Below are 56614 nucleotides of genomic sequence, written 5' to 3' on the forward strand. Positions count from 1 at the left end.
GGGCTTGGGCTTGGGCTTGGGCTTGGGCTTGGGCTTGGGCTTGGGCTTGGGCTTGGGCTTGGGCTTGGGCTTGGGCTTGGGCTTGGGCTTGGGCTTGGGCTTGGGCTTGGGAGGTGCAAGCGCACTCGGGGCTATCTGTCCAATGGAAATCGTGCCGGATCGCGCGAGGTCTACATTTGCCAAAGCGCTCGGCCCCCAACGCAGGCCGCAGCCACAGGCATCGGGTCGCGCCACACATCTCCCGCACGCTCGCCATTCCCCGCACCGCGCGTTACTCCTGCACCACGCCACCCCTCAGCACGGAGGCCCCCCGCGTGCCGCAGACAGACTTCGACAGCCTGGTGATCGGCGCGGGCGCCGTCGGCCTCGCGACGGCGGCGGAGCTGGCCGAGCGGGGGCAGAGCGTCCTGGTGCTCGAAGCCGGCCCGCAGCCCGGCGAAGGCACCACGGCGCGCAACAGCGAGGTGATCCACGCGGGCCTCTATTACCCGACGGGCAGTCTGAAACACGCGCTCTGCGTCACCGGGCGGCGGCGGCTCTACGACTTCCTGCGCGACCAGAACGTCGGACATGCCAAATGCGGCAAGCTGGTCGTGGCCAGCGATGCCGCCGAGGAAGAGCGCCTCTCCGAGATCCTCGAGCGCGGGCGGGCCAACGGGGTCGAGGGGCTACGGCTCCTCTCGCGCCGCGAGGTGACGGCCCGCGCGCCCGAGCTGCGCGCCAGCGCCGCGCTCTGGTCGCCCGAGACCGGGATATTCGACAGCCACGGCTACCTCGTGCAGCTCATCGCCTGGCTCGAGGCGCGCGGCGGGCTCCTGGTGCTGCGCACGCCGGTCACCGGGGTCACGCCAATCCCGGGCGGCTACGCGGTCGACACGGGCGGCGCCGAGCCCACGCGCATCACCACCCGGCGGCTGGTCAATGCGGCGGGGCTCTGGGCGCCGGGGCTGGCCGAGAGGATCGCCGGGTTGCCGGCGGAGAACCGGCCCCGGCAATGGCTCGCCAAGGGGTGTTATTTCCGCTTCACCGGGCGGTCGCCCTTCGACTGCCTGATCTACCCGGTGCCGGTCGACGGCGGGCTCGGCATCCATGCGACGCTGGACCTCGGCGGCGCGCTGCGCTTCGGCCCGGACGTGGACTGGCTGCCCGAGGGCACGGGGCCCGAGAGTATCGACTATGGTGTTGATCCCGCGCGGGCGGAGGCTTTCGAGACCGCGATCCGGCGCTACTGGCCCGGCCTGCCCGAAGGGCGGCTCGAACCCGATTACAGCGGCGTGCGCCCGAAGCTGCGCGGCCCCGGCGGCGGGGCCTTCGATTTCGAGATCCAGACCGAGGGCGCGCATGGGCTGCCGGGACTGGTCAATCTGTTCGGGATCGAGAGCCCCGGGCTGACTGCCTCGCTCGCCATCGGCGCGCGGGTGGCGGAGGGGTTGGTCGAGAGCTGAGGGGCGGAGGGCGCAGAGCCAAAGAAGCCCCCTGCCCGCGCGGGCCTCAGAGGTCAGCCCTGCTGACCCACCAAGCCGCTCACACCGGACGCCGCAGCGCTTCCACCTCGCGCGCCATGTCTTCCCCGAGCGCCACCAGCTCCGCCGCCGGGGTGCCGCGCTGGCCTTCGACCTTGAGCGCGATCACATCGGCCTGGTAGCGCCGCGCGAGGCGATTGACCGAGGCCCCCTCGGGCAGCTCGCCCTGCGCCTGTGCCCGGGCGAAGGCAGCCGCGAAATCCTCCTGCAGCGCGTCGAGGTAGTCGCGCGCCAGGGCCCCCAGCGGCGCGGCGCTGCCGGCGCATTCCAGCACCGTCTTGACCAACATGCAGGCGCGGTCCTCGGCGGCGCGCCGCGCGGTCTCGCGCAGATGCGCGGCGAGCGCCGCCAGGGGGGCGCCCTCCTGGGCCAGGCTCTCGGCCAGGCCGGCGCGCTGGGCGGTGAAATACCGCTCCAGCGCCGCGCGGAAGAGCGCCTCCTTGCTGGAGAAGGCCGCGTAGATGCTGCCGGGCTTCATCTGCAGCGCCGCCTCAAGGTCGCGCAGCGAGGTCGCGTGGAAGCCTTTCGACCAGAAAAGCTCCATCGCGGCGGCCAGGGCGGTCTCGCGGTCATAGGGGCGGGCGCGTGTCATGGCGCCAATATAGGGGCGCTCTCCGCCGCTGTCGCGGGGGCGCGAGTTCGCCTCACGTTTGAGTGATTACTCAAACCCACCCCTTGAGTGATCGCTCAAAAGACCGATGTCTTGGGCAGGCCGCCAGAGAGGCGGCGCGACAGACAACGCGGAAAGGCACAGCAATGACCGACTTCACGCTTCACGATCAGGACAGCGCCCCCGAAGACAGCAAGCCGCTGCTCGAGAACTCGCAGAAGGCCTTCGGGATGATCCCCAGCCTGCACGCGGTCATGGCCGAGGCGCCGGGCCTCCTCGAGGGCTACCAGCGGCTGCACGCGCTGTTCCAGGACTCCTCCTTCGACAAGGACGAGCTGACCGTGGTCTGGCAGTCGATCAACGTCGAGCACGCCTGCCACTACTGCGTCCCCGCGCATACCGGCATCGCCAAGAACATGGGTGTCGACGACGAGATCACCGAGGCGCTGCGCAACGAGACCAAGCTGCCGAATGACCGCCTCGAGGCGCTGCGCGACTTCACCCTGGCCGTCGTCCGCGGCCGCGGCAATGTCGATGACGCGGCGATGAAGGCCTTCCTCGACGCGGGCTTCACCAAGCGCCAGGTGCTCGAGGTTGTGCTGGGCGTCTCGCAGAAGGTGATGTCGAACTACGTCAACCACCTGGCCGAGACCCCGGTCGACAAGCCGTTCCAGAAGTTCGAATGGACCAAGGCGCAGGACAAGGCGGCCTGATCGTTTAACGCCTTTGAGGCTGCCCTTTATGCGAGGGCTGACAGGGCCCCGTCGGTATCTCCGGCGGGGCCTTGGAACATCCGTCCCGGGGAATGTCCCGCGCCCCGGAACACTGTTCGCCGCTTGTGGTTAAGGCCCGGACGCGCGGCCTTATTTCGGCCGCCCCATTGATCCCCGGCGCGCCCGGGGACAGGTCTGACGCCCGACACACCGCCCCCTCCCAAAGGAGCCACCAGATGCTGAAACCCATTCTCGCCGCCGCCGTCACCGCCGCGGGCCTTGCCGGGACCGCCACCGCGCAAGAGGCCGACAGCCTGCGCGTCGGCATGTCGGGCGGCTACTTCCCCTTCACCTTCGTGCGCCAGGACGAGCTGCAGGGCTTTGAGGTCGACGTCATGGAAGCCGTCGGCGAGGAAGCGGGCCTCGAGATCACCTTCGAGACCATGTCCTTCTCCGGGCTGATCGGCGCGCTCGAAGCGGGCCGCATCGACACGATCGCCAACCAGATCACAATCACGCCCGAACGGCAGGAGGCCTTTGCCTTCACCCAACCCTACGTCATCGACGGCGCGCAGGTGGTGACCAAGGCCGGCAACACCGAGATCGCGGGCGTCGAGGACCTCAAGGGCCGCACCGTCGCGGTCAACCTCGGTTCGAACTTCGAGCTGCTCCTGCGCGACCTGCCCTATGCCGACGAGATCGAGATCCGCACCTATGAGACCAACATCGAGCAGGACACCGCGCTTGGCCGGGTCGATGCCTTCGTGATGGACCGGGTCTCCTCGGCGCAGGTGATCCAGGAAAGCCCGCTGCCGCTGGAGCTGGCCGGCCAGCCCTTCTCGGAGATCCGCAACGCCCTGCCCTTCCGCGACACCGAGGACGGCCGCGCCCTGCGCGACCGCGTCGACGCCGCGCTGACCACCCTGAAGGAGGACGGCACGCTGGCCGAGATCTCGCAGAAGTGGTTCGACAGCGACATCACCACGGCAGCCACGGAGTGAACTGAGCAATGCGCGGGCTCGACCTCGACTACATGCTCGGGCTCGTGCCCGTGATTCTGGGCTATGTGCCGCTTACGCTGTTCATGGCGCTGGCGGCCATGGCCTGCGCGCTGGTGCTGGCCTCGCTCCTGGCCGTCGAGCGGGTGATCCGCGTGCCCGGCCTCGATTGGCTGGTGGTCCTTTTCATCAGCTTCTTCCGCGGCACGCCGCTCCTGGTGCAGCTCTTCCTCTTTTACTACGGGCTGCCGCAGGTCTTGTCCTTCCTGACCCAGATCAACGGGGTCACGGCGGCGATCATGGGCCTCACGCTGCACTTCTCGGCCTATATGGCCGAGGCGATCCGCGCCGCGATCACCGGCGTCGACCGCAGCCAGTGGGAGGCCGCGCAGTCGATCGGCATGACCCAGGGCCAGATGATGCGGCGGATCATCCTGCCGCAGGCGGGCCGCATCGCCGCGCCGACGCTCGTCAATTACTTCATCGACATGATCAAGGGCACCTCGCTGGCCTTCACCCTCGGCGTGACCGAGATGATGGGCGCGACCCAAAAAGAGGCCTCGGGCAGCTTCCTCTACTTCGAGGCCTTCCTGGTGGTGGCGCTGATCTACTGGGTCATGGTCGAGCTTCTGAACCAGGGCCAGAAACGGCTCGAGACGCAACTGAACAGGGCCTACGCGCGATGATTTCCCTCCGTGGTCTCAGCAAGAGTTTCGGCGCCTCGGCGGTGCTCGACGGCATCGACCTCGACATCGCCGACGGCGAGCGCGTCGTGGTGATCGGCCCCTCGGGCACCGGCAAGTCGACGCTCCTGCGCTGCCTGAACTTCCTCGACCGGCCCGAGGCCGGGACGATCACCGTAGGTGATGTCTCGGTCGACGCCGCGCGCGCCTCCAAGCGCGACGTGCTGGCGCTGCGCCGGGCCACCGCCTTCGTCTTCCAGAACTACGCGCTTTTCGCCAACAAGACGGCGAAGGAGAACATCATGGAGGCGCTGGTCACGGTGCAGGGCCGACCGCGTGCCGAGGCCGAGGCCAAGGCGCTCGAGGTGCTGGCCGAGACCGGCCTCGCCGAGAAGGCCGACAGCTTCCCCGCGGCGCTTTCGGGCGGCCAGCAGCAGCGCGTCGGCATCGGCCGGGCCATGGCCATCGGCGCGGAGCTGATGCTCTTTGACGAGCCGACCTCGGCGCTCGATCCCGAATGGGTGGGCGAGGTCCTGGACCTCATGCGCCGGGTGGCCGAGCGCCGCCAGACCATGCTGATCGTGACCCACGAGATGCAGTTCGCCCGCGAGATCGCCGACCGCGTGGTCTTCATGGAGGGTGGCCGCGTGGTCGAACAAGGCCCGCCGAGCCAGGTGCTGGACGCGCCGCAGGATCCCCGGTTGCAGCGCTTCCTGCGGCGGGTCGGGTAACGCGGGCGGCAGGTTCGGGCGATGCGTCGCCCGGAGTTCATCAGGGTCGCGATACCGTCGCCCGCGCCCTGCCCCACGCGCCCTCAGGCGTGCGCCCGCTCCACCTCGCGCAGCGCCGCGATCAGCCCCGCCAGGTCGCGCGGCTCTCGCTCCAGGCCCGCCAGCCAATGCTCGTGCACGCCCACGATGCGCAGGGGGAAGCGCTTGAGCCCCAGCGCCCGCGCGATGGCGAAGCGGTGGTTGCCCGAGCTCGACTTCAGCACCCGCCCCTCGGCGTCGACCAGCGCGCTCGACTCGTAGGTCGCCACATCGCGCGAGAAGCCCTCGGTCTCGAGGCTCTGGACGATGCCGCCCACGTAGCCCTCGAGGAACTCCAGGATCTCGGCCTCGCTCCGCATCTCGATGCCCTTGTGCCGTGCCAGCCCGTCGCGCGCGAGCGCATCCGAGAGCATGGCGAACCAGAGCGTCTCCCGCGGCGCGCCGCGCTTGGCGACGAAATCCGCCGCCAGCCGCACCCGCTGCTCCTCCTCGATGGGGCGTGGTGTGCGGAAGTCGCGGGCCGGGATGACGAAGGGTTCGCGCGCCTTGAGCCATGGACGGAGCGGCTGCACCATTCGCGAAGGGAAGACCCGTTCGAGCCGCTTCAAGCGCCCCTTCGAGACGACGTAGCGGCTGCCCGCGTGCCAGCAGACCTTGGCGGTATCGACATGCAGGACGGCGGCGTCGCCGGCTTCGGCACTGAAGGTCTTTTGCGGCAGGCGGCGCAGGGACAAAGGGCACCTCATCGGAAGACGGAGACGGCGCGCCCGGGGGCGCGGACCCTCCCTATGCCGGGGGCGAGCGGCGCTGTCCACGCGGTTGCGGAGGACGCGCTCGCGGAAGGCCGCGCGCGTGGCCGGGGGGCCGCGTTGGTGGGGCGGTTTGCGGGCGGCGGAGGGGGCGTTTCGCGCCGCCCGCCATCTTCGGACTCCGCCTGCCCCAAACGACAACGGGCCACCCGAAGGCGGCCCGCGCGTTCACCTTAGACAAGGCCGCGAGCGCGGCCCGCGCCTCAGCCGCAGTCCGCCAGCGACCGCGCCATGTCGCGCAGGAGCGCCGGATAGAGCGCCGCGCCCGCGTCGAGATGCGCGCCGAGCGGGTCCAGAACCGCCGTGCCCGCCTCGGTGCCTTCCAGAACGGTCGAGACGATGCCGGGGTTGAACTGCGGCTCGGAGAGGACGCAGGTCACATCGGCCTCGGTGATCCGCGCCTGGATCTCGGCGATCCGCGCGGGGCTCGGCGGGGTGGCGTCCGAGATGGAAATGGCGCCGACGACGTTCAGGCCGAAGCTCTCCTCGAAATACTGGTAGGCGTCGTGGAAGACGATCACCGGCGCGCCGTCGCGGGGCGCGAGGATCTGTGCGATCTCGGTCTCGAGCGTGGCCAGCTCACCCTGCCCGGCCTCGGCATTGGCGCGGTAGGTCTCGGCGTTCTCGGGGTCGACCTCGGAGAGCGCCTCGGCGATGGCCCCGAGCCAAAGCGCGGCATTCTCGGGCGCGAGCCAGCCGTGCGGGTCGAGGCTGCCCGGCGCGTGGTCGTGGCCGTGGTCCTCGGCCTCGGCATGGGCGTCGTGGTCGTGACCCTCGGCTTCTTTGCGGTCATCGTGCCCGTGGTCGTCCTGCGCGGCGTCGTCCTTATGCCCGGCCTCGTCCTCGGCATGGTCGTCATGCCCCTCGTGGTCGTGCGCGTGCCCGTCCTCGTGTTCGGCATGCTCCGCGTGCTCATGCCCGTCATGGTCACTGTGATCGTCATGCTCGCCGTGCTCGTCATGGTCATCGTGACCGTGCCCCTCGTGGCCCTCCTCGCCATGGTCGCCGTGGTCATGCGCCTCGAAGAGCGCCCCCGACCGGGTCTCGAGCCTGAGCGTGCCCGCCACCTCGAAAAGCTCCAGCCGCCGCGCGTCGCCGGCCAGCGTCCCCAGCGCCTCGGAAAGCCAGGGCGTCAGCGCCGGGCCGGTCCAGACCACCAGGTCGGCCTCCTGCAGGGCGCGGGCCTCGGAGGGGCGCAGGTTGTAGCCATGCGGGCTCGCGCCCGAGGGAATCACCAGGTCCGGGCGCCCGACGCCCTCCATAACGCGCGCGACCAGCGCATGGGCGGGCGCGATGTCGACGGCGACGCTTGGCGCATCGGCCAGGACCGGAGAGGCAAGGCAGGCAAGCGCCAGGGGCGCGGCGAGACGGGTCATGGACATTCTCCAACTGTGATCTTATAACGTCGAGACCCGAGCTAAATGATATATCATAACATGTCCAGCCACCAAAACGACCGCCCCACCCCCGAGGAGACGCCGCTGGGCTTCGCCCGCCACGATCACGCCAAATGCGTCGATCAGGGCCTCGCCGCGGCCGAAGAGCGGTCCCGGGCGGCGGGCCTGCGCTTCACCCCGGTGCGCCGCAAGGTGCTGGAGATCCTCCTGCGCGAACACCGCGCGGTGGGCGCCTACGAGATCCTCGACAACCTGCGCGAGGCGGGCTTCGCCTCGCAGCCGCCGGTGGCCTATAGGGCGCTGGAGTTCCTGGTGACCCAGGGCTTCGCCCATCGCATCGAGCGGCTCAACGCCTTCATCGCCTGCGCCAGCCCGGGCGACGACCACGCCCCGGCCTTCCTGATCTGCCGCGGCTGCGACAGCGTCGCCGAGACCCACATGCGGCCCTCCGACGGGGCCTTCGGCGCCGCCGCCCGGGCCACCGGCTTCCAGGTCGAACGCGCGGTGATCGAGGCCGAGGGCCTCTGCCCCGCCTGCGCCCCGGAGGCCTCATGAGCCTTGTTTCCGCCGAACGCCTGAGCCTTGCCTACGGCGGCCAGACGGTGCTGTCGCAGGTCGACCTCACGCTCGATCCGGGCGAGATCGTCACCATCGTCGGGCCGAACGGCTCGGGCAAGACCTCGCTTCTGCGGGCGCTCATCGGGGCCGTCGCGCCAAGCGCGGGACAGGTTCGGCGCAGGCCCGGGCTGAAGATCGGCTACGTGCCGCAGCGCCTGCACATCGACCCGACGCTGCCGATGACCGTGGCGCGCTTCCTGCGGCTCGCCGGACGGGTGAGCCGCGCCCAGGTGCGCCGCGCGCTGGAGACCGCCGGGGTGCCCGGCCTCTCCGAGCGGCAGATGTCGGGGCTCTCGGGCGGGCAGTTCCAGCGCGTCCTCCTGGCGCGGGCGCTGATCGAGACGCCGGACCTGCTGATCCTCGACGAGGCGACGCAGGGGCTCGACCAGCCGGGCTCGGCGGCCTTCTACCGCCAGATCGAGGCGGTCCGGGCCGAGACCGGCACGGCGGTCCTCATGGTCAGCCACGAGCTGCACGTGGTGATGAGCGCCTCGGACCGGGTGGTCTGCCTGAACGGCCATGTCTGCTGCGAGGGCACGCCGGCGGTGGTGGCCTCGGCGCCGGAATACCGCGCGCTCTTCGGGCCCGGCACCGGCGGCGCGCTGGCGCTCTATCGCCACGATCACGACCATCACCACCACCCCGATCATCCCCATGATCACGGGCACGAACATGGGCATGGGCACAGCCACGACCACGATCACGCCCAGGACGACCAGCACAGGCAGAACCGGAACGAGGCGGCGGAATGATGCTCGACGATTTCATGCTGCGCGCCACGCTGGCGGGCATCGGCGTGGCCTTGGCCGCCGCCCCTCTTGGCTGCTTCGTGGTCTGGCGGCGCATGGCCTATTTCGGCGATGCCACCGCCCATGCGGCGATCCTGGGCGTGGCGCTGTCGCTCGCGCTTTCGGTCTCGGTCTTCGCAGGCGCGCTGGCGGTGGCGCTGATCATGGCGCTGGCGGTCAACGCGCTGACCGGGCGCGGCTTTGCCATGGACACGCTTCTGGGGGTGCTTGCGCATTCCGCGCTGGCCTTCGGGCTGGTCGCGGTCTCCTTCCTCGAGGGCATCCGCATCGACCTCATGGCCTATCTCTTCGGCGACATCCTCGCGGTCTCGCGGCTCGACCTCGCGGTGATCTGGAGCGGGGCGCTGGCCGTCGTCGCGCTGATCGCCTGGCGCTGGTCGGCGCTTCTGACCGCGACGCTCAACACCGACCTGGCCTTCGCCAACGGCATCGACCCGCGCCGCGAGCAGCTGGTGCTGACGCTGGCCCTGGCGATCACCGTGGCGGTGGCGATCAAGGTGGTCGGCGTCCTTCTCATTGCCGCGCTGCTGATCATCCCCGCCGCCGCCGCGCGGCCCCTGGCGCGCACGCCCGAGGCCATGGCGGTCATCGCCGCAGTGATCGGCGCGGGTGCCGCGGTCCTGGGGCTGCGGGCGGCCTATCTGTTCGACACGCCCGCCGGCCCCTCAATCGTCTGCGTCGCGGCGCTGGCCTTCCTGACCACCTCGCTTCTCGGCGTAGGCGCGCGCAGGGCCTGAACCGCCGCGCCCGCCCGATTGCGGAGCGCGCGGGCCTGTGCGACATAAGCCATCCAAAGGGGTCAGCCGAGACGTGAGACGCCAGATGCGCCGATACCGCCTTCCCGCCGTCCTCTGCGCCGCGGGCCTCTGGGCCGGGGGCGCGGGCGCGCATCCGCATATCTTCATCGACACGCAGTTCGCGCTGCAGTTCGACGCCGAGGGGCGGCTCACCGCCGTGGCGGTGGAATGGCGCTACGACGCCTTCTACTCGATTCTGGTGATCGAGGAGAACGGCCTCGACAGCAACGGCGACGGCACGCCCGAGGACGCCGCGCTAACCGATTTCGCGGGCCAGGACGTCGACTGGGAGGGCGGCTTTCCCGGCGACTTCCAGCTTATGCTCGGCGGCGAGGAACTGGCGCTGGGGACCGCGCGAGACCACGAGGCGGGCTATGTTCAGGGCCAGCTCGTGACCCGCCACATCCGCCCCCTGCCCGAGCCCCAAGCGCTTGAGGGTCGCGAGGTCCTCGCGCGGGCCTATGACCCGACCTATTTCGTGGCCTACGACGTGCCCGAGATGCCCACCGCGGAGGGCCCCGTCACCTGCGAGGTCAGCCGCAGCGAGGCCGATACCCAGGCGGCCGAGGCCAAATACGGCGACCTCCTGGCCGAGGTCGACGAGACCGGCGACCCCTTCGAGGCGGTCGACCTGCCCGACATCGGCATCCTTTTCGCAGACAGCTTCCGGTTCATATGCGCGCCCTCAAGCTGAGCCTCCTGGCCCTGGCGGTCACCGCCGTCGTGCTGGCGCTCGCGGGCGGGGCCAGCGGCGAGATCGCGGCCTGGGCGGCGGCCTGGCAGCGGGATTTCCAGAACGACCTCGCGGGCGCGCTGCGGGCCCTGCAGGGCGGCGACCGGGGGGCCAGCGCGGCGATCCTCGGGCTGTGCTTCGCCTATGGCGTGGTGCATGCCATCGGGCCCGGCCACGGCAAGGTGCTGATCGGCGGCTACGGCGTCGGGCGCAGCGTGGCGATCGGCCCCCTGTCGCTGATCGCGCTGGCGGCCTCGCTCGGACAGGCGCTGACGGCGCTGGCGCTGGTCGGCGCTGGCTTCGGGCTGCTGAGCCTGACCCGCGTGCAGATGACCGGGCTCGCCGACGGGGCGCTGGCGCTGGTGAGCTTCTCGGCGATCGGGCTGATCGGGCTTTGGCTCGCGTTCCGGGGCCTGCGCGGGCTCTGGGCGCTGCGGGGCCCCGAGGCCGCGGAGGAGCATGACCACCACCACCACCACGGGGCGCATTGTGGCCACACCCATATGCCAAGCGCCGAGGAGATCGCCCGCGCCACCCGGCCCCGCGACGTGGCAGCCCTGATCGGTAGCATCTCGATCCGGCCCTGCACCGGGGCGCTCTTCCTCCTGGTCATCGCCTGGTACATCGACCTGGTCTGGATCGGCGTCCTCGGCACCTTTGCCATGGCGCTCGGCACCGCGGCGGTGACCGTGGCGGTGGCGGCGCTCTCGGTCACCTCGCGCCGGGCGGCGCTTGCGAGCCTCGTCAGCGACGGGCGGCTGGCGGTCCTGGCGCCGCTTCTGGAGCTTCTGGCCGGCAGCGCCGTCATGGTGATTGCTGCGCAGCTCCTCCTGCCGCTGATCTGAGCGAAAAAGCGCAGTGACCCTGCGCGAAGGAATCTTGCGCGAGGGCCTTTGGAACCCGATATTCATGTCATGCGTTGACCCGTGCCAGAGGTGGCACCGACTTTGGGGGCTGACATGAAGATTTTCCGCCCGGCCGAGCGGCCGGTCTATCCTGACCCGCGCGAGCCCAAGATCCAGATCGCCCCGGATGCGGCGGCCCGGATGGTGCAGGATTTCGACGCCGAACCCGTCGAGGAGACACCCGGCATCGCGCTGACCGAAGGCGACACGGGCAAGACGACCCTGCCACGCCCGACCCCGGGGCCCGTCGACATGGCCGAGTTCGAGGGCGACCCGGACGGCGCCTGACCCGCATTTTCCCACGACAGTTCAGATGGTTCACAAAACAAGGGCGGCCCCGGAGGGCCGCCCTTGTTCGTTGCATTGTCGCGTCGCCGTCAGCGGAGGGCATCGCCTCCCGAACGGCGGGACGTCACTTTTTCATCCCTGTCGCGCTTCCCGGCCGTCAGCGCGTAGATAACTGCGGTCACCAAGGAAAGCGCAAACAGTCCCATGAGGAATGTGTCTAGCATTTGCGTTTCCTGCTTTTCTGCTCGTTTGTTGAGTTCCCAACGACGCCCCCCCCCGATGGGTTCCCGCGCGGGAAGCCCAAATCCGGGGCCTCGCAAAGCTGTGACCGAAAGGTCACCTCACGTGGCGGGGCCGCGCCCACTGCGACATGGCCGGAAAACGGAGCCTAAAGCGGCAGGCGCGCGCGGCGGGCCTCGGCGGCGCGGGCTTCCTCTTCGGCGGCGCCGATCTGGGCGGCGCGGCTGGCGCCGGCGCGGGCGGCCTCGATCAGCGCCTTGAAGAGCCGCCGGTGGGCGCGGCGGTAGAAGATATGTTCGGGGTGCCATTGCACGCCGATGGCCATGGGGTCGCGCACCCGCTCGATCGCCTGGATCATGCCGCCGTCGTCACGCGCCGCGACGCGCAGGCCCCGGCCCAGGTCGCGCACCGCCTGGCTGTGCAGCGCGTTGACCTTGAGACAGGCCTGGCCAGTCACCCGTCCAAGGAGCGTGCCGCCCTCCACGTCGACGCGCTTGCGCGGCAGGATGGTGTAGTAATAGCGCGAGCCATAGGTGTCATAGGCATCCTGGTCGAGCGTGCCGCCCAGCACCACGTTCAGCATCTGCGCGCCCCGGCAGATGCCGAGGATCGGCAGGTTCCGGGCGAAGGCGCCCTCGATCACCTCGCTCTCGAGCCGGTCGCGGTCGGGATCGAGCCGCACGCCGAGGCGCAGCTCGCCGCCGTAGAGCGTGGGCGCGATGTCGTCGCCGCCGCCGATCACCACGCCGTCGACCGCCTCGAGCGCGATCTCGCGCCCGCTTTGCCAGCGGATCGCCTTGCCGCCCGCGAGCCAGATGTTCAGCGCCATGAGCGGGAAGATCCGCCAGCCCGAACGCCGCGAGACGGTGACCCCGATGGTCGGCCTGTCGCTCATGCCAGCCCGCCCACGATCTCCGCCGAGCGGCGCACCCAGTCGGCGCGGGTGCTGGTGAGCTGGCCCCGGTGGTCCTTCCAGGCGGCGCGCAGATCGGCGATGGTGCCGGGGTCGCGGGCGATCTCCTCGACCCGGACCCAGCGGTTCCATTCCAGCGCCAGCGACCAGTCGGCCTCGTCGATGCGGCAGTCGGGCAGCCGGTAGTGATAGGTCGGCCGCGCCGAGACGAGGCCGAGGTCCATGGCCCCCGCCACCCGGTCGCCGTCGATCTCGGCGAAGAGGCAAAGCATGTCGAGCCCGTGGTTCCGCGAGGGCGCGCGGTCGAGGTAAAGGTCGATCAAGGCGCCCATGTCGGGCACCTCCTCGGCGAGCCCGTCGAGAAGCGCGCGCGGATAGGGATCGACGAAGGGCAGCACCCGGCGCGCGAAGTCGATGCCGGCGGCATCGCGGAAGCTGTTCTCGAGGAAAGCATAGGCGCGCAGCACCGGCAGGATCTCGGCCAGCTCCTGCGCCGGCACCTCGGGATTGAAGTGCACCCCGAAGCCCAGGAAGGTGCCCGCCGCCGTGCCGGTCGCCCCGGCCTCGCGCAGGGCGACGCAGAGCGCGTCGAGCCGGGCGATCTGTTCCGGGCGGATCGGGGCCGAGACGATCTCGACCGGGACGACCGCGCGGGCGATGTTGTGGATGCGCTTCTCGAAGGCGGTCTCGGCGCGCTTGAGATACTGGGTGTCGAGATAGACCTCGAGGTCGCCGACCTCGGTGCCGCTGACCACGAAGCCCTTGTCGCCGCGCCGCTCGGTGCGCCCGCCCAGGACCTCCTCGACGATGGAGGTCACGCGCTCTTCGCCAAGCGCGCCGAACTCGATCTCTACGCCGACGCGGCGGGGCGCGCCCGCGCCTGTCAGGGGCTCCGGCAGGGGTTTGGGATCCAGCGGCATGTCAGTAGTCCACCACTTCCGGTTTGAAGTCGGACATGTGGAAGCGCACCGAGATGCGGAAGCGCTCGCCGTCCATGCCGTGTTCGAGCGTGCCGCCGAGCTGGGTCGAGAAGGCCTGGATCAGCCGCAGCCCCAGCCCGCCCATCGGGTCGACCTCGGGCAGCTTCTCGGGGTTCGAGGTGTTCTCGACCTCGAGCAGCACGCCGCGGTCCTCGCTGCGCTTCAGCCGCACGGCAATCTCGCGGTGGCCGCTGCTGTCGGCCTGGATGTATTTCTCGGCATTGGCCAGCGCCTCGGCGGTCAGGAGCGACAGCGGCATGGCCTGGTCGGGGTAGATCTCCACCGGGTCGAGGTCCTTGACGATCACGATACCGTCGCGGTCGCGGTCGTTGATCAGCGCGATTTGGCCGACCAGCTCCTCGAGCAGCTCCTTCACGTCGACATGGCCCAGGTCCGCGGTCCTGTAGAGCTGCCGGTGGATCGCGGCGAGCCCGCGGATGCGCTCCTGCAGGCGGCGCAGCACGCGCTTGGTCTCCTGCGTCTCGCTCTGGCGGATCTGCATGTTCATGATCGAGGAGATGAGCTGCAGGTTGTTCTTCACCCGGTGGTGCACCTCCTTGAGAAGGATGGTCTTCTCGCGGAGCGCGTTCTCCAGCTGCGCCTCGTCCTGCAGGATCGAATCCGACATCTGTAGGAAGTCGTTCTCCATGTCGCGCAGCTCAAGCGCCATGTCCTGGCCGCTCGACTGTGCCGGCAGGCGGCGGTCGCGGGCGAAGCTGCGCATCTGGTAGCGCAGGGTGCGGATGTGGCGGATCACCAGCCGGTTCACGGCGAGATAGGCGACGATCACGCTCGCCGCCCACATCAGGAGCGGCAGCGCCTTGGTATAGGCCCCGGCCTGCAGCGCGTTGACCTTGGGGCTGTCGGTCGGCCAGACGCTCATCGCATAGGCCAGGTCCGGCACGATGTTGACGATGGCGTAGATGTAGTCCTGCCCCGAGCCCGACCGCGCGAGGAAGCTGTATTCCTCGCCCGCGGTCAGCGTCTCGAGGTCGAGATCGGCGGGCATTATGTCGGGCAGCCGCGCGAAGGGGCTGGCGCTTTTCAGGACCTCGCCCTCGGCGTTCATCAGGATCGCGTCGACATAGCCCGCCTCGCTGTCGTCCGAGAGCGTGTCGATCTCGCGCAGAACGCGGACCGGGGTCGAGATGATGATATGGCCGACATGCTGGCCCGCGCGCAGCACCGGGTAATAGACCGTGACCACAGGCTCGCCGCTGACCGGCGCGTGATCGAAGCGCAGCACTTCCGGCGTGGGCCGGCCAAGCGCCTCGAGCGCGCCGGGATACTGGCTGACGTCGAAGGGCTGGTTCGCGGTCGAGCAGAAGACCCGCCCGTCGATACCGAGGAAACCGACGAAGCTCACGTGACCCGCGAGCCGCTGGTATTCGCGCAAGGAGGCCTCGCAGGTCGCCTCGTCCGAGATCGAGACGCGGGTGATCGCCCCCAGCGCCTCGGCCGCCCCGAAGGAGCGGGTCAGCATCGCCCGCTCGGCCTCCACGGCGGCTTCGGTGATGTCGGTGAGGTTGAGCTGCGTGCGCGCGCGGGTCTCGCTGTCGAGCTCGGTGGTCTGCACATAGGCGACCAGGCCGATCGGGATCAGCGCGATGGACAGAAAGGCGATAATCCGGGCACCCAATCCACTCGGGATCGGACGGGGTCCGGGCGCGGCGATCATCCGTTACCTCGCGTTGGCCGGTTTGTTGCCGGAGACCACCGCCATGGTGGCCTGGTCGGTCAGCTCGAAGGCCTCGTCGTCGCTGAGCGACAGAAGCTCGGCCAGGCGGGCGCGGGCGCGGTTCGTGCGGCTCTTGATGGTGCCGACGGCGACGCCGCACATGTCGGCGGCCTCCTCGTAGGAAAAGCCCGAGGCCCCCACCAGGATCAGCGCCTCGCGCTGTTCGTCGTTCAGCTTCTCGAAGGCGCGCAGGAAGTCGGACAGCTGCAGCCGTCCGTCATGCGCCGGCTTCTCCGACAGGCTTTCGGTCAGCAGCCCATCCGCGTCGCCCACCTCGCGGCCCGCCTTGCGGCGGTTCGAATAGTAGGTGTTGCGCAGAATGGTGAAGAGCCAGGCCCGCATGTTGGTCCCGGGCTCGAAGGTGTGGATCTTCGTCCAGGCCTTCACCAGGGCATCCTGCACCATGTCGTCGGCCAGCGCGCCGTTGCGCGTCAGGGACAAGGCAAACGCGCGGAGCGCCGGCAGATGCTCCACGATCTCATCGCGGGGATCTGAACTCATTCGTCGCTCTCGCTCGATGTCTTCTTCGCCTGATCCTGATCCTTGAGCTGGGTCAAGAGATCGAGAAAGCGGTCCGGGACATCCTGGTCAAGCATGTCCTCGTAGACCCGTTTCAGGTTCTCGTCGATCACGTCATCTCGCTTATTTTTTCGTGCGGTCTGAGCCATTCTTTACCTTGTGCGCACCAAATTCAGGCCCCAATTCGGGAACCAACAGCCACCCGCCACGTTTGGTTCCCGAAAAAGTCACGAGGAAGGATAAAGAAATATGGCTCAGGCAGACCTCAGCAGCGAGATCGGCGCCGCGCTTCCCTACCTGCGGCGCTATGCGCGCGCTCTGACGGGGTCGCAGACATCCGGCGACCAATATGCCGCCGCCACGCTCGAGGCGGTTCTGGCCGACCGCGACACGGTCGAGGGCGCCTCCACCGCCAAGGTGGGCTTGTTCGCGATGTTCCACGGCATCTGGGTCACCACCGGCGCGCCGGTGACCGAAGAGGCCGAGGGCCCGCGCAAGGCCGCCCAGAAGCATCTTTCGCGCCTGACCACCAACAGCCGCGAGGCGCTTCTGCTGCACACCATCGAAGAGTTCACCATCTCGCAGGTGGGCGAGATCATGAACGTCAGCATCGAAGAGGCCGAGGCCCTGGTCGAGACCGCCCGCCAGGAGATGGCCGACGGCATGTCGGGCCGCGTCCTGATCATCGAGGACGAGGCGATCATCGCCATGGACCTCGAGAGCATCGTGGCCGACCTCGGCCACCGTGTGACCGGCGTGGCGCGCACCCGCGACGGTGCGGTGTCGCTTGGTGCCAAGGAGGTGCCCGACCTGATCCTCGCCGACATCCAGCTGGCGGACAATTCCTCGGGCGTCGACGCGGTGAACGACCTGTTGCGCGACCTCGGCGAACGTCCGGTGATCTTCATCACCGCCTTCCCCGAGCGGCTCCTGACCGGGGACAAGCCGGAACCGGCCTTCCTGATCTCCAAGCCCTACTCCGAGGAGCAGGTGCGCTCCGCGATCAGCCAGGCGATGTTCTTCTCCTCGACCGAGACGCTGCGCGCCTGAGGCGCCGCTCCCGCGAGGAGATGTAAAAATACCGGGGGCGCCGGGGCCGTGATGGCTCCGGCGCCCTTTTTCGTGCCTTGCCCTAGCGCACCAGCCGCATGATCGCGGCGGCGGCGAAGAGGATCAGGAAGACGAAGAACAGGATCTTCGCGATCCCGGCGGAAGCGGTGGCGATGCCGCCGAAACCGAGAACACCCGCGATGATCGCGACAACGAGGAAGGTGAGAGCCCACCCAAGCATGACGGTCCTTTCCCCCGGGGCTGCCGGGTTATCTGAACGGGAACCGGCACCCTGCCGGTCGATGGCCAGATAACCCCGAAGCGGGGGCGCGGGTTCCGCGCGGTCAGATGGGGGCCGGACGCGCGCTCAGGCGTGGGCCAAGACCCAGGCCCGACCGGCCCCCACGCGAGCCATGGCAGTTAGACCCAGCCCCGGACGCCTCCCACGCGAGCGAGGGCACTCAGACCCAGGCCCGGCCGGCCCTCACGCGAGCGAGGGCAGCCAGAGCACGATCGCCGGGAAGCTCACCAGAAGCGCGATGGTGATGCCGTCGGCGATGAAGAAGGGCGTCACGCCCCGGAACACGTCCTGCACCGAGAGATCCGGCCGCACGCCCGCCACCACGAAGCAGTTGAGCCCGATGGGCGGGGTGATCAGACAGAACTCCGCCATCTTCACCACCAGGATCCCGAACCAGACCGCGCACATCGGCCCGGACATGCCGAAGGTGGCCTCTTCCGCGCTGACGAACTCGCCGCCGTTCAGCGCCATGACCGCCGGGTAGACCACCGGCAGCGTCAGAAGCAGCATCCCGATGGCATCCATGAACATCCCCAGGACCGCATAGGCCAGGAGGATGCAGACCAGGATCAGCATCGGCGAATACTCGAGGCTGGTGATCCAGTCCGAGAAGGCGGTCGGCAGATCGGCGAAGCCCAGGAAGCGCACGTAGATCAGCACGCCCCAGATGATCGAGAAGATCATGATCGACAGCTTGGCGGTCTCGACCAGGGCGTCCTTCAGCTCTTTCAGGCGCATGCCGCGGGCGATGGCCATGCAGAAGACGATGAAGGCGCCGATGGCCCCGCCTTCCGTCGGCGTGCCCCAGGCGTCGCCGCCGAAGGGGTTGTAGACGAAGAATATGATGATCACCACGACCGCCACGATGGGCAGCGCCGGCGGCAGGGCGACCAGGCGCTCGCGCCAGGTGAAGCCGCTGACCGGCGGGCCGAAGTTGCGCAGGGTCAGCGCCATGATCACGATCAGCGTGGCATAGACGAAGGCCGAGAAGACGCCGGGGATGAAGCCCGCGAGCAGCAGCCGGCCCACGTCCTGCTCCACGATGATCGCGTAGATCACCAGGATCGCCGAAGGCGGGATCAGCGAGGCCAGCGTGCCGCCCGCGGCCACCACGCCCGCGGCGAAACGCTTGTCGTAGCCGACCTTGAGCATCTCGGGGATGGCGATGCGCGCGAAGACCGCCGCGGTCGCCACGCTCGCGCCCGAGACCGCGGCGAAACCCGCCGTGGCGAAGACCGTCGAGACCGCGAGCCCGCCCGGCACCCAGGCGATCCAGCGCTTGGCGGCCTCGAAAAGCGCGCGCGTCAACCCGGCGTAATAGGCCAGGTAGCCGATCAGGATGAAGGTCGGGATCAGCGAGAGCGCCTGGTTCGAGACCTTGGAATGCGGCACCTGCCCGGCGGTCTTGATCGCCACGGTCAGAGCCCAGCCCAGTTGCTCGAAGTCGTAGTCGCGCTTTTCCCAGAAGATCCAGATCAGGCCGATGAGGCCCGCCAGCGCCGCCGCGAAGGCCACGCGCATGCCCAGGACGACCATGACCAGAAGGCCGCCGGTGACCCAGAGGCCGATATCGATGGGTTCCATCCGTTCAGTCCTTCCGGCTCAGGGTTTCGGCCTCTTCGGCGGCGATCTCGGCGGCGGACTGGATCAGCGGCACCGCCACCGGGGTCTCGAGCCCCAGCAGGATGGCCCGCCCGTAGCCCCAGAGCTGCAGCACCAGCCGCAGGCACATCACCGCGAAGGCCACCGGCACCACCAGTTTCGCCGGCCAGATCGGCAGGCCGATGTCGATGGAGCTGTCGCGGCTCCAGAGCGGCGCGCCCATGTCGAAGCTGCGGTCGAAATGCGCCCAGGAGCCCCAGACCAGCGCGATCATCAGAAGCAGGATGCCGAAGGTGGTGATGAACTCCGCGATCCAGAGCGCCCGGCCCCGCAACAACCCGATGACGATGTCCATGCGGATGTGCCCGCCGGTGCGCTGCACGTAGGAGATGCCGAGGATCGCGATCAGCGGCATGAAGGCCTCGATCCAGTCGACATAGCCCGGCAGCGGCTCGTTGAAGCCGTTGCGGCCGGTGACCGAGATCACCGCCAGCATCATCAGCCCGAAGGCGAAGATCCCGGAGATCAGCGCGAAGCTCCATTCGAGCCCCGCCAGCCGCCGGTCGAGCCGGCTCAACAGGCTGTCGTCGGCAAGCACCTTGGCGGTTCCGGCCATCTCCCCCTCCGTCGCTCGTCTGGTCTTGTTCTTGGCAAGGGGCCGCGCGGTGTCCCGGCGACGCGCTCAGGCGCCGCCGGGCCGGGCCCCCGCGATCAGTTGGTCGCCTGGGCTTCTTCCAGGGTCGACTTCATCAGGTCGTAGAGCTCCTGGGCCGGCAGGCCCTGGGCGCTCATCTCCTCGATCCAGGCCTGCTGGATGGGCTCGCCCGCGACCTCTTCGAACTGCGCCAGCTGGTCGTCCGAGATGGTGACCTTCTGCACGCCCTTCTCCTCGAGCACGCTGTCCCAGCGGTCGAGCAGCTCGCCGTAGTTGGCAAGGTAGTGGTCGATGGCCTCGGAGACCGAGCTGTCGAAGGCCTCGCGCTCGGCGTCCGAGAGCGCCTCATAAGCGTCGATATTGGCCACCACCGGGCAGTTCACCGTGCCGGGGTTGAGGTTCGCGGTCCACCAGTCGGCCTGGTTGATCGTGCCGAAGGAGAGATGCGCGTGCTGGGCGAAGGCCACGGTGTCGACGACGCCGGATTCCATCGCCTGGTAGGCTTCCGTCGCGGTCACCGAGGTCGGCACGCCGCCCACCGCCGAGAAGGCCTCGCCCAGGCCGCCGGTGGCGCGCACCCGCATGCCGTCGAACTCGGCCAGCTCGTCACGCGGCTCGCCGGTGCCGACGATGTTGTACTGCGGCATCGGCGAGGTCATCACCATGCGCGCGTTCCACTGGGCCATCTCCTCGGCCACCGCGGGGTGGTCGTAGATCGCATGGCTGACGGCCACTTCCTCGTCGAGGTTCGACACCCCCATGAAGGGCAGCTCCAGGACCGTGATCGCGCGGTTCTTGTCGGGGTGATAGCCGGCGCAGAACTGCGCCATCTCGAAGGCGCCGATCGAGATCCCGTCGAGGTTCTCGCGGTTGTTCGAGAGGCCCCCGTAAGAGATGTTCATGGTGAACCCGCCGTCGGTCTTTTCCTCGACCAGCTCGGCGAGCTTGTGGATGTGCTCGGTGAAGGCGCGGCGCTTGCCCCAGACCGAGACGTTCCATTCCGTCGCCGCCGCCTCGGTGGCGAAGGTCAGCGCCAGGGCGCCCGCCGTCAGCTTCACGCTCAGTGATGTCATCAGATTATCCTCCCTTGTCCGGGCGTTGCTCGCCCTGTGACCCGAGAGCCTAGACGATGACCGCCCCGGTGCAAGGCCGAAGCTGCAGGAATGTCGGGTTGACGCGGAGGGTCTGCTGGGGCAGCGGCGCGCGCGGCCGGGGTTTTCTGGCGATTCCAGTCACTTGGCGGGCGGGACCGCCCTGCCCCTTTGGCGATTGGCGCCGGGCGCCGCCCGGCTCTGAGCGCGCCCTGAGACGCCGGGAAAACCGCCAGCCAGCCGCCCCGCACCTGGGTCAACCCCGGCGCCCGGCCCATTCCTGCTTCCACCCGCCCGCGTGAGGCCCTAGCCTCACCTTCGCGGCAGAGGTGCCGCGGGAAAGGACGGGCGCATGGGCATGGATCTGGTCTCACTCGGCCTCGCCGGCTTCGCGGGCGCGGCGGCCATGTGGATCCTGCACCGGAGCTGGCCCCGGGCGCTGCCGCTTTGGCTCGTGCCCTTCGGCGCGGCGCTGGCGCTCGTTGCGGCGCTGATCTCCTCGGACTACGGCTGGAGCGCGCGCACCGCCGCCGCCCTGCCCGAAGGCTTGGTCGTCGCCGACCGCGCCGCCACGCCCGCGCCGCACCGCCCCTGGGCCTATTTCGTGCCGGTCACCACGCGGCTTGTCGCCATCGACGTCGGCGGGCGGCGGGAACACCAGGTGCGCCCCTCGGTCTACCTGGCCGACCTCTATGTCTTCGAGCGCTGGCGCGCGCCGGCGCGCACCGAGGTCATGGTCGATTGCGTCGAGGGCCGCCGCGCCCTGCCCGGCTCGGATACGCCCGCCTGGCGCGAGGTCGACCGCGCCGATCCGCTGCTCTCCACCCTGTGCCAGAGGCTCTGAGCGATGCATCTGTCCCTTCGCGTGAAACTGCTGGCCCTGCTGCTCGCGCTTTTTGTCGCGGCGCTGGCGGCGGGCGCGCTGACCCTGACGCAGCTGGCGCGCGGCGATGCGGGCGGCTGGGCGCTCTGGGCCGGGCCGCTCTTGCTTCTGGTGATCTTCCTCTGCGTCGGGCTCTTGGTCGATCACGGCGTGGCGCGGCCGCTGGAGCGGCTCACGGCCGAGCTGCAGCGCCGGGCGCATGGGCGCGAGGCGCCGCCGCTCGATCCCCGCATCGCGCCCGAGCTGGGAGACCTCGGCCCTGCCGCCGCGGCGCTGGAGGCCGCCCTGCGCGAGGCGCGTAGCGGCTCCGGTGGCACCGGCGGTGAGGCCGCCCGCTTCGAGGAGCTTCTGGCCGACCTGCCGCTGCCGCTTCTGCTGACCGGCCCGGACGGGCGGGTGGTGCTCTTCAACGGCCAGGCGGCGGGGCTGTTTTCGCAGGGCCCCGGTCTGCGGCTCGGGACGCGGCTCGACCGGCTGGTGACCCCCGCCTCGCTCACCGCCGCTCAGGCCAAGGCCGACCGCTCGGGGCTTGCCACCAGCGCGCGGCTCGACCGGGCCGAGGGCACGCCCCTGAACGCGCGGCTCCAGCATATGGCGGATGGCGGCTACCTCCTGGCCTTCGAGCAGGCCGCGCCCGCCGACACCGAGGGCTGCCGCCCGCTGGTGCATGACTTCGCGCTCTGCGCGCCCGCCCCGGAGGTGCCGCTTGCCGACCGCCCGCTGTCCGAGCTGCGGCTCTGCGTCCTGCACCTCGAGACCACGGGGCCGCTGCCGCATCGCGACAGGCTGACCTGCATCGAGGCGCAGATGCTCTGCCGCGGCGCGGCCCGCGCGGGCGAAAGCTACAAAAGCCGGGTCGAGGCCGGAACTCTCGGGCCCGCGGCGCAGGGGCTGGCGGATTTCGCCCAAGGCGCGGTGATCGTCGCGCAGAACGCCCCGCTGGAGATGGCCTTCCTGCGCGCCCGCTGGGCCGAGACGGGGCTCGACTGGGACCTGCCGGTTCTCGAGATCGTGGCGCTGGCGGCGCTGGTCTTCGGGCCGGGTCCGCGCGTGAGCTTCGCCAGCCTGCGCGAGCGGCTCGGCGTCAGCCCGCGCGAGGGCCAGCTCGCCGCGCGGGTCTCGGTGACGCTGCGGCTCTTGCAGATGCTCGAGGGGCGCGGGGTGATGACCTATGGCGATCTCTGCGCCGCGCTCAGGGCCAGCGGGCGCGAGGCGCCCACTGATGCCCTTCAAGCATCGACTTAAGTCAGGCCGTCAACGCATTGAAATCGCGATGACTTTCTCCCTTCTTAAACTTACTCCGCAGCCACCTTGCGCGGGCGCAGCATGTCCTTGAGGTAATAGCCGGTGTGGCTCTCGCCGACCTCGGCGACCTCTTCGGGCGTGCCGGTGGCCACGATGCGCCCACCGCCGTCACCACCCTCGGGGCCGATGTCGATGATGTGGTCGGCGGTCTTGATGACATCGAGGTTGTGCTCGATCACGATGACCGTATTGCCCGCTTCCACCAGCGAATGAAGCACTTCCAGGAGCTTCTTCACGTCTTCGAAGTGCAGGCCCGTGGTCGGCTCGTCGAGGATGTAGAGCGTCCGCCCGGTCGAGCGTTTCGCCAGCTCCTTGGACAGTTTCACCCGCTGCGCCTCGCCGCCCGAGAGCGTCGTGGCCTGCTGGCCGACCTTGATGTAGCCCAGGCCCACCTGCACCAGCGCATCCATCTTCTCGCGGATCGAGGGCACGGCGGCGAAGAACTCCTGCGCGTCTTCCACAGTCATATCAAGCACATCGGCGATGCTCTTGCCCTTGAACCTGATCTCCAGCGTCTCGCGGTTGTAGCGCGCGCCCTGGCAGGTCTCGCAGGTGACATAGACGTCCGGCAGGAAGTGCATCTCGATCTTGATGACCCCGTCGCCCTGGCAGGCCTCGCAGCGCCCGCCCTTCACGTTGAAGGAGAAGCGGCCGGGCTTGTAGCCCCGCGCCTTGGCCTCGGGCAGGCCCGCGAACCAGTCGCGGATCGGGGTGAAGGCGCCGGTATAGGTCGCCGGGTTCGAGCGCGGCGTGCGCCCGATCGGGCGCTGGTCGATGTCGATCACCTTGTCGAGGTGGTGCAGCCCCTTGATCGTCTCGCAGGGGGCCGGCGTCTGCCGCGCGCCGTTGAGCCGCATGGAGGCCGATTTGAACAGCGTCTCGATGGTCAGCGTCGACTTGCCGCCGCCCGAGACGCCGGTCACGCAGACGAACTTGCCCAGCGGGAAATCGGCGGTGACCTCCTTCAGGTTGTTGCCCGTCGCCTTGACCACCGAGACCGACTTCTTGTTGCCCTTGCGGCGCTTAGCCGGGACCGGGATCTCGCGCGTGCCGGCCAGGTATTGCCCGGTGATCGAGCCCTGGTCGGCGGCGATCTCCTCGGGCGTGCCGCGGCTGACCACATGGCCGCCGTGCACCCCGGCGCCGGGGCCGATGTCGAGCACGTAGTCGGCCTCGCGGATGGCGTCCTCGTCGTGTTCGACCACGATCACCGTGTTGCCCTGGTTGCGCAGGTTCTTCAGCGTCGCCAGCAGCCGGTCGTTGTCGCGCTGGTGCAAGCCGATCGAGGGCTCGTCGAGCACGTAGAGCACCCCGGTCAGCCCCGAGCCGATCTGGCTCGCAAGCCGGATGCGCTGGCTCTCGCCGCCCGACAGCGTGCCCGCCGCACGGCTGAGCGTCAGGTATTCGAGACCGACGTTGTTCAGGAAGCCGAGCCGCTCCCGGATCTCCTTGAAGATGGCGCGGGCGATCTCGTTCTTCTGCTGGGTCAGCTCCTCGGGGGCGGATTCGATCCAGGCGTAGGCCTCCTTGATCGACTTCTCGACCACCTCGCCGATGTGCAGACCCGCGACCCGCACCGCCAGCGCCTCTTCGCGCAGGCGGTAGCCGCCGCAGGCGCCGCAGGGGCGGTTGTTCTGGTAGCGCTCGAACTCCTCGCGGATCCAGCTGGAATCCGTCTCGCGGTAGCGGCGCTGCATGTTGGGGATCACGCCTTCGAAGCTGCGCGTCACGTTGTAGACGCGCCCGCCTTCGTCGTAGCGGAAGGGGATCTCCTCGTCGCCGGAGCCGTATAGAAGCACCTGTTTCACATGCGCCGGAAGGTCCTTCCACATGGTTGAAGCATCGAATTCATAGTGCTTCGCAATCGCCTGAATTGTCTGAAGAAAATACGGGCTCTTGCCCTTGCGCCAGGGCGCGATGGCGCCGTCGTAGAGCGTCAGGTTCTGGTCCGGCACCATGAGCCGTTCGTCGAAGAACAGCTCGACGCCGAGCCCGTCGCAGTCCGGGCAGGCGCCGAAAGGCGCGTTGAAGGAGAAGAGCCGCGGCTCGATCTCGGGGATGGTGAAACCCGAGACCGGGCAGGCGAAGTTCTCCGAGAAGGTGATGCGCTCGGGCTCGCCCTCGCCTTCGCGCGGCGCGGTCTCGAGCACGGCGATCCCGTCGGCGAGGTCCAGCGCGGTGCGGAAACTGTCGGCCAGCCGCGTCTCCATGCCCTCGCGGACGACGATCCGGTCGACCACCACGTCGATGTCATGGCGGTATTTCTTGTCGAGCGTCGGCGGCTCGTCGAGCTCGTAGAACTGGCCGTCGACCTTGACCCGCTGGAAGCCCTGCTTGCGCAGCTCGAGGAACTCCTTGCGGTATTCGCCTTTCCGATCGCGGATCATCGGCGCCAGGAGGTAGCCCCGGGTGCCCTCCTCCATGGTCATCACGCGGTCGACCATGTCCTGCACCTGCTGGGCCTCGATCGGCAGGCCGGTCGCCGGGCTGTAGGGCGTGCCGGCGCGGGCGAAGAGCAGCCGCAGGTAGTCGTAGATCTCGGTCACCGTGCCGACGGTGGAGCGCGGGTTCTTCGAGGTGGTCTTCTGCTCGATGGAGATCGCCGGGCTGAGCCCCGCGATGTGATCGACATCGGGCTTTTCCATCATGTCGAGGAACTGCCGCGCATAGGCCGAGAGGCTCTCGACGTAGCGGCGCTGCCCCTCGGCGTAGATCGTGTCGAAGGCCAGCGACGACTTGCCCGAGCCCGACAGCCCGGTGATGACGACGAGCTGATCGCGGGGGATATCGACGTCGATCCCCTTCAGATTGTGCTCGCGCGCGCCGCGTACCTCGATGTGCTTGAGCTCGGCCATGAGTCCCCCGTTAACGGATGCTCAACAGATAGGAGATCCTCCGCGCTTCGCCAACGGGAATGTGAGAACATTTCAGGAACGTGAAGCCCTGCGACGCCACGGCGGGGCCCCGCGCCGGGGACGCGGCGCTTTTGTCGCGCCCCCGGGGGTGCTCTTAGCGGTAAAGAAGCGAGGTGCCGTCGGCGAAGAGATGCACCTTCTCGGGCTCCGCGGTCATCTTCACCGAGCGGCCGCGCAGGTCCTTGTGGATGCCCTGCAGCTTGCCGATCACCGGGTCGCCGTCCTGCGCCTCGAAGTAGAGCAGCGTCACCTCGCCGAGCGCCTCGGTGATGTCGACGCGGCCCTCGTAGATGTAGTCGCCGCCGTCGCTCTCGATGAAATCCTCGGGGCGGACGCCGACATTGACCTTCAGGCCCTTGTCCTCGGGACGGGTCGCGATCTTCGAGCGCGCGGTGCCGCCGCCGTCCATCTTGATCACCGTGGTCTCGCCGGTCTCGACCACCTCGCCGGGCAGGAGGTTCATCGCGGGCGAGCCGATGAACTGCGCCACGAACTCGCTGTTGGGCGTCTCGTAAAGCTCGAGCGGAGAGCCGACCTGGGCGATGCCCTTGTTGGCCAGGACCACGATCCGGCTCGCCAGCGTCATCGCCTCGACCTGGTCGTGGGTGACGTAGATCATCGTCGAGTTCGGCATCTTCTCCTTGAGCTGGGCGATCTCGATCCGGGTGGCGACGCGCAGCGCCGCGTCGAGGTTCGAAAGCGGCTCGTCGAAGAGATAGACCTTGGGGTCGCGCACGATCGACCGGCCGATCGCCACCCGCTGCCGCTGGCCGCCCGAGAGCGCCTTGGGCAGGCGGTCGAGGTAGGGCTCGAGCTGCAGCATCTTGGCGGCGCGCTCGACCGAGGCGTTGATCTCCTCGGGGCTTTTCTTGGCGATCTTCAGCGCGAAGGACATGTTGTCCCGCACGGTCATATGCGGATAAAGCGCGTAGCTCTGGAAGACCATGGCGATGCCGCGCTGCGCGGGCGGCACGTCGTTGACCATCTGGCCGTCGATCTCGAGCGTGCCGCCGGTGATCTTCTCCAGCCCCGCGATCATCCGCAGAAGCGTGGACTTGCCGCAGCCCGAGGGGCCGACGAAGACGACAAGCTCGCCCTGCTCGATGTCGAGGTTGATGTCACGCAGCACCTGCACGGTGCCGCCATAGGTCTTCTCGACATCGGTCAGCTTCAGATTGGCCATTTCGTCCTCCCTTATTCGTTGTCCTCGAGCCGCATCAGCAGCGCCGGTTGCCAGGGCCCGAGATGCAGACGGCCGTCCGGCGCGGGGCCGGTGGAGCCGAGCTCGATGCCGATCTGCCGCCAGCGTCCCTCGGGCATGTCGGTGGCCGCCGGGTCGTGGCTGAGATTGAAGGCGCAGAAGATCTCCTCGCCCTCGCCCTTGCGGATGAAGCGCAGGACCGTGCCATCGGCCGAGACCTCCTCCTGGGTGCCCTTCATCAGCGCCTGGTGGGCGTGACGGAAGGCGATGGCGCGGCGGTAGTGATGCAGGATCGCGGCGGGGTCCTGCTCCTGGGTGGAGACCGCGCGGTTGAGGTGGTCGTGGCTCACCGGCAGCCAGGGGTTGCCAGCGGAGAAGCCGCCGTTCTGGTTCGAGGGCTCCCAGACCATCGGCGTCCGACAGCCGTCGCGGCCCTTGAAGGCCGGCCAGAAGCGGATGCCATAGGGGTCCTGGAGGTCCTCGAAGGCGACCTCGGCCTCGGGCAGGCCCAGTTCCTCGCCCTGGTAGATGCAGGTCGAGCCGCGCAGGCATTGCATCAGCGTCGCGAAGCAGCGCGCGCCCGCCTCCGAGAGCTGCCAGCGCGACAGGTGCCGCGGCACGTCGTGGTTCGAGAAGGCCCAGCAGGCCCAGCCGTTGGCCGCCACCCGCTCCACCGCCTCGAAGACGGTGTCGATGTATTTCGCCGTCGGCATATGCCCCGAGAGCAGCTCGAAGGCGTAGCTCATGTGGATGAGGTCGTCACCGCCGGTGTATTGCCCGAGGATCTCGAGCCCGCGCTGGTCGTCGCCGACCTCGCCCACCGCCGCGGCGTTGTATTTGTTCATCAGCGACCGGAGCTTGCGCAGGAAGTCCAGGTTCTCGGGCTGGGTCTTGTCGTAGAGGTGGTTCTGCCAGGTATAGGGGTTCACCGCCGGCGCGGTGATCGGGTTGCGCTCTTCCTCGGGCAGCGGAGGATTGTCCCGCAGCTGCTTGTCGTGGACGTAGAAGTTGATCGTGTCGAGCCGGAAGCCGTCGACGCCCCGGTCGAGCCAGAAGGTCGCCACGTCCAGCAGCGCTTCCTGCACCTTGGGTTCGTGGAAGTTCAGGTCCGGCTGCTCCTGCAGGAAGTTGTGCAGGTAGTACTGGCAGCGCGTCGGCTCCCATTGCCAGGCCGAGCCGCCGAAAATCGACAGCCAGTTGTTGGGCGGCGTGCCGTCGGGCTTGGCATCCGCCCAGACATACCAGTCGGCGCGCGGGTTGTCCTTGGAGGCCCGGCTTTCCTTGAACCAGGGGTGGTCCTCGGAGGTGTGGCTCAGCACCAGGTCGATCAGGACCTTCAGACCCAGCCGATGCGCGGTGGCGATCAGCACGTCGAAATCCGCCAGGGTGCCGAACATCGGGTCGACGTCGCAGTAATCCGCCACGTCGTAGCCGAAGTCCTTCATCGGCGAGGTGAAGAACGGCGAGATCCACACCGCGTCCACGCCGAGGGAGGCGATATGCGGCATGCGCTGCGCGATGCCCAGAAGATCGCCGATCCCGTCGCCGTTGGAGTCCTGGAAGCTGCGCGGGTAGATCTGGTAGATCACCGCGCCGCGCCACCAATCGGTGTCCACCCGCTTGCTCTGGGCCTGAAGGTCCGCCGGTTTGTTCATAGTGCCTCTTGTTACTTGACCGAGCCGGCCAGCAGGCCGCGCACGAGGTATTTCTGCATCGCGAAGAAGACCGCGAGCGGGACCGCGATGGACACGAAGGCCGCCGCGGCAAGGATGCCCCAGTCACCGCCGCGCGAACCCAGAAGGTCGTCGGCGATCTTCACCGTCATCACCCAGCTTTCGGAGTTCGACGGCAGGAAGACCTTGGCGACCAGCAGGTCGTTCCAGGTCCAGAGGAACTGGAAGATCGCGAAGGAGGCGAGGGCCGGGAAGGAGAGCGGCAGGACGATCTTGGTGAAGACCTGGAAGTCCGTCGCGCCGTCGACCTTGGCGCTTTCGATGATGTCCCGTGGCAGGCCGATCATGTAGTTGCGCAAGAGATATATCGCGAGTGGCATCCCGAAGGCCGTATGCGCCAACCAGACCCCCAGGAAGCTCTGCCCGATGCCCACTGTCTGGTGGAAGGTCAGCAGAGGCACCAGCGCGATCTGTAGCGGCACAACCAGAAGGCCCACCACCATGGCGATGAAGAAGCCGCGGGCGGCGAAATCCATCCAGGCCAGGGCATAGGCCGCGAAGGCCGCCACCACGATGGGGATGACCGTCGCCGGGATCGACACGGTGAGCGTGTTGATGAAGGCCCGGTCCATGTTGTCCGAGGTCAGGATGGTCTCGTAGTTGTCCATCGTGAACTCGGGTGGCTGCGCCGCGGTGATGTAGATCGAGGGGCCGCGGGTGATCTCGTCGGCGTCTCGGTAGACGAAATCCCCGTTGCGCATCACCTGCAGAGAGCGGTCGAAGATCGGCGGTATGTCCTGCACGATCTCCTGTCCGTCCTCGTCGGTCTCGGGGAAGACAGGCTCGCTGCCCTCCTCGTAGGCGATCTCGATGTTGGTGTCGTCCTGTTCGCCGTCATCCTCGATGACCTGCACCTCGTAGCGGGCGTAGATCATGCCGGGCTCGGCGGCGCCGGGCGCGCGCGAAGTGATCCCGAAGCCCGAGACGCTGCCCTCGCCCGAGGCGTCCTCGGAGCTGTCGAAGACATTGCCCTCGAGCACCCAGGTGTCGCCGTCCTGCACCGCGCCATCGGCATCGGGCGAGACGCGGTAGGCCTGTTCGACCGAGAAGGGCGCGCGCCACCAGCCGGATTCCGAGATCTGCGCGCGTTCGCGGAACGAGGAGACCGCGAGCCCGATGGTGGGAATGAGCCAGATCAGCACCAGCGCGATCACGCTGAGATTGGTGACGAGGGAAAGGCCCGACTTCTGTCCTGCGATATTGTCCATGTCCCTTACCTCCTCAGCGCATTTCCCTGCGGGCCTGGACGATGTTCCAGACCATGACAGGCGTGACGATGACCATGATGACGAAGGCGACCGCGGTGGCGCGCCCGTCGTCGCGGAACATGAAATCCATCATGTAGGACGGCAGGATTTCCGTATCGAAGTTGCCCCCGGTCATCGCGTAGACGATGTCGAAGACCTTCAGGACCAGGATAGTGATTGTCGTCCAGACCACCACGATGGTCGGCATGATCTGCGGCACCTTGATCTTGAAGAAGATCTGGAAGGGGTTGGCGCCGTCGATGATCGCGGCCTCGATGGTCTCCTCGGGGATGCCGCGCAGCGCCGCCGAGAGGATCACCATGGCAAAGCCGGTCTGCATCCAGACCATGATGAACATGATGAAGAAGTTGTTCCAGAATTGCAGCTGGAGCACGTCGATCGGATCCATGCCGAAGATGTCGCGCACCGCGTTGATGATGCCGATGTCGGGGTTGTTGGCGTAGACGAACTTCCAGATCAGCGAGGCGCCGACGAAGGAGATCGCCATGGGCATGAAGATCAGCGACTTGGCGACATTGCCCCATTTCAGCCGGTCGGTGAGCTGCGCCACCAGAAGCCCCATGAAGGTCGAGGCGGCGGGCACGAAGATCACCCAGAGGATGTTGTTGAAGAGCGCCACCCGGAAGCCCTCTTCGGAGAACATCTGCAGGTAGTTCGACAGCCCGATGAAAGTGTCGCCCGAACGGTTGTAGAGCGACCGGATGAAGGAGCCGATCACCGGGTAGACCAGGTAGAGCCCCAGGAAGAAGATCGCCGGCGCCAGGAACAGCCAGGGCCGGACCATGGTGGCGCGGTTGATGTTGCGTCCGTGATCGTCGTCGCGCGCCGGAAAGATGAACCGGTCGAGCACGAGGTTCGAGGCGTAGAAGTAGCCGGCACAGCCCCCTACCCCGAGAATGATCGTGATGATCCCTTGCAGTATTGGCGACATCGGTCTCCCCTCCCTTCGGCATGCGCCGCGCCCCTGCCGGACCCGATTGGGCCGGTGCCGGGCGGCGAAGACGGCGCCCCGACCTCAGGCCGGGGCGCCGCGCGGGTGTGTTTCTGGGCCGCTTACTTGATCGAGTCCCAGCGGGTCTGGATCTCGGAGGCGACGCTGCCCGCCTCTGCGCCGGTCACATAGTCGACCATGCCGGTCCAGAAGGCGCCCGCGCCGATCTCGGAGGGCATCAGGTCCGAAGCGTCGAAGCGGAAGGTGGTCGCCCCGGCCAGGATCTCGCCCTGGGCGCGCAGGCTGTCGTCGGCGTAGAGGTCGAGGTTCACCCCGCCATGCGCCGTCAGGAAGCCGCCCTGGGCCATCCAGAGCTCATGCGCGACCGGCAGCTTCAGGAACTCGATCATCACGTTGGCGCCTTCGGAGGGATTGGTGATCCCGAAGAGCGTGCCCGCGCCCAGCACCGGGGTGCCGAGGTCGTTTTCCTCGATCGCCGGGAAGTAGAAGAAGTCGACGTTCTCGCCCTGCTCCGCATCCTCGGGGAAGAAGGCCGGGATGAAGGAGGCCTGGCGGTGCATGTAGCAATCCGGCGGGATCGCGAAGAGGCCCGCGGGGCTGTCGCGGAAGTCGGTGGTGGCCACCGCCTCGGCGCCGCCCTGGACGTAGTCGTCATTGCGCGCGAACCAGCCGAACTCCTCGATCGCGCCGATTACGGCCGGATCGTCGAAGGGGATCTCGTTGTTGACCCACTGGTCGTAGACCGCGGGCTCCTGGGTGCGCAGCATCAGGTCCTCGACCCAGTCGGTCGCGGGCCAGCCGGTCGCGGCACCCGAGCCGAGGCCGATGCACCAGGGCGTGCCGCCGTCGTCAACGATGTCCTCGGTCAGCTCCTTGAGCTCTTCCATGGTCTCGGGGATGTCGTAGCCCGCCTCGTCGAAGGCGATCGGGTTGTACCAGACCAGCGACTTCACATCGACGCGGTAGAACAGGCCGTAGAGGTTGTCGTTGCCGTCGGGCCCGGTGTAGGTGCCGAGGTCGACCCAGCTTTCACCGGCGGCGAAGTTCTCGGCGACCCAGTCGGCGGTGCCCTCGGGCAGCGGCGTCAGCGCGCCCTGGCTCGCCATGTCGGAGGCCAGGCCCGGCTGCGGGAAGACCGCGAGGTTCGGCGCGGTGCCCGCGCGCGAGGAGATCACGATGTCCTGCTCGAAGCTGTCGGAGCCCGAGTAGTTGACCTCGGCGCCGGTGGCCTCGGTGAAATAACGGAAGACCGCGTCGACCTTTTCCTTTTCGCGGCCGGTCCAGGGGCCGGTGATGGTCACCGTCTGGCCGGAGAGGTCGTTGGCTTCGGCAAATTCATTGTAGCTGTCCCAGGCGAAATCGCCTTCGCCGATGGCGAAGGGCAAGTCCTGGGCCTGCGCCGCACCGGCCACCAGGGCCAGAGTTGCAGCGCTAACGTAAAGCGATGTTTTCATATTCATGTCCTCCCGTGGATCATGTGAGCAAGGTTGCCCGACGCCGCGCAAGGAAAAACTTTCCAAAGCGCTTTGACGCGGCCAAACTCGCGCAGCCGCGTCACCCTGTCAATGCTGGGCATGCAAAGAAACCCTTATGAACATAAGCGATTCTTGCTGCACTGCAGCTAGGCTCGTGGCAGAGATGCCCTTCCCATGCCCGTCTTTAGATGTCTAAAGTGCGAGGAAATCCAAAGCGCTTTGAGCCGTGCCGACATGAACCTGAAGGAACTTTCCGAGCTTCTGAACCTCTCTCAGACCACCGTCAGCCGCGCGCTGAACGGCTATCCCGAGGTGCGCGACGAAACGCGGCGGCGTGTGGTCGAGGCGGCCGAGCGGCACAACTACATGCCCAACACCCGCGCCAAGGGGCTCGCGACGGGCCGTTCCATGTCGATCGGCCATGTGATTCCCCTGTCGAAGAAGCACGAGATCCTGAACCCGATCTTCGGCGATTTCATCACCGGCGCCTCGGAAGCCTATGTCGCGGCGGGCTACGACCTGGTGCTAAGCCTGGTGCCCGACGACGACCAGGCCGCGCATTACCGCAGCCTCGGCGCCAAGAACAACGTCGACGGGCTGATCCTGCACGGGCCGATGGTGAACGATTCGCGCATCCCGCTGCTGCAGGACCTCGACCTGCCCTTCCTGGTGCATGGCCGGGCCTCGGGCTGGCCCGAGGATTACGCCTATTTCGACATGAACAACCGCCGCGCCTTCGAGCGCGCCACCCGCCACCTGATCGAGCTGGGCCACCGCCGCATCGCCTTCGTCAACGGCCGCGAGGAGATGGACTTCGCCCACCGCCGCCGGCTGGGCTACGAGGCGGCGCTGGCGGCCTCGGCGATCGAGCCGGACCCCTGGCTCATGGTTTCGGGCGACATGACCGAGAGCCTCGGCGCCGAAAGCGTGGCGCGGATGCTCGATGCGCCCGATCCGCCGACCGCCGTGCTGGCCTCCTCGATCGTCATCGCGCTCGGCGTCGAACGCGCCGCCCGGGCGCGCGGGCTGACCGTCGGGCGCGACCTGTCGATCATCACCCATGACGACGAGCTGAGCTACCTGCCCAACGGCCGGGACGAACCGCTCTTTACGGCGACGCGCTCCTCGGTCAGGGAGGCCGGGCGGCGCTGCGCCGAGATCTTGCTCGGCCGCGTCGCCAACCCCGGCGGGCCGCCCCCGCAGGAACTTGTCGAAGCCGATCTCATACTCGGGCGCTCGACCGGACCGGCGCCCAGAAAGGACAGCGCATGAACTTCTCCCGCAGCCAGTTTCCCGAAGGCTTCGACTTCGGCGTCTCGACCTCGAGCTACCAGATCGAAGGCCATGACTTCGGCGGCGCGGGCCCGACCCATTGGGACACTTTCGCCGCGACCCCGGGCAACGTGGTGCGCGCCGAACACGGCGGGCGGGCCTGCGACCATTACCACCGCTACCGCGAGGACCTGGACCTGGTGGCCGCGGGCGGCTTCGACGTCTACCGCTTCTCGACCTCCTGGGCACGGGTCCTGCCCGAGGGCACCGGCCAAGTGAACGCCGAGGGCCTGGATTTCTACGACCGGCTGGTCGACGCCATGCTGGAGCGCGGGCTGAAGCCCGCCGCCACCCTCTATCACTGGGAGATGCCCTCGGCGCTGGCCGACCGCGGCGGCTGGATGAACCGCGACGTGGCCTCCTGGTTCGCCGAGTTCACCGAGGTGATCACCGACCGGCTCGGCGACCGGCTCTGGTCCGTGGCGCCGATCAACGAGCCCTGGTGCGTCGGCTGGATGAGCCATTTCCTCGGCCATCACGCGCCGGGCCTGCGCGACATCCGGGCGACGGCGCGGGCCATGCACCACGTGCTTCTGGCCCATGGCCGCTCGATCGAGGTGATGCGCGGCAAGGGCCAGGAGAACCTCGGCGCGGTCTTCAACTTCGAATGGGCCGAGCCCGCCGACGACAGCCCCGAGGCCGCCCGCGCGGCCGAGACCTTCGACGGCTACCTCAACCGTTTCTTCGTCGAGGGCGTCTTCCGCGGGCGCTACCCCGACAGCGTGCTGGAAGGCTTCGCGCCGCATCTGCCGGAGAATTACCAGGACGATTTCCCGCTGATCACCCAGAAGCTCGACTGGTGCGGGCTGAACTACTACACCCGCAAGCTCTGCGCGCCGACCGACGGCGCCTGGCCGCATCAGACCGAGGTCGAGGGCCCGCTGCCGAAGACCCTCATGGGCTGGGAGATCTACCCCGAGGGCCTCTACCAGTCGCTGAAGCGCCTGCACGAATATGCCGGCGACATCCCGCTTTACATCACCGAGAACGGGCTGGCCTCGCCGGATGTGGTCAAGGACGGCGCGGTCGACGACCAGCCGCGCATCGACTACCTCGAGGCGCATTTCGCCGCCGCCCGCCGCGCCATCGACGAGGGCGTGCCGCTGGCGGGCTATTTCGTCTGGTCCTTGATGGACAATTACGAATGGGCGCTCGGCTACGAGAAACGCTTCGGACTGGTGCATGTCGATTTCGACAGCCTTGAACGGACGCCGAAAGCCTCTTACCACGCCCTCAAACGCGCACTTGCCTGAGGACAGATGACCGCAGCCGCCCCCCAACTCGCCGTCGTGGCCGATATCGGCGGCACCAACACCCGCGTGGCGCTGGCCGAGGCGGGCAAGGTGCGCACCGAGACCATCCGCCGCTACCGCAACGCCCAGGAAACCGGGCTCGACGCGGTGCTGGTCCATTACCTCTCCGAGGTCGCGGCCCGGCCCGAGGCCGCCTGCGTGGCCATGGCCGGCCCGGTGCGCGACGGGGTCGGCAAGCTGACCAACCTCGACTGGGTGGTGAACCGCGCCTCGATCGCCGAGGCGACCGGCGCGGGCACGGTCGCGGTGCTGAACGACCTGCAGGCCCAGGGCCATGCGCTCGACGCGCTGGCGCCCGAGGTGCTGACCCCGGTGCGCCCCGGCCAGCCGGCCAGCGCCCGCGCGGCCAAGCTGGTCGTGGGCGTGGGCACCGGGCTCAACGCCGCGCCGGTCTATCACCTGGGCGGCCAGACCCTGGTGCCGCCGTCCGAGACCGGCCATGTCTCGCTGCGCGCCACCACGCCCGAGGACTTGGCCCTGCGGGACTGGGTGGCCGAGAGGCATCCCATGCCGGGCTTCGAGGACGTGCTCTCGGGCCGCGGCTTCGAGAGGATCTACGCCTATTTCTGCCATGCCGAGGGCGCGGGCGATCCGAAATCGGCCGATGCGATCATGGCCGACCTCGACAGCGACCCCCGCGCCAGGCGCACCGTCGACACCTTCACCCGGCTTCTCGGCGCCTATGTCGGCGATTTGGCGCTCATCACCCTGCCCTTCGGCGGCGTCTTCCTCTGCGGCGGCGTCACCCAGCATTTCGCCCCGCATCTGACCGGCCCCGGCTTCGCCGAGGCCTTCTGCGACAAGGGCCGTTTTTCCGAGTTCATGCGGCAGTTTCCGGTGCATATCGTCACCGACGACTACGCCGCGCTCACGGGCTGCGCCTGCCACCTCGACGAGCTCGCGCGGCTGCCCGGCTGATCCCGCGACGCTGCGGCAGCCGGTCCCCACAACCCGCGAAATATCGCGGGTGGGGTCTTGCCAAACGACAGGGATCGCGCTTGTTCCCAGCGTGACCCGTTAGCGATACCAGGAGACGTCCCGTCATGAACATCGCGACACCGCCCCGCGTGACCACCCGCGGCCTGAGCGACGCCATCACGCGCCACCTGCGCTATTCCTTCGGCCGCGAGCCCGAGTTCGCCGGGCTCGAGGACTGGCGCATGGCGCTGTCCTACGCCATCCGCGACCAGATCGCCGACAGCTGGTTCAAGGCCGCGGGCACCGCCCGCAGCCAGGGCGCCAAGCGCGTCTACTACCTGTCGATGGAGTTCCTGATCGGGCGGCTTCTGGAAGACGGCATCGTCAACCTCGGGCTGGTCGACCAGGCCCGCGAAGCGCTGGCGGCCCTCGGACAGGACTACGACGAGGTGCTGGCCGACGAGCCCGATGCCGCGCTCGGCAACGGCGGGCTGGGACGGCTGGCCGCCTGTTTCCTCGAAAGCCTCTCGACGCTGGGCTGCCCGGCTTATGGCTACGGCATCCGCTACGAACACGGGCTTTTCCGGCAGAGCTTCCAGGGCGGCCGCCAGGTCGAGGCGCCCGAGACCTGGCTTCTGCAGCGCCACGCCTGGGAGTTCGAGCGCCCCGAGGCGCGCTTCCGCATCGGTTTCGGCGGCCATGTCGAGGAACGCGAGGGCCGCAAGCTCTGGCTGCCCGGCGAACATGTCGACGCCGAGGCCTATGACACGCCGATCGTCGGCTGGCAGGGCCGCTGGGCCAACACGCTGCGGCTCTGGTCGGCCAAGGCCTGCGATCCTTTCGACCTGCCCGCCTTCAACCGCGGCGATTTCACCGCCGCCGCCCAGCCCGAGGCGCTGGCGCGGACGATCTCGCGGGTGCTCTATCCCGACGACACCACCGAACAGGGCCGCGAGCTGCGCCTCAAGCAGGAGTTCTTCCTGACCGCCGCGGCGCTGCGCGACATCCTCGCGCGGTTCGACAAGGAAGAGAGCGACATCCGCAAGCTGCCGCAGTATGTGGCGATCCAGCTCAACGACACCCACCCCGCCGTGGCGGGCCCGGAGCTGGTGCGGATCCTGCACGACGAACGCGGGCTGCCGCTCGACGAGGCGATGCAGACCGCGCGGGCCTGCCTCTCCTACACCAACCACACGCTCCTGCCCGAGGCGCTGGAAAGCTGGGGCGAGGATCTCTTCGGCCGGCTCCTGCCGCGCCACCTCGAGATCGCGGATCTGATCGACAACGCCCATTACGAGGCCAACCCCCAGCGCACCCAGTCGATGCGCGCGGACGGCCAGGTGAAGATGGGCCAGCTCTCCTTCGTCATGGCGCATAAGGTCAACGGCGTCTCGGCGCTGCACACCGAGCTGATGAAGGAAACCGTCTTCGCCGAGCTGCACCACCTGCACCCCGAGCGGATCGTGAACCAGACCAACGGCGTGACCCCGCGGCGCTGGCTCCTGGCCTGCAACCCGCGGCTCTCGGGGCTGATCACCGAGACCATCGGCGACGGCTGGGTCGACGACCTCGAGCGGCTGCGCGAGCTCGAGCCCGCGATCGAGGACGCCGGCTGGCGCCAGCGCTTTGCCGAGGCCAAGCGCGCCAACAAGGCCGAGCTGGCAGACTACATCTCGCAGACCCAGGGCGTCAGCCTCGATCCCGACGCGATGTTCGACGTGCAGATCAAGCGCATGCATGAATACAAGCGCCAGCACCTCAACATCCTCGAGACCATCGCGCTCTGGCAGGAGATGAAGGACAACCCCAACGCCGACTGGACCCCGCGGGTGACGCTTTTCGCCGGCAAGGCGGCGCCGGGCTATGCCTTCGCCAAGGACATCATCCGGCTGATCAACGACGCCGCCGAGGTGATCAACGCCGACCCCGCGACCCGCGACAAGCTGCGGGTGCTGTTCCTGCCGAACTACAACGTGACGCTGGCCGAGCGGCTGATCCCGGCGGCCGACCTGTCGGAACAGATCTCGACCGCCGGCAAGGAAGCCTCGGGCACCGGCAACATGAAATTCGCGCTGAACGGCGCGATGACCATCGGCACACTCGACGGCGCCAACGTCGAGATCCGCGAACATGTGGGCGCGGAGAACTTCTTCCTCTTCGGCATGACCGCCTCCGAGGTCGAAGAGCGCCGCGCCGTCGAGGATCACGCCCAGCAGGCCATCGCCGCCGATCCGCGGCTCGCCCGCGCGCTTCAGGCGGTGGGCTCCGGCGCCTTCTCGCCCGACGAGCCCGACCGTTACGCCCATATCACCGAGAACCTCTCGGGCGCGGACTACTTCCTCGTCGCCTCGGATTTCAGCGACTACTGGCGCGCCAGCCGCGAGGCCGACGCCGCCTTTGCCGACCGCGCCGGATGGATCCGCCGCGCCGCGCTGAACACCGCGCGTTCGGGCTGGTTCTCCTCGGACCGGACGATTCGCGGCTACATGCGGGATATCTGGGCGGCGCGCTCGCATCTGGAGGATTGATCCCCCGCGCTCCGTTGAAGCGGAGCGCAAGACGGCTAAGGTGGTGCACATGGCAAGCGATACCGACCCCAAGAGCTCCGCCCTCGCCCGCGTCTTCAACGGCTCCGGCGAGGACCCCTTCGCGATCCTCGGCCCGCACGAGGAAAACGGCACCCGCGTGGTGACCGCCTTCGACCCCGGCGCGGCCCGGATGGTCGCGGTGATCGGCAAGACCGAACACCCGCTCGAGCCGCTGCCCGGCCAGCCCGGCGGCTTCTCGGGCCCGGTGCCGGGCGCCGACCCCTACGGGCTGCGCGGCTACGACGCCAAGGGCGTCTACTGGGACATGGAAGATCCCTACCGCTTCGGCCCGGTCATGGGCGAGCTGGACGAATACCTGCTTGGCGAAGGCACGCATCACGCCCTCTGGGAGGCGCTCGGCGCCCATGTGATGACCCACGAGGGCGTGCATGGCACGCATTTCGCGGTCTGGGCGCCCAATGCCCGCCGCGTCTCGGTGGTCGGGCCCTTCAACTCCTGGGACGGCCGCCGCCACGTGTTGCGCCGCCGCGGCCAGGGCGTCTGGGAGACCTTCCTGCCCGGCGTCGGCGAGGGCGACGCCTACAAATACGAGATCATCGGCCACGAGGGGCAGCTTCTGCCGCTGAAATCCGACCCGGTGGGCTTCGGCTCGGAGCACGCGCCGGCCAATGCCTCGGTGGTGCGCGACATCTCGGGCTACGGCTGGTCGGACGAGGCCTGGATGCGCAGCCGCGAGGCGCGCAACTCCCGCGAGGCGCCGATCTCGGTCTACGAGGTGCACCTGGGTTCCTGGCGCCACAAGGCCCAGGGGCGGCGGATCTCCTACGTGGAGGCCGCCGAGGAGCTGGTCGGCTATGTCTCCGACATGGGCTTCACCCATATCGAGCTTCTGCCGATCTCGGAGTTTCCCTTCGACGGCTCCTGGGGCTACCAGCCGGTCGGGCTTTTCGCCCCGACCGTGCGGCACGGCCCCCCGCATGAGTTCCGCGACCTGGTGAACGCCGCGCACAAGGCCGGGATCGGGGTGATCCTCGACTGGGTGCCGGGCCATTTCCCCACCGACCCGCATGGGCTCGGCCAGTTCGACGGCACCGCGCTTTACGAGCACGCCGACCCGCGCGAAGGCTTCCACCAGGACTGGAACACGCTGATCTACAACTACGGCCGGACCGAGGTGAAGAACTTCCTCACCTCGAACGCGCTCTACTGGCTGAAGGAATACCACGCCGACGGTCTGCGCGTGGATGCCGTGGCCTCGATGCTCTACCGCGACTATTCCCGCAAGGACGGCGAATGGGTGCCGAACAAGGACGGCGGCCGCGAGAACTACGAGGCGATCGACGTCCTGAAGACCATGAACACGCTGAGCTACGGCGAGGCGCCGGGGATCATGACGGTGGCCGAGGAATCGACCTCCTTCCCCAAGGTCTCGCGCCCGGTGGACGACGGCGGCCTGGGCTTCGGCTTCAAGTGGAACATGGGCTGGATGAACGACACGCTCGAGTACATCAAGAAGGATCCGATCCACCGCAAGCACCACCACAACCAGATGACCTTCGGGCTGGCCTATGCCTTCTCGGAGAACTTCATCCTGCCGATCAGCCATGACGAGGTGGTGCACGGCAAGGGCTCGATGCTGACCCGGATGCCGGGCCAGGGGCTCGAGCGCTTCGCCAACCTGCGGGCCTATTACGGCTTCATGTGGGGCCACCCGGGCAAGAAGCTGCTCTTCATGGGCCAGGAGTTCGCCCAGGAGGCCGAATGGGACCACAACCGCGAGCTCGACTGGCCGGCGCTGGAGCGTCCCGGCCACGGCGGTGTGCAGCGGCTGGTGGGCGATCTGAACCGGCTCTACGCCGCGACGCCCGCGCTGCACGTGCGCGACTGCGAGCCCGAGGGCTTCCAGTGGATCGAGGCCGATGACGCCGACCGCTCGGTCTTCGCCTGGATCCGTCGCGGGCGCCCCGGCGATCCTGAGGTCGTGGTGGCCGTGAACTTCACCCCGATGGAGCAGCCGGGCTACCGCCTGGGCTTCCCCAGCGCCGGCCGCTGGCGCGAGGCGCTGAACTCCGACGCCGAGATCTACGGCGGCGGCGGCCGCGGCAACTTGGGCGGCATCGAGGCGGGTGGGACGCCCAGTCACGGCCAGGCGGCCTCGGCGGAGATCTATCTGCCGCCGCTCTCGGCGGTGTATTTCGTGAAGGAATGAGTGGGGGCGCTCCGGGGGTGACCCCGGGGCGACTTTGCGGCTGGCTTTGATGGCGCGGGCCGACCGATCCTGAACCTGCCGCGCCCTCTCGCCCCATCCGAACAAAGCGCCAGCGCCGGACCGGGGGACGGCGCCGCGACGGATGAGCGGCGCGCTTTATCCCGGCCATGTTCTTCCCCGCGACGCGCAATGCGCACCGCCCGCAAGAGCGCCGGCCCACGGGGCCGGTCCGGCGCTGGCGCGGCGGGCCTGCGGCCCTTGAGTCCGCGCCATGGGCGAACGGCTGGGGTGAGGCTTGCGGATTGGACCTCAGCGGGTGTTGGTCGGGCATCGACGCAAGCACCCTGCCCCGGCTGGCGCCGAGGGCCGAACAGGGCTTGGTGCTTGGGACTGTGCGTTCGACCTGACGCAGGCAAGCGCGGTTTCCCTGCAATCGGCAATGCTGGTCTGACCGAAGAGCGACCCATGGGAGAGGCCACTCTCGCAGTCTCTCTGGCAGGTGCCGCAAGCCAGCCAAGTTCCCGCCACCCCGCGCCCAATCCCATCCACCCCCTAGCCACTCCCGCCGCGCGCTGCCACACTCACCCCAAAGGGCCCCAGACCCAGAGGGAGGAGACACCATGCCATCGACCACACGCCTCGCCCACCGCTCCATGGCCTTCGTGCTGGCCGGCGGGCGCGGATCGCGGCTGCGCGAGCTGACCGACCGGCGCGTGAAGCCCGCCGTCTATTTCGGCGGCAAGACGCGGATCATCGACTTCGCGCTGTCCAACGCGCTCAACTCCGGCATCCGCAAGATGGCGGTGGCGACGCAATACAAGGCCCACAGCCTGATCCGCCACTGCCAGCGCGGCTGGAACTTCTTCCGCGCCGAGCGCAACGAGTTCCTCGACATCCTGCCCGCGAGCCAGCGCTACGACGAGAGCATGTGGTATCGCGGCACCGCCGACGCGGTGGCCCAGAACATCGACATCGTCGACAGCTACGGCGTCGACTACGTGCTGATCCTCGCCGGGGACCACATCTACAAGATGGACTACGAGCGGATGATCGAGCACCACGTCGAGAGCGGCGCGGATGTGACCATCGGCTGCCTGACGGTGCCGCGCGCCGAAGCCTCGGCCTTCGGGGTCATGGCGATCGACGAGAACGACGTGATCACCTCATTCCTGGAGAAGCCGAAGGACCCGCCGGGCACGCCCGACGACCCCGAGGTGACGCTGGCCTCGATGGGCATCTACGTCTTCAAGTGGGACTTCCTGCGCGACCTCCTGCTGCGCGACATGGAGGACAGCAACTCGAGCCACGACTTCGGCAACGACCTGATCCCCGAGATCGTCCAGAAGGGCAAGGCGCAGGCCCATCGCTTCACCGAGAGCTGCGTGCGCGCCTCCTCCGAGGCCCCGGCCTACTGGCGCGACGTGGGCACGGTGGACGCCTTCTGGAAGGCCAACCTGGACCTCACCAACTTCTCGCCGGACCTCGACCTCTGGGACAAGGACTGGCCGATCTGGACCTACTCCGAAAGCGTGCCCCCGGCGAAGTTCATCCACGACGAGGAGAAGCGGCGCGGGCTGGCGGTCTCTTCGCTGATCTCGGGCGGCTGCATCATCTCGGGCACCGAGGTGCGCGAATCGCTGCTTTTCACCAATGTGCACACCAATTCCTACTCGACGCTCGACCGCGCGGTGGTGCTGCCGCGGGCCTATATCTCGCGCCACGCCCGGCTGAAGAACGTGGTGATCGACCGGGGCGTGCATATCCCCGAGGGGCTCGTCGTCGGCGAGGACCCCGAAGAGGACGCCAAGTGGTTCCGCGTCAGCGAAGGCGGCGTGACGCTGATCACCCAGAAGATGCTGAACGCGCGGGCCGCCGCGGAATGACGCGCGTCCTCTCGGTCGCCTCGGAATGCGTGCCGCTGATCAAGACCGGGGGGCTGGCGGATGTCGCCGGCGCCCTGCCCGGCGCGCTGGCGCCGCTGGGCGTCGAGATGCGCACGCTGCTGCCCGCCTATCCCAAGGTGCGGGCGGCGCTCGGCGAAGGCCCCCGGCACGAGCTGGGCGAGGTCTTCGGCGGGCCCGCGGCGCTGATCGAGGGGCGGCTCGGCGAAGCGGTGCTTTATGCGCTGGACGCGCCGCATCTCTTCGACCGGCCGGGTGGGCCTTATCTCGACGAGGGTGGCCACGACTTTCCCGACAACCCCCGCCGCTTCGCCGCGCTGAGCCAGGTCGCCGCGCGGCTCGCCGCCGAGGGCATCGGCGACTGGCACCCCGAGGTGCTGCATGTGCACGACTGGCAGGCCGGGCTCGCGCCGCTTTACCTCTCGCAGATGGCGCCCAAGCGCCGCGTCGGCACGCTGCTGACAATCCACAACATCGCCTTCCAGGGCATGGCGCCGCCCTCGGAGATCGGCCCCCTGGGCCTGCCCGAGGCCGAGTTCGGCCCCGAGGGCTACGAGTTCTGGGGCCAGGTCAGCGCGCTGAAGGCGGGGCTGGTCTGGTCGGACCGGATCACCACCGTCAGCCCGACCTACGCCGAGGAGCTTCTGACACCGGAGTTCGGCATGGGGCTCGACGGGCTTCTGACCGCCCGGCGCGACGCGCTCTCGGGCATCCTGAACGGCATCGACACCGCCGCCTGGGCGCCGCCCTACCGCACCCCGCGCGGCAAGCCCCGGCACCGCGCGCGGCTCCGCCGCGAGATGGGCCTGCCCGAGGCCGAGGGCCCGCTCTGCGTGGTGATCTCGCGCCTGAGCCACCAGAAGGGGCTGGACGTGCTGCTCGATGCGCTGCCCGCGCTGATCGACCACGGCGGGCAGCTCGCGCTTCTGGGCTCGGGCGACCCGGCGCTGGAATCGGCCTTCCGCCAGGCCGCCGAACACCCCAATGTCGCGACCCGCATCGGCTATGACGAGGCGCTCTCCAAGCGCATGGTCGCGGGCGGCGACGCGATCCTGGTGCCCTCGCGCTTCGAGCCCTGCGGGCTCACCCAGCTTTACGGGCTGAGCCACGGCACCCTGCCGCTGGTCGCGCGCACCGGCGGGCTCAACGACACGGTGATCGACGCCAACCCCATGGCCCTGCAGGCCGGCGCGGCGACGGGGCTGCAGTTCCATCCCGTGACCGCCTCGGGGCTCGCGGGCGCCTTCGCGCGGCTCCATGCGCTCTGGCGCGCGCCGGGGCACTGGCAAAGGATGATGAAGAATGCCATGGCACTAGATGTCGGCTGGGACGTTTCCGCCCAAGCCTATGCCACACTCTACCGGGATCTCATATCCGCGCCATGACCGCTTCCACAGCGCCCCTGCCGGGGCATGCCGCGCCGCTCGGCGCCTGTTTCGACGGCGACGGCACGAATTTCGCCGTCTTCTCGCAACACGCCACGGCGATCCACGTCTGCCTCTTCTCCGAGGACGGCGCCACCGAAACCCAGCGCATCCGCCTGCCCGAGCGGGACGGCGATGTCTGGCACGGCTACCTGCCGGGCATCCGGCCGGGCCAGCTTTACGGGCTGCGCGCCGAGGGGCCTTATGCCCCCGAGGAGGGCCACCGCTTCAACCCGCACAAGCTGCTGATCGACCCCTATGCCAAGCGGCTGACCGGGCATCCCATCTGGGATGACGCGGTCTACGGCTTCACCCGCGGGCACAAGCAGGAGGACCTCTCTTTCGACACCCGCGACAGCGCGGCCTTCATGCCCAAGTGCATCGTCACCGATCCGAGCTTCGCCTGGGGCGAGGTCGAGGCCCCGCGCCGCCCGATGGAAGAGACCATCGTCTACGAGGCGCATCTGAAGGGGCTGACCCAGACCCACCCGGACGCCGACCCCAAGGGCGGCTTCCTGGCGCTGGCCTCGGACGCGATGATCCGGCATCTGACCGAGCTCGGCGTCACCGCGGTCGAGCTGCTGCCGGTCCATGCCTTCATCAACGACCGCTTCCTGACCGACAAGGGGCTGACGAACTACTGGGGCTACCAGAGCATCGGCTTCTTCGCCCCCGACCCGCGCTACCTCTCCGAGGACGGCATCGCCGAGGCCCAGCACGCCGTCGCGCGGCTGCATGCGGCGGGCATCGAGGTCTATCTCGACGTGGTCTACAACCACACCGGCGAGGCCGATCACCTGGGCCCGACGCTGGCCTTCCGCGGGCTCGACAACGCCGCCTACTACCGGCTCGCCGAGGACCCGCGCTACTACGTCAACGACACCGGCACCGGCAACACGCTGAACATCGAGCACCCGATGGTCATGCGCATGGTCATGGACAGCCTGCGCTACTGGGTCGAGACCTTCCGCATCGACGGTTTCCGCTTCGATCTCTGCGCCACGCTGGGCCGCACCGCCGAGGGCTTCGACCCCGGTGCCGCCTTCTTCGACGCGCTGCGCCAGGACCCGGTCCTGACCCGCACCAAGCTGATCGCCGAGCCCTGGGACATCGGCCCCGGCGGCTACCAGCTGGGTGCTTTCCCCCCGCCCTTCGCGGAATGGAACGACCGCTACCGCGACGGGGTGCGGCGGTTCTGGCGGGGCGACGCGGGCTCCGCCCCGGATCTCGCCGCGCGGATCACCGGCTCGGCGGCGGAGTTCGACCACTCGGGCCGCCCCGCGACCTCGAGCGTCAACCTGCTGACCGCCCATGACGGCTTCACCCTGGCCGATGTGACCGCCTATCTCGAGCGCCACAACGAGGCCAACGGCGAGGACAACCGCGACGGCCATGGCGAGAATTACTCCGACAACTTCGGCACCGAGGGCCCGAGCGACGACCCCGAGGTGAAGGCCGCCCGCGCGCTCCGGCGGCGCAACATGCTGGCCACGCTCTTTCTCAGCCAGGGCACGCCGATGCTGCTGGCGGGTGATGAGTTCGCCAACAGCCAGGGCGGCAACAACAACGCCTATGCCCAGGACAACGAGACCGGCTGGCTCGACTGGGCCAGCGCCGACGGCGCGCTCCTGGCCTTCACCAAGCGGCTCATCGCCTTCCGCAAGGCGCATCCGATCCTGCGCCAGAAGCGCTTCCTGCACTCGCGCGAGCGCATCGTCGACGGGCTGCCGGATCTCTTCTGGTGGCGCGAAGACGGGGCCGAGATGACCCCCGCCGACTGGGAGGAACCGGGGCGGCTCTTCTGCGCCGCCGAGATGCGCATGGCCTCGGGCACGCCCGCCTACGCGCAGCGCGAGGAGGCCGTCTACCTGGCCTTCAACGCGGGCGAGGGCTGCGAGGTGACGCTGCCCGACCCGCCCGAGGGACGGGTCTGGATCTGCCACCTCGACAGCCGCCGCCCCGAGGCCGAGCCCGCCCGGCAGGAGGGCCCCTGCCAGCTCGACGGCCCCGCGGTCCTGGCCTTCGTGCTGGAGCCCGAAGAGGCGGGCTGAGGCCCGCTCAGGCGGAGAGCTTAGGGGCGGGGCCCAGGTCCCGCCCCTGCCCTTTTCCCCCCGGACCCCTTGCCATTCCCGGCGCCTGCGACATGCTTGGGGAAACGCCGCGCGGCGCCCCCGGCGCAAATGCGCGCCCCGAGACAGTGAAGGAGACACCATGGAGATCCTGACCGTCGACACGACCCCGATCGAAGGCCAGAAACCCGGAACTTCGGGCCTGCGCAAGAAGACCCCCGTCTTCATGCAGCGCCACTACCTGGAGAACTTCATCCAGTCGGTCTGGGACGCCATCGGCGGCGTCGAGGGCAAGACCCTGGTCCTGGGCGGCGACGGCCGCTACTTCAACGACCGCGCCGCGCAGGTGGTCCTGCGCATGGCCGCGGCCAGCGGTGCCGAACGGGTGATCGTCGGCCAGGACGCGCTTCTCTCCACGCCCGCCGCCTCGAACCTGATCCGCACCCGCGGCGCCGACGGCGGCATCATCCTCTCGGCCAGCCACAATCCCGGCGGCCCCGAGGAGGACTTCGGCGTCAAGTTCAACACCGCCAACGGCGGGCCGGCGCCCGAAAGCGTGACCGCCAAGATCTTCGAGGCGACCCGCAGCTGCGTGCGCTACTTCATCGCCGAGACCCAGGACATCGACCTCTCCACCCCCGGCACCACCAAGCTGGCCGAGACCGAGATCGAGGTGGTCGACCCGGTCGCCGACTACCGCGCCATGATGGAGAAGATCTTCGACTTCGACGCCATCCGCGCGCTCTTCGAGGGCGGCTTTCGGATGCGCTTCGACGCCATGCATGCGGTCACCGGCCCCTATGCCAAGGCGCTCTTCGAAGAGGCCCTGGGCGCGGCGCCCGGCAGCGTCATCAACGCCGAGCCCAAGCCCGATTTCGGCGGCGGCCATCCCGACCCTAACCCGATCTGGGCCAAGGCGCTGATGGACGAGATGCACGGTCCCGAGGCGCCGGACTTCGGCGCCGCCTCGGACGGCGACGGCGACCGCAACATGATCGTCGGGCGGAACTGCTACGTCACGCCGTCCGACAGCGTCGCGGTGATCGCCGCCAATGCCACGCTGATCCCGGCCTATGCGGGCGGGCTGAAGGGCGTGGCGCGCTCCATGCCGACCTCGCGGGCGCTCGACCGGGTGGCGCTGCGGCTCAACGTCGACTGCTACGAGACCCCGACCGGCTGGAAGTTCTTCGGCAACCTTCTGGACGCCGGCCGCGCCACGATCTGCGGCGAGGAAAGCGCCGGCACCGGCTCCGACCACGTCCGCGAGAAGGACGGCCTCTGGGCGGTGCTCGCCTGGCTCAACATTCTGGCGGTCAAGGAGATGTCGGTCGCCGACCTCATGGCCGCGCATTGGCGCGCCTACGGCCGGAACTACTACAGCCGCCACGACTACGAGGGCGTCGACGCCAAGGCCGCCGAGGGCCTCATGTCCGACCTGCGCGGCAAGCTCGACGCGCTGCGCGGCACCGAGGTCGCGGGCCTCAGGATCGAGAAGGCGGACGAGTTCTCCTATCACGACCCGGTCGACAAGAGCCGCGCCGAGGGCCAGGGCATCCGCATCGCGCTGGCCGACCAGGGCCGCATCGTCTACCGGCTCTCGGGCACCGGCACCGCGGGCGCGACGCTGCGGGTCTACCTCGAACACGCCGAGACCGACCCCGCGCGGCTCGACATGGCCCCCGAGGAGGCGCTGGCCCCGGTGATCGAGGCCGCCGACGCGCTGGCCGGCATCGCCGAGCGCACCGGCCGCACCGCCCCCGACGTGACCACCTGAGAGACGACGAAGGAGCCCGCATGGCCCTGCAAGACGAGATCCGCCGCGACGACGCCCTGTCCCAGGAGATGGCCGAGGCCGCCGAGGCCGCGCTGATGACCTCCGAGACGCGCTTCGACGCCGAACAGATCATCGCCCGGATGCTCGGCGGCCAGGTGGCCGCCGGCGGGCTGGCGCGCTTCGGCTTCTGGGTGCCCGAGCTGCAGGACGCCCGGGTGCCCTCGGGGGACATCTTCCTCGAGGTGCTGCGCCCGGAAGTGCCACTGGATCTGACCCGCGCCCACCAGGACGTGCGCTTCGAGCGCGCCTATATCCCGGTGATCCGCACCGAGGCGCATTGCTTCGTGGCCCTCACCGGCATGCGCGCGGGCAGCCGCGAGGAGATCGGCGATTTCTACGCGCTCTGCTGGCGCGACGCCGAGGACACCTGGCACCGGATCCTCGACCCGCTGGCCATGTCCCTGCCCTTCGGCGCCATGGCCCCGGCCGAGCTTTATGACACCGAGGCGATGCTCGCCGCCCGCGGCGACGGCGCCTATTGGACGGGTCTTGCGGGGGCCGAGCCGCACAAGTTCGGCCCGGTCTCGAACATCCTGCAGATCCATGTGCCCACCGCGACCGGCGGCGGCACGCTGGCCTCGCTCACCCGGCAGTTCGAGCGGCTCGCCGCGCGGGTCGAGGCGGGGCTGCCGCTCGAACCCTCCGACAAGCTCTTCGCGGGCTACGAGGCGGTGCAGCTCCTGCCGGTCGAACCCACCACGGTCTACGAGACCGGCCCGGAGTTCTGGCGGGAAAGCGACGGCGACGACAGCGCGGTGACGGTCTCGCTTTTGCGCCCCGACACCACCAACTGGGGCTACGACAACGTCATCGCGGGCATGGCGACGGTGAATCCCGTCCTGCTCGAGACCGGCCGGCCCGACGAACTCGTCGACCTCGCCGCGGCGCTGCACAATTTCCCCGGCCAGCCCAAGCGGCTGATCTTCGACGTGGTCTACGGCCATTCCGACAACCAGGGCCTGCGGGTGCTGAACGGGCATTTCTTCGCCGGGCCCAACATGTATGGCCAGAACCTCGACTACCAGAACCCCGCGGTGCGGGCGATCCTGCTGGAGATGCAGCGCCGCAAGGTGAACTTCGGCGCCGACGGGGTGCGGGTCGACGGCGCGCAGGACTTCAAGTTCTGGGATGCCTCGGCGCAGGTGCTGCGCCATGACGACGACTACCTGCAAAGCATGGCCGACATCGTCCAGGAGGTTGGCGGCACCAGCTACCGCCCCTGGTTCATCTTCGAGGACGGCCGCCCCTGGCCCGAGGAGGACTGGGAGCTCTCCTCGACCTACCGCTCGGTGATCGAGAGCCAGCGCGACGACGATGTCTTCCAGTGGGGCCCGCTGACCTTCGCCCACAACACGCCCTTCCTCTACACCTTCTGGCTGGGCAAATACTGGCGCATCCGCGAATGCCTCGAGGTCGGCGCGAACTGGATCTCGGGCACCTCGAACCACGACACGCTGCGCCGGGGCACCCAGGTGAACCCCAAGCTCAACGTCAACACCCGGCTCGGCCAGACCCGGATGGAGATCCTCGACAAGGCCTATGACAACCCCGCCGCCCATACGCTGACCTATGTGGCGCTGCCGGGCGTGCCGATGGACTTCCTGAACGCCATGGCGCGGGCCTCCTGGGGCTTCGTGCGCAACCAGGACGACCGCTACGGCGTGAAGGTCGTGGCCGAAGAGGCGATCTCGCTGCGCTGGCAGGTGGACGAATATTCCTATTCGATCCCGGGCAATTTCACCCGCCTGAAGGAGCTGGGCTTCGAGACCCGCGCCGATCTCGCGCGGTTCCTGACCTTCCTGCCGGCGCTGGTCGAGGTGACCGACTACGACCTCGAGGACATCGCGCGGCTCCTCAACACCACCGAGCCGCGGCTTGCCGGCCCGCATTACACCGTCGACAGCCTGAAGGCGGTGGCGCGGGCCTGGATGGATGACATGCAGGAATACTGCAACATCACCCATTCGCTGGGCGCGCTCGACCCGGTGCAATGCGACTTCGCCCATGCGCTGCGCGAGTTCCGCGCCGCCCGCCCCTGGCTGCGCGAGAACTACTCGGGCAAGGACCACTTCTCCTATCTGCAGCCGATCGAGGGCCGCACGGTCTTCACCGCGCTGCGCCACGGCCCGGACGGCGAACAGGTCTACACGGTGATCCACATGGAGGGCAAAGAGACCCCTGACCTCGACCCGCTGCGCCTGCCGGTGCCGGGCATCGAGGGCTTCGGCTGGGAGCTGGCGCTGCAATCGCCCGGCATCGGCGATGATTACATCTCCGGCCCGATCATCCTGAAGGATTCCATGGCCCTGGTCTTCACCCGGCAAGGCTGACGCCCCGGAGACCTAACCACGCTACCCCCGCGCGCCCAAAAAGGCGCGCGGTCCCCACCTCGCATCGCCGGGCGCTCCGCCAAACAACCCCGCGCACCCCAATCCCCAGCATGACCGGGCCGGAAATACTCCGGAGAGCGCGAGAGGCAGAGCCTCTCGCCCCGGGCGCCCCGTCAGGGGCGCAACGGGTCACACCACAGAAACAACAAAGCGCAGACACCCCGCCTCAAAGACGGACGCGATGCGCCTCCTGCCCCTTGAAGCCCGTCGGCACGTTGAAGGTCATGCCCGCGAGCTGGTCGTCCTCGGGGGCGTCCTTGGCCGCCGAGGTAACATAGAGCGTCGCGAGCCCCGGGCCGCCGAAGGCCGGGCAGCTGACCTGCCCCGCGGCCAGCCCGATGGCGGTCATGAAGCGCCCGTCGGGGGCGTAGCAGGCCACCCGCCCCGCGCCCCATTGCGCGTTCCAGAGGTTGCCCTGGGCGTCGACCACCGCGCCGTCGGGGTTCAGCCCCTCGGGGCCGAGATCGACGAAGAGCTCGGGCTCCGCGGCGGGCCAGCCCTCTGCGTCGAGCGTCACCCGCAGGATCTTCCGGCTCGGGGTGTCGGTGAAATAGGCATAGGCCCCGCCCGGCGCGAAGGCGATGGCATTGGGGATGCGCAGCCCTTCATACAGCACCGTCAGCGCGCCCTGGTAGTAGCGGTAGATCCGCCCCTCGGCGCCGGTCTCGTCCTTGCGCATGGTGCCGATCCAGAAGCCGCCCCAGGGATCGGCGCGGCCGTCGTTGGAGCGCATCTCCGGGCGGTCGGCCTCGAGCGAGATCACCTCCTCCTCGGCCTCGGTCTCGGTGTCGAAGGTGAAGAGCCGGCTTTCCGAGGCGATCAGCAGCCACCCTTCCGCCACCCAGCCCGCCGCCGAGACATGCTCGTCGAACGTCCAGTGGCGCTGGCGCTGCCCGTCGTGGCGGAACAGCTTCTTGCCGAGAATGTCGAACCAGTAGAGCGCGCCTTCCTCGGGGTGCCAGAGCGGCCCCTCGCCCAGTCGGCAGATCGTGTCGCTCAGGATCATAGTCGGCCTCTCCTCGTTGTCCGCTCCGCCACCTTGGGTGAAACCGCGGGGCGATGCCACCCCCATGACGGGCAGCGCGGGCAACTTGCCGCTTCCCAAGCGCCTGCCATCCGCGCTAGGAGAGCGGCCCATGAGAGCGCTGCGCGACAGGCTGAACCTGAGCTATACCCAGAAGCTGTTCCTTCTGGCCGCGCTGCCGCTCATCCTCGCCGTCTCGGCCATCGCGCTCCTGGTCGCGCATCAGTCCCGGGCGCTGGCCGACCGCGAGATCCGCAGCCTCGAGACGCAGCTGATCGAGGCCAAGAAGGCCGAGCTGAAGAACTACGTCACCCAGGCGCGGAACGGCTTCTACTTCATCTACGGCTCGGCGGCCCCCGACGACCAGGCGGCGCGCGACCAGGTGGCGCAGATCCTCGCGGCGATGATCTACGGCGACGAAGGCTTCTTCTTCGTCTACGATTACGACGGCACCAACCTGGTCTCGCCGCGCCAGACCGAGATGATCAACCAGGACTGGTCGGGGCTGACCGACAGCGAGGGCACGCCGATCACCGACGAGCTGATCCGCATCGCGCGCTCGGGCGCGGGCTACCACGAATACCTCTGGCCCAAGCCCTCGACCGGGGAAGAGGCGCGGATGATCACCTATGTGACCTCCTTTCCCTCCTGGCAGTGGGCGGTGGGCACCGGGGTCTTCATCGACGACGTGGTGCAGACCGTGGCCGCCGCCCGCGCCGAGGTCGAGCGCCGGGTGGAGCGGACCTTCCTTTATATCGGCGGCATCACCCTGGCGGCGCTGCTCCTGGTCTTCGTCTCGGGCCTCGCGCTGAACCTGCGCGAGCGGCGGCTGGCGGACACCCGGCTGCGCCAGCTCACCCAGCGGGTGCTCGACGCCCAGGAGGACGAGCGCGGCCGCGTCGCCCGCGAACTGCACGACGGCATCAGCCAGATCCTCGTGGGGGTGAAATACGCCCTCGACATCGCCCGCCGGCGGGTCGAGACCGGCGACGCCCGCGCCAGCGAGACGCTGGAGCGCGGCGTGGAACACCTGGCCGGCGCCATCCAGGAGGTGCGCCGGATCAGCCGCGACCTGCGGCCCGGGGTGCTCGATGACCTGGGCCTCGGCCCCGCGATCAAGGCGCTCTGCGAGGATTTCCGCAGCCGCACCGGGCTTGACGTGATGTTCGACACGGTGGTCTTCCGCAACCGGCTCGACCAGGACGCCAAGATCGCGCTTTACCGCATCGCCCAGGAGGCGCTGACCAATGTCGAGCGCCATTCCGGCGCCACTCGGGTCGAGATCGACCTGCGCGGCCATACCCGCGGCGCGACGCTGCGGATCTCCGACAACGGTAGGGGGCTGGCGGCGGCGGGCAATGCCGAGACCGGCGAGGCCCCGGGCGCCCGCGGCATCGGCCTGCGCAACATGCAGGAGCGCATGGATCACCTCGGCGGCACGCTGCGCGTCATGTCGGCCAAGACCGGCACGGTGATCGAGGCGCAGGTGCCGCTGACCCATCTGCTGCCGCCCGAGGACAGCAACGATCAGACCGCGCAGGAAAGGAAGCAGGCATGAGCGCTCCGACCCGCGTCGTGGTGGTCGACGACCATCCGATGGTCGCCGAGGGGATCACCGCGATCCTCGAGACCTATGACGACATCTCCGTGCTGGCCACGCTTTCGGACGCGCGGGCGATGATCGCCCGGCTCGAGGAGCTGGCCCCCGACGTGATCCTGATGGATCTCAACATGCCCGGCCTCTCGGGGCTCTCGGCCACCGAGATGGTGCTGGAAAAGCGCCCGGAGACGCGGATCCTGATCCTGTCGATGCACGACAGCCCGGAATACATCCGCACCGCGCTCGGGCACGGGGCCATGGGCTACGTGCTGAAGGATGTCTCCACCGAGGAGATCAAGACCGCCATCGACCGAGTGCAGGCGGGCGAGCGCTATCTCTGCGTCGGTGCCGAGGGCGCCATCGCGCCCGTCGGCAGCCAGGGCCGCGAGCAGCTGACGAACCGCGAGCAGACGATCCTGCTGCAGCTCGCCCAGGGCAAGTCGAACAAGGAAGTGGCGCTGGCGCTCGACATCTCGGTGCGCACGGTCGAGACCCACCGCAAGAACATCAAGCGCAAGCTGGGGATTTCCTCGACCGCCGGGCTCACGCGCTACGCGCTCGAGCACGGGGTCCTGCAGGGCACCGGGGTGAACGTCTGAGGCTCAGGCCGCGCGGGTCAGGCCTCGCCGGTTCCGACAACATTGTCGCAGAAGGCGGTCTTGAAGGCCTTGAGGCCCTCGCCGGCTTCCGCGGCCTCGAGGTGGCCGGTCATATGCCCGAGCGCGATCAGCGCCACCAGCACCGCCGCCTTGCAGAGGGTGAAATCCCGACGCGAGAGCCTGGGCAGAACGCGGCCCTGGGGCATTGCGATATACGACATGGCAGGCCTCCTTCGCTGCGCAGGTCAGAAACTGAACCGATTGGTTTAGATCATGCCCCGGAGCGGCGTTTCACGCAAGTCACGTCTCTGCGCCTCTTTGCAACATCCGCGCACAAGGGGCGTGCAAAGGCGCTTGAACGTGGTCCGCGGGCGGTGCTAGATGGCGCGGCACGCGGGTGTAGCTCAATGGTAGAGCAGCAGCTTCCCAAGCTGACGACGAGGGTTCGATTCCCTTCACCCGCTCCAAGGTTTTTCCGACATGGGTGTGATTGAGGTGATGGGCCTCGGGCGGTGGTGGCGCTGGATCTTGGGCGGCGTGATGACGCCAGAACACGCGCGGTGCGGTGATCCCGGGTAGTTTGGTGTGTCTGTCGGGGTGATCTGTGCGGCTGTGGCGGAGGGGCGTTTGCCGCAAAGCGTCACCGCCACTGAGTTCAGGCCCAAGCGGTCAACTTGCGACTCGGACGTCTCCCCGCCGATGCCCCCTCAGCCCCCAATCAGCCCACCGTCCAAGCCCGACAGCGCACCGCCGACCCCCGCACCCACCTGCCTCTCCCCCCGCACACCAGAGGGCGCGCGCCGGACCGGGGGCCGGCGCTGCTGACCTCCGAGCGAGGCGCTTTATCCCGGCAAGGTCAGGACTAAGGCTGCTCTAAGCGCACCACCCCAAGGAGCGCCGGCCCATCGGGCCGGTCCGGCGCGCGCCCGGCATCTTCGATGCTATTCGGGCGCAAGAAGCGCTTGTTGTGAACGTGGTCGTTGTTGTGACCGTTGCTTGGATTGCATCGGGCTGACGTCGACGCACGGCAGTGCAGAGATGTCGCCAAGAAGAGCCGCGATTGAGCCACCCTCTCACCCCGGGTTCCAGAGGGCGCGCGCCGGACCGGGGGCCGGCGCTGGCGACCCCCGAGCTATGCGCTTTATCCCGGCAAGGTCAGGACTAACGACGAGCTATGCGCACCACTCACAAGAGCGCCGGCCCAAGGGGCCGGTCCGGCGCGCGCCCGGCACCTTCGGTGCTATTCGGACGCAGGTAGCACGGGCAGTAGACGTGGCGCGAGCCCCCCCACCCCCCTCAAATCCGCCCCTTCAGCACCGCCACCCGCGCCCGCACCTCGGCGCTCGCGGCGCCCTCCCTGGGCGCGTCGCGCAGCGTGGAGAGCAGCGCCTCCCCCGGCCGCCCCCGGCGCGACCAGCGTAAAGCCTCAAGCACGCCCCGGGCGGCGGGCGGCAGCACCTCGGGGATCTCGCGGCCCGAGAGCGTCGCCCAGATCCCGCTCCAGAGCCGCGCCACGGTCCAGGGGTTGTAGCCGCCTCCGCCCGAGACGATCAGTCGGGGCGAGAGCCCGCGCAGCGCCGCCGCCGCTGCAAAATGCGCGTTGTTCGACAGCGCCAGCCGCGACAGCGGGTCCTCGAGCACCGCGTCCGCCCCGCATTGCAGGTAGATCGCGTCGGGCCGGAAGGCGGCGACGCCGGGCAGGACCACCTCCTCGAGGAACAGCCGGAAGTCGCCGTCATGCGCCCCGCGCGGCAAGGGCAGGTTGAAGGCCGCGCCCCCGGCGTCATCCTCGAGCGCGCCGGTGAAGGGCCAGCGGCCCTCTTCGTGACAGGAGAAGAGCCGCACCGCCTCGGAGCCCGCGAAGGCCGCCTCGACCCCGTCGCCGTGATGGGCGTCGATGTCGACATAGGCCACCCGGCTGAGCCCCATGTCGAGCAGCCGCCGGATCGTCAGCACCGGCTCGTTGAGATAGCAGAAGCCCGCCGCGTGATCGGGAAAGCCGTGATGCGTGCCGCCGCCGGGGTTGTGCACCACCCCGCCCTCGGCCACGAGCTCGGCGGCGAGCATGCCGCCCCCCACCGCCGTCGCGGGACGGCGATACATCTCGGGGAAGACCGGGTTCGAGAGCGTCCCGAGCCCGTGGCGCCGCTGGTCCTCACCGCTGACCGCCTGGGCGGCCTCGGCGCGGGCCAGGGCGGCCACGTAGTCCTCGGTGTGAAAGCCGGTCAGCGCGGCGGGCTTGGCGCGCGGGCTCACGCGATATTCCGCCTCGGGCAGCCAACCGAGCGCCCGGCAGAGGTCGATCACCGCCGGCACCCGCTCGATCGAGAGCGGGTGCAGCCGCCCGTACCGCGAGCCCCGGTAGATGTTCGACCCGATGAAAAGCGCCCCTGTCATGGGCCGGGAGCTAAGTCGCCCGGGTCCCGCGCCAAGCCCCTGACGAGGCTCACTTGCGGCTCCCGCGAAACGGGCATAAGCCCAGGGCATGCTCCCCCGTCCCGATGCCCGCACCCTGCGTCTGACCGCGCTTCTGCTCCTGGCGGGCACGCTTGGCGGCGCGCTGGCGGCCTGGGCGCATGTGCCGATGCCCTGGATGATCGGCTCGCTGGCGGCCTCGGCGCTGGCGGTGCTCCTGTTCCAGGACGGGGCTTTGAAATCCTATGTCTTTCCCAACCGGCTGCGGATCACCTTCATCGCGCTGATCGGCGTGATGATCGGCACCCAGGCCGGGCCCGAGCTGCTGCGCGACCTGCGCGCGGTGCCGGTGGCGCTGGTGGCGATCCTGGTCTTCACCGTGGTCGCCCATGCGGGCAACACGCTGATCTTCCGGCGCCTCGGCGGCTACGACCGGGCGACGGCCTTCTTCTCGGGCACGCCCGGGGGCCTTCTGGAATCGATCGCGCTTGGCGAAAGCTCGGGGGCGGATGTGCGCATCCTGACGCTGCAGCAGTTCCTGCGGATCATCATGGTGGTGACCC

48 protein-coding genes and 1 tRNA gene (1 of these 49 cut by a window edge) are annotated in these 56614 nt (G+C 68.8%); 28 read left to right on the top strand and 21 right to left on the bottom strand.

Annotation, left to right across the window (positions count from 1 at the left end; genetic code table 11):
• The first annotated feature begins 314 nt into the window (after positions 1–314).
• A complete protein-coding gene (locus ACX938_RS03940) occupies positions 315–1445 on the top strand; it encodes an NAD(P)/FAD-dependent oxidoreductase (RefSeq protein ID WP_459430070.1) in 1131 nt (376 codons plus the stop codon).
• Between the two features lie 79 nt (positions 1446–1524).
• Here ACX938_RS03940 and ACX938_RS03945 read toward each other — a convergent pair whose 3' ends face one another.
• Positions 1525–2115 carry a TetR family transcriptional regulator gene (locus ACX938_RS03945; protein WP_459430071.1) on the bottom strand — a complete coding sequence of 197 codons (591 nt, stop codon included), beginning with the start codon at positions 2113–2115 and terminating at the stop codon, positions 1525–1527.
• A gap of 164 nt (positions 2116–2279) precedes the next feature.
• Here ACX938_RS03945 and ACX938_RS03950 point away from each other — a divergent pair, with 164 nt between their 5' ends.
• The 4 genes from ACX938_RS03950 to ACX938_RS03965 all read left to right on the top strand — a co-directional run bounded on the left by ACX938_RS03950 (position 2280) and on the right by ACX938_RS03965 (position 5258).
• Positions 2280–2846 carry a carboxymuconolactone decarboxylase family protein gene (locus ACX938_RS03950; RefSeq protein WP_232752877.1) on the top strand — a complete coding sequence of 189 codons (567 nt, stop codon included), beginning with the start codon at positions 2280–2282 and terminating at the stop codon, positions 2844–2846.
• 236 nt (positions 2847–3082) lie between these two features.
• Entirely contained in the window at positions 3083–3847 is a 765-nt protein-coding gene (locus ACX938_RS03955; RefSeq protein ID WP_459430072.1) for an amino acid ABC transporter substrate-binding protein, read from the top strand.
• A gap of 8 nt (positions 3848–3855) precedes the next feature.
• Positions 3856–4530 carry an amino acid ABC transporter permease gene (locus ACX938_RS03960; protein ID WP_459430073.1) on the top strand — a complete coding sequence of 225 codons (675 nt, stop codon included), beginning with the start codon at positions 3856–3858 and terminating at the stop codon, positions 4528–4530.
• On the top strand, positions 4527–5258 hold the full coding sequence (locus ACX938_RS03965) for an amino acid ABC transporter ATP-binding protein (protein ID WP_232752874.1): 732 nt from the start codon (positions 4527–4529) through the stop codon (positions 5256–5258). The genes ACX938_RS03960 and ACX938_RS03965 overlap by 4 nt, the downstream gene beginning before the upstream one ends.
• Positions 5259–5341: 83 nt before the next feature.
• Here the strand turns inward: ACX938_RS03965 and ACX938_RS03970 are convergent, their stop codons facing one another.
• Positions 5342–6031, bottom strand: coding sequence for a hypothetical protein (locus ACX938_RS03970; protein WP_459430074.1), 690 nt, complete (start codon positions 6029–6031; stop codon positions 5342–5344).
• 278 nt (positions 6032–6309) lie between these two features.
• Positions 6310–7488, bottom strand: a complete 1179-nt coding sequence (locus tag ACX938_RS03975; protein WP_459430075.1) for a zinc ABC transporter substrate-binding protein — start codon at positions 7486–7488, stop codon at positions 6310–6312.
• Positions 7489–7542: 54 nt separating this feature from the next.
• Between ACX938_RS03975 and ACX938_RS03980 the strand changes: the two genes are divergently transcribed.
• From ACX938_RS03980 to ACX938_RS04005, 6 genes are all read left to right on the top strand, one after another.
• Positions 7543–8058 (top strand): Fur family transcriptional regulator, encoded by a 516-nt coding sequence (locus tag ACX938_RS03980; RefSeq protein WP_232752871.1) that lies wholly within the window; start codon positions 7543–7545, stop codon positions 8056–8058.
• Positions 8055–8873 (top strand): metal ABC transporter ATP-binding protein, encoded by an 819-nt coding sequence (locus ACX938_RS03985; protein ID WP_459430076.1) that lies wholly within the window; start codon positions 8055–8057, stop codon positions 8871–8873. The genes ACX938_RS03980 and ACX938_RS03985 overlap by 4 nt, the downstream gene beginning before the upstream one ends.
• On the top strand, positions 8873–9667 hold the full coding sequence (locus tag ACX938_RS03990; RefSeq protein WP_459430235.1) for a metal ABC transporter permease: 795 nt from the start codon (positions 8873–8875) through the stop codon (positions 9665–9667). Before ACX938_RS03985 ends, ACX938_RS03990 begins: the two co-directional genes overlap by 1 nt.
• A gap of 85 nt (positions 9668–9752) precedes the next feature.
• Positions 9753–10421, top strand: a complete 669-nt coding sequence (locus ACX938_RS03995; RefSeq protein WP_459430077.1) for a DUF1007 family protein — start codon at positions 9753–9755, stop codon at positions 10419–10421.
• Entirely contained in the window at positions 10403–11305 is a 903-nt protein-coding gene (locus tag ACX938_RS04000; RefSeq protein WP_459430078.1) for a nickel/cobalt transporter, read from the top strand. The genes ACX938_RS03995 and ACX938_RS04000 overlap by 19 nt, the downstream gene beginning before the upstream one ends.
• 114 nt (positions 11306–11419) lie before the next feature.
• The gene (locus tag ACX938_RS04005) at positions 11420–11653 is read left to right on the top strand and encodes a hypothetical protein (RefSeq protein ID WP_459430079.1); all 234 of its coding nucleotides are present in this window, start codon (positions 11420–11422) and stop codon (positions 11651–11653) included.
• Positions 11654–12041: 388 nt separating this feature from the next.
• Here ACX938_RS04005 and ACX938_RS04010 read toward each other — a convergent pair whose 3' ends face one another.
• The 5 genes from ACX938_RS04010 to ACX938_RS04030 are packed head-to-tail and all read right to left on the bottom strand — an operon-like array spanning position 12042 to position 16156.
• On the bottom strand, positions 12042–12788 hold the full coding sequence (locus ACX938_RS04010; protein WP_232752866.1) for a gamma-glutamyl-gamma-aminobutyrate hydrolase family protein: 747 nt from the start codon (positions 12786–12788) through the stop codon (positions 12042–12044).
• Positions 12785–13726, bottom strand: coding sequence for an amidoligase family protein (locus tag ACX938_RS04015; protein ID WP_459430080.1), 942 nt, complete (start codon positions 13724–13726; stop codon positions 12785–12787). The genes ACX938_RS04010 and ACX938_RS04015 overlap by 4 nt, the downstream gene beginning before the upstream one ends.
• 1 nt (position 13727) lies before the next feature.
• The gene (locus ACX938_RS04020; RefSeq protein WP_459430081.1) at positions 13728–15425 is read right to left on the bottom strand and encodes a sensor histidine kinase; all 1698 of its coding nucleotides are present in this window, start codon (positions 15423–15425) and stop codon (positions 13728–13730) included.
• 42 nt (positions 15426–15467) lie between these two features.
• Entirely contained in the window at positions 15468–16025 is a 558-nt protein-coding gene (locus ACX938_RS04025) for an RNA polymerase sigma factor (RefSeq protein ID WP_232752863.1), read from the bottom strand.
• Complete coding sequence (locus ACX938_RS04030; protein ID WP_370634873.1) at positions 16022–16156, bottom strand: NepR family anti-sigma factor; 135 nt, start codon at positions 16154–16156, stop codon at positions 16022–16024. The genes ACX938_RS04025 and ACX938_RS04030 overlap by 4 nt, the downstream gene beginning before the upstream one ends.
• A gap of 136 nt (positions 16157–16292) precedes the next feature.
• On the opposite strand from ACX938_RS04030, the gene ACX938_RS04035 reads away from it, so the two are divergent.
• Complete coding sequence (locus ACX938_RS04035) at positions 16293–17093, top strand: response regulator (protein ID WP_232752861.1); 801 nt, start codon at positions 16293–16295, stop codon at positions 17091–17093.
• Positions 17094–17175: 82 nt separating this feature from the next.
• Here the strand turns inward: ACX938_RS04035 and ACX938_RS04040 are convergent, their stop codons facing one another.
• From ACX938_RS04040 to dctP, 4 genes are all read right to left on the bottom strand, one after another.
• Complete coding sequence (locus ACX938_RS04040) at positions 17176–17334, bottom strand: DUF1328 domain-containing protein (RefSeq protein WP_232752860.1); 159 nt, start codon at positions 17332–17334, stop codon at positions 17176–17178.
• A 243-nt stretch (positions 17335–17577) separates the two neighbouring features.
• Positions 17578–18978, bottom strand: coding sequence for a TRAP transporter large permease (locus tag ACX938_RS04045; RefSeq protein ID WP_232752859.1), 1401 nt, complete (start codon positions 18976–18978; stop codon positions 17578–17580).
• 4 nt (positions 18979–18982) lie between these two features.
• Complete coding sequence (locus ACX938_RS04050) at positions 18983–19612, bottom strand: TRAP transporter small permease subunit (RefSeq protein WP_459430082.1); 630 nt, start codon at positions 19610–19612, stop codon at positions 18983–18985.
• Between the two features lie 95 nt (positions 19613–19707).
• Positions 19708–20724, bottom strand: coding sequence for a TRAP transporter substrate-binding protein DctP (dctP, locus tag ACX938_RS04055; RefSeq protein WP_232752856.1), 1017 nt, complete (start codon positions 20722–20724; stop codon positions 19708–19710).
• A 370-nt stretch (positions 20725–21094) separates the two neighbouring features.
• Between dctP and ACX938_RS04060 the strand changes: the two genes are divergently transcribed.
• Both ACX938_RS04060 and ACX938_RS04065 read left to right on the top strand, forming a co-directional pair.
• Positions 21095–21586: a hypothetical protein gene (locus tag ACX938_RS04060; protein WP_459430083.1), complete on the top strand. Its 492-nt coding sequence runs from the start codon at positions 21095–21097 to the stop codon at positions 21584–21586.
• Between the two features lie 3 nt (positions 21587–21589).
• On the top strand, positions 21590–22870 hold the full coding sequence (locus tag ACX938_RS04065) for a 3'-5' exonuclease (protein WP_459430084.1): 1281 nt from the start codon (positions 21590–21592) through the stop codon (positions 22868–22870).
• Positions 22871–22920: 50 nt separating this feature from the next.
• Here the strand turns inward: ACX938_RS04065 and uvrA are convergent, their stop codons facing one another.
• The 6 genes from uvrA to ACX938_RS04095 form a co-directional block, all read right to left on the bottom strand.
• Positions 22921–25785: an excinuclease ABC subunit UvrA gene (gene uvrA, locus ACX938_RS04070; protein WP_232752850.1), complete on the bottom strand. Its 2865-nt coding sequence runs from the start codon at positions 25783–25785 to the stop codon at positions 22921–22923.
• 154 nt (positions 25786–25939) lie between these two features.
• Positions 25940–27028 (bottom strand): ABC transporter ATP-binding protein, encoded by a 1089-nt coding sequence (locus ACX938_RS04075; protein WP_459430085.1) that lies wholly within the window; start codon positions 27026–27028, stop codon positions 25940–25942.
• Positions 27029–27039: 11 nt separating this feature from the next.
• Positions 27040–28701 (bottom strand): alpha-amylase family glycosyl hydrolase, encoded by a 1662-nt coding sequence (locus tag ACX938_RS04080; RefSeq protein ID WP_232752847.1) that lies wholly within the window; start codon positions 28699–28701, stop codon positions 27040–27042.
• Between the two features lie 11 nt (positions 28702–28712).
• A complete protein-coding gene (locus tag ACX938_RS04085) occupies positions 28713–29987 on the bottom strand; it encodes a carbohydrate ABC transporter permease (protein WP_232752846.1) in 1275 nt (424 codons plus the stop codon).
• A 13-nt stretch (positions 29988–30000) separates the two neighbouring features.
• Positions 30001–30978: a carbohydrate ABC transporter permease gene (locus tag ACX938_RS04090; RefSeq protein ID WP_232752845.1), complete on the bottom strand. Its 978-nt coding sequence runs from the start codon at positions 30976–30978 to the stop codon at positions 30001–30003.
• Between the two features lie 122 nt (positions 30979–31100).
• A complete protein-coding gene (locus ACX938_RS04095; protein ID WP_459430086.1) occupies positions 31101–32453 on the bottom strand; it encodes an ABC transporter substrate-binding protein in 1353 nt (450 codons plus the stop codon).
• A 255-nt stretch (positions 32454–32708) separates the two neighbouring features.
• Here ACX938_RS04095 and ACX938_RS04100 point away from each other — a divergent pair, with 255 nt between their 5' ends.
• The 10 genes from ACX938_RS04100 (at position 32709) to gghA (ending at position 50353) form a co-directional block, all read left to right on the top strand.
• Entirely contained in the window at positions 32709–33746 is a 1038-nt protein-coding gene (locus tag ACX938_RS04100) for a LacI family DNA-binding transcriptional regulator (RefSeq protein ID WP_459430236.1), read from the top strand.
• Positions 33743–35059 carry a GH1 family beta-glucosidase gene (locus ACX938_RS04105; protein ID WP_459430087.1) on the top strand — a complete coding sequence of 439 codons (1317 nt, stop codon included), beginning with the start codon at positions 33743–33745 and terminating at the stop codon, positions 35057–35059. Before ACX938_RS04100 ends, ACX938_RS04105 begins: the two co-directional genes overlap by 4 nt.
• Positions 35060–35065: 6 nt before the next feature.
• A complete protein-coding gene (locus tag ACX938_RS04110; RefSeq protein ID WP_459430088.1) occupies positions 35066–36037 on the top strand; it encodes a glucokinase in 972 nt (323 codons plus the stop codon).
• Between the two features lie 125 nt (positions 36038–36162).
• Positions 36163–38565: a glycogen/starch/alpha-glucan phosphorylase gene (locus tag ACX938_RS04115; protein WP_459430089.1), complete on the top strand. Its 2403-nt coding sequence runs from the start codon at positions 36163–36165 to the stop codon at positions 38563–38565.
• A 49-nt stretch (positions 38566–38614) separates the two neighbouring features.
• A complete protein-coding gene (glgB, locus tag ACX938_RS04120; RefSeq protein WP_459430090.1) occupies positions 38615–40795 on the top strand; it encodes a 1,4-alpha-glucan branching protein GlgB in 2181 nt (726 codons plus the stop codon).
• A gap of 620 nt (positions 40796–41415) precedes the next feature.
• Positions 41416–42678: a glucose-1-phosphate adenylyltransferase gene (gene glgC / locus ACX938_RS04125; RefSeq protein WP_255702807.1), complete on the top strand. Its 1263-nt coding sequence runs from the start codon at positions 41416–41418 to the stop codon at positions 42676–42678.
• Positions 42675–44081: a glycogen synthase GlgA gene (gene glgA / locus ACX938_RS04130; RefSeq protein ID WP_459430091.1), complete on the top strand. Its 1407-nt coding sequence runs from the start codon at positions 42675–42677 to the stop codon at positions 44079–44081. Before glgC ends, glgA begins: the two co-directional genes overlap by 4 nt.
• Positions 44078–46171: a glycogen debranching protein GlgX gene (glgX, locus tag ACX938_RS04135; protein ID WP_459430092.1), complete on the top strand. Its 2094-nt coding sequence runs from the start codon at positions 44078–44080 to the stop codon at positions 46169–46171. The genes glgA and glgX overlap by 4 nt, the downstream gene beginning before the upstream one ends.
• A gap of 160 nt (positions 46172–46331) precedes the next feature.
• Positions 46332–47963 carry an alpha-D-glucose phosphate-specific phosphoglucomutase gene (locus ACX938_RS04140; protein ID WP_232752836.1) on the top strand — a complete coding sequence of 544 codons (1632 nt, stop codon included), beginning with the start codon at positions 46332–46334 and terminating at the stop codon, positions 47961–47963.
• A 20-nt stretch (positions 47964–47983) separates the two neighbouring features.
• The gene (gghA, locus tag ACX938_RS04145; protein ID WP_459430093.1) at positions 47984–50353 is read left to right on the top strand and encodes a glucosylglycerol hydrolase; all 2370 of its coding nucleotides are present in this window, start codon (positions 47984–47986) and stop codon (positions 50351–50353) included.
• 226 nt (positions 50354–50579) lie between these two features.
• On the opposite strand, the gene ACX938_RS04150 is transcribed toward gghA, so the two are convergent.
• On the bottom strand, positions 50580–51419 hold the full coding sequence (locus ACX938_RS04150; protein ID WP_459430094.1) for an SMP-30/gluconolactonase/LRE family protein: 840 nt from the start codon (positions 51417–51419) through the stop codon (positions 50580–50582).
• Between the two features lie 130 nt (positions 51420–51549).
• Here ACX938_RS04150 and ACX938_RS04155 point away from each other — a divergent pair, with 130 nt between their 5' ends.
• A complete protein-coding gene (locus ACX938_RS04155; protein ID WP_232752833.1) occupies positions 51550–52995 on the top strand; it encodes a cache domain-containing protein in 1446 nt (481 codons plus the stop codon).
• Entirely contained in the window at positions 52992–53636 is a 645-nt protein-coding gene (locus ACX938_RS04160; RefSeq protein ID WP_459430095.1) for a response regulator transcription factor, read from the top strand. The genes ACX938_RS04155 and ACX938_RS04160 overlap by 4 nt, the downstream gene beginning before the upstream one ends.
• Before the next feature lie 17 nt (positions 53637–53653).
• Here ACX938_RS04160 and ACX938_RS04165 read toward each other — a convergent pair whose 3' ends face one another.
• On the bottom strand, positions 53654–53857 hold the full coding sequence (locus tag ACX938_RS04165; RefSeq protein WP_459430096.1) for a hypothetical protein: 204 nt from the start codon (positions 53855–53857) through the stop codon (positions 53654–53656).
• 172 nt (positions 53858–54029) lie between these two features.
• On the opposite strand from ACX938_RS04165, the gene ACX938_RS04170 reads away from it, so the two are divergent.
• Positions 54030–54103, top strand: a tRNA-Gly gene (locus tag ACX938_RS04170).
• 829 nt (positions 54104–54932) lie between these two features.
• Here ACX938_RS04170 and ACX938_RS04175 read toward each other — a convergent pair.
• On the bottom strand, positions 54933–56033 hold the full coding sequence (locus ACX938_RS04175; RefSeq protein ID WP_459430097.1) for an acetoin utilization protein AcuC: 1101 nt from the start codon (positions 56031–56033) through the stop codon (positions 54933–54935).
• 88 nt (positions 56034–56121) lie between these two features.
• Here ACX938_RS04175 and ACX938_RS04180 point away from each other — a divergent pair, with 88 nt between their 5' ends.
• Positions 56122–56614, top strand: partial view of an AbrB family transcriptional regulator gene (locus ACX938_RS04180; protein WP_459430098.1) — the start only. Its footprint extends 581 nt past the window's final position; only the first 493 of its 1074 coding nucleotides appear in the window; its start codon is at positions 56122–56124; the stop codon falls past the right edge of the window.

Source organism: Roseivivax sp., from assembly GCF_054552075.1.

Bases quoted from the DNA above. Each gene is read 5' to 3' on its own strand.
- ACX938_RS03945 (WP_459430071.1), bottom strand. From the start codon at position 2,115: ATGACACGCGCCCGCCCCTATGACCGCGAGACCGCCCTGGCCGCCGCG.
- ACX938_RS03950 (WP_232752877.1), top strand. From the start codon at position 2,280: ATGACCGACTTCACGCTTCACGATCAGGACAGCGCCCCCGAAGACAGC.
- ACX938_RS03955 (WP_459430072.1), top strand. From the start codon at position 3,083: ATGCTGAAACCCATTCTCGCCGCCGCCGTCACCGCCGCGGGCCTTGCC.
- ACX938_RS03960 (WP_459430073.1), top strand. From the start codon at position 3,856: ATGCGCGGGCTCGACCTCGACTACATGCTCGGGCTCGTGCCCGTGATT.
- ACX938_RS03965 (WP_232752874.1), top strand. From the start codon at position 4,527: ATGATTTCCCTCCGTGGTCTCAGCAAGAGTTTCGGCGCCTCGGCGGTG.
- ACX938_RS03975 (WP_459430075.1), bottom strand. From the start codon at position 7,488: ATGTCCATGACCCGTCTCGCCGCGCCCCTGGCGCTTGCCTGCCTTGCC.
- ACX938_RS03980 (WP_232752871.1), top strand. From the start codon at position 7,543: ATGTCCAGCCACCAAAACGACCGCCCCACCCCCGAGGAGACGCCGCTG.
- ACX938_RS03985 (WP_459430076.1), top strand. From the start codon at position 8,055: ATGAGCCTTGTTTCCGCCGAACGCCTGAGCCTTGCCTACGGCGGCCAG.
- ACX938_RS03990 (WP_459430235.1), top strand. From the start codon at position 8,873: ATGCTCGACGATTTCATGCTGCGCGCCACGCTGGCGGGCATCGGCGTG.
- ACX938_RS03995 (WP_459430077.1), top strand. From the start codon at position 9,753: ATGCGCCGATACCGCCTTCCCGCCGTCCTCTGCGCCGCGGGCCTCTGG.
- ACX938_RS04000 (WP_459430078.1), top strand. From the start codon at position 10,403: ATGCGCGCCCTCAAGCTGAGCCTCCTGGCCCTGGCGGTCACCGCCGTC.
- ACX938_RS04005 (WP_459430079.1), top strand. From the start codon at position 11,420: ATGAAGATTTTCCGCCCGGCCGAGCGGCCGGTCTATCCTGACCCGCGC.
- ACX938_RS04010 (WP_232752866.1), bottom strand. From the start codon at position 12,788: ATGAGCGACAGGCCGACCATCGGGGTCACCGTCTCGCGGCGTTCGGGC.
- ACX938_RS04015 (WP_459430080.1), bottom strand. From the start codon at position 13,726: ATGCCGCTGGATCCCAAACCCCTGCCGGAGCCCCTGACAGGCGCGGGC.
- ACX938_RS04025 (WP_232752863.1), bottom strand. From the start codon at position 16,025: ATGAGTTCAGATCCCCGCGATGAGATCGTGGAGCATCTGCCGGCGCTC.
- ACX938_RS04035 (WP_232752861.1), top strand. From the start codon at position 16,293: ATGGCTCAGGCAGACCTCAGCAGCGAGATCGGCGCCGCGCTTCCCTAC.
- ACX938_RS04040 (WP_232752860.1), bottom strand. From the start codon at position 17,334: ATGCTTGGGTGGGCTCTCACCTTCCTCGTTGTCGCGATCATCGCGGGT.
- ACX938_RS04045 (WP_232752859.1), bottom strand. From the start codon at position 18,978: ATGGAACCCATCGATATCGGCCTCTGGGTCACCGGCGGCCTTCTGGTC.
- ACX938_RS04050 (WP_459430082.1), bottom strand. From the start codon at position 19,612: ATGGCCGGAACCGCCAAGGTGCTTGCCGACGACAGCCTGTTGAGCCGG.
- dctP (WP_232752856.1), bottom strand. From the start codon at position 20,724: ATGACATCACTGAGCGTGAAGCTGACGGCGGGCGCCCTGGCGCTGACC.
- ACX938_RS04060 (WP_459430083.1), top strand. From the start codon at position 21,095: ATGGGCATGGATCTGGTCTCACTCGGCCTCGCCGGCTTCGCGGGCGCG.
- ACX938_RS04065 (WP_459430084.1), top strand. From the start codon at position 21,590: ATGCATCTGTCCCTTCGCGTGAAACTGCTGGCCCTGCTGCTCGCGCTT.
- uvrA (WP_232752850.1), bottom strand. From the start codon at position 25,785: ATGGCCGAGCTCAAGCACATCGAGGTACGCGGCGCGCGCGAGCACAAT.
- ACX938_RS04075 (WP_459430085.1), bottom strand. From the start codon at position 27,028: ATGGCCAATCTGAAGCTGACCGATGTCGAGAAGACCTATGGCGGCACC.
- ACX938_RS04080 (WP_232752847.1), bottom strand. From the start codon at position 28,701: ATGAACAAACCGGCGGACCTTCAGGCCCAGAGCAAGCGGGTGGACACC.
- ACX938_RS04085 (WP_232752846.1), bottom strand. From the start codon at position 29,987: ATGGACAATATCGCAGGACAGAAGTCGGGCCTTTCCCTCGTCACCAAT.
- ACX938_RS04090 (WP_232752845.1), bottom strand. From the start codon at position 30,978: ATGTCGCCAATACTGCAAGGGATCATCACGATCATTCTCGGGGTAGGG.
- ACX938_RS04095 (WP_459430086.1), bottom strand. From the start codon at position 32,453: ATGAAAACATCGCTTTACGTTAGCGCTGCAACTCTGGCCCTGGTGGCC.
- ACX938_RS04100 (WP_459430236.1), top strand. From the start codon at position 32,709: ATGAACCTGAAGGAACTTTCCGAGCTTCTGAACCTCTCTCAGACCACC.
- ACX938_RS04105 (WP_459430087.1), top strand. From the start codon at position 33,743: ATGAACTTCTCCCGCAGCCAGTTTCCCGAAGGCTTCGACTTCGGCGTC.
- ACX938_RS04110 (WP_459430088.1), top strand. From the start codon at position 35,066: ATGACCGCAGCCGCCCCCCAACTCGCCGTCGTGGCCGATATCGGCGGC.
- ACX938_RS04115 (WP_459430089.1), top strand. From the start codon at position 36,163: ATGAACATCGCGACACCGCCCCGCGTGACCACCCGCGGCCTGAGCGAC.
- glgB (WP_459430090.1), top strand. From the start codon at position 38,615: ATGGCAAGCGATACCGACCCCAAGAGCTCCGCCCTCGCCCGCGTCTTC.
- glgC (WP_255702807.1), top strand. From the start codon at position 41,416: ATGCCATCGACCACACGCCTCGCCCACCGCTCCATGGCCTTCGTGCTG.
- glgA (WP_459430091.1), top strand. From the start codon at position 42,675: ATGACGCGCGTCCTCTCGGTCGCCTCGGAATGCGTGCCGCTGATCAAG.
- glgX (WP_459430092.1), top strand. From the start codon at position 44,078: ATGACCGCTTCCACAGCGCCCCTGCCGGGGCATGCCGCGCCGCTCGGC.
- ACX938_RS04140 (WP_232752836.1), top strand. From the start codon at position 46,332: ATGGAGATCCTGACCGTCGACACGACCCCGATCGAAGGCCAGAAACCC.
- gghA (WP_459430093.1), top strand. From the start codon at position 47,984: ATGGCCCTGCAAGACGAGATCCGCCGCGACGACGCCCTGTCCCAGGAG.
- ACX938_RS04150 (WP_459430094.1), bottom strand. From the start codon at position 51,419: ATGATCCTGAGCGACACGATCTGCCGACTGGGCGAGGGGCCGCTCTGG.
- ACX938_RS04155 (WP_232752833.1), top strand. From the start codon at position 51,550: ATGAGAGCGCTGCGCGACAGGCTGAACCTGAGCTATACCCAGAAGCTG.
- ACX938_RS04160 (WP_459430095.1), top strand. From the start codon at position 52,992: ATGAGCGCTCCGACCCGCGTCGTGGTGGTCGACGACCATCCGATGGTC.
- ACX938_RS04165 (WP_459430096.1), bottom strand. From the start codon at position 53,857: ATGTCGTATATCGCAATGCCCCAGGGCCGCGTTCTGCCCAGGCTCTCG.
- ACX938_RS04175 (WP_459430097.1), bottom strand. From the start codon at position 56,033: ATGACAGGGGCGCTTTTCATCGGGTCGAACATCTACCGGGGCTCGCGG.